The 56,358-nt window shown below is 72.4% G+C and carries 50 protein-coding genes, 1 rRNA gene, 1 pseudogene and 1 riboswitch (1 of these 53 only partly in view); of the genes and pseudogenes, 31 read left to right on the forward strand and 21 right to left on the reverse strand.

What is annotated here, in order from left to right; translation table 11 throughout:
- The 12 genes from rrf to ACZ6R9_RS25605 form a co-directional block, all read left to right on the forward strand.
- Positions 1–83: ribosomal RNA gene (gene rrf, locus ACZ6R9_RS25550) — 5S ribosomal RNA — on the forward strand; the annotation flags it as partial.
- A 101-nt stretch (positions 84–184) separates the two neighbouring features.
- Complete coding sequence (locus ACZ6R9_RS25555; protein WP_380487152.1) at positions 185–796, forward strand: CDP-alcohol phosphatidyltransferase family protein; 612 nt, start codon at positions 185–187, stop codon at positions 794–796.
- Positions 797–920: 124 nt separating this feature from the next.
- Positions 921–3,416 (forward strand): sugar phosphate nucleotidyltransferase, encoded by a 2,496-nt coding sequence (locus tag ACZ6R9_RS25560; RefSeq protein WP_380487154.1) that lies wholly within the window; start codon positions 921–923, stop codon positions 3,414–3,416.
- Between the two features lie 195 nt (positions 3,417–3,611).
- On the forward strand, positions 3,612–4,598 hold the full coding sequence (locus ACZ6R9_RS25565) for a DUF881 domain-containing protein (protein ID WP_465540562.1): 987 nt from the start codon (positions 3,612–3,614) through the stop codon (positions 4,596–4,598).
- Entirely contained in the window at positions 4,595–4,927 is a 333-nt protein-coding gene (locus ACZ6R9_RS25570; RefSeq protein WP_043908904.1) for a small basic family protein, read from the forward strand. The genes ACZ6R9_RS25565 and ACZ6R9_RS25570 overlap by 4 nt, the downstream gene beginning before the upstream one ends.
- A 63-nt stretch (positions 4,928–4,990) precedes the next feature.
- Entirely contained in the window at positions 4,991–5,893 is a 903-nt protein-coding gene (locus tag ACZ6R9_RS25575) for a DUF881 domain-containing protein (RefSeq protein WP_465540564.1), read from the forward strand.
- 505 nt (positions 5,894–6,398) lie between these two features.
- Positions 6,399–6,941 carry an FHA domain-containing protein gene (locus tag ACZ6R9_RS25580; protein WP_380487159.1) on the forward strand — a complete coding sequence of 181 codons (543 nt, stop codon included), beginning with the start codon at positions 6,399–6,401 and terminating at the stop codon, positions 6,939–6,941.
- A 65-nt stretch (positions 6,942–7,006) separates the two neighbouring features.
- Positions 7,007–7,747, forward strand: coding sequence for a transcriptional regulator FtsR (gene ftsR / locus ACZ6R9_RS25585; protein WP_380487296.1), 741 nt, complete (start codon positions 7,007–7,009; stop codon positions 7,745–7,747).
- Positions 7,748–7,835: 88 nt separating this feature from the next.
- The gene (locus ACZ6R9_RS25590) at positions 7,836–8,309 is read left to right on the forward strand and encodes a bifunctional nuclease family protein (protein ID WP_043908895.1); all 474 of its coding nucleotides are present in this window, start codon (positions 7,836–7,838) and stop codon (positions 8,307–8,309) included.
- Positions 8,310–8,646: 337 nt separating this feature from the next.
- Entirely contained in the window at positions 8,647–9,324 is a 678-nt protein-coding gene (locus tag ACZ6R9_RS25595) for a MerR family transcriptional regulator (RefSeq protein ID WP_380487161.1), read from the forward strand.
- A gap of 72 nt (positions 9,325–9,396) precedes the next feature.
- Complete coding sequence (locus ACZ6R9_RS25600; protein ID WP_380487298.1) at positions 9,397–10,110, forward strand: SanA/YdcF family protein; 714 nt, start codon at positions 9,397–9,399, stop codon at positions 10,108–10,110.
- A 54-nt stretch (positions 10,111–10,164) separates the two neighbouring features.
- Complete coding sequence (locus ACZ6R9_RS25605) at positions 10,165–11,544, forward strand: DNA polymerase IV (RefSeq protein WP_465540567.1); 1,380 nt, start codon at positions 10,165–10,167, stop codon at positions 11,542–11,544.
- A gap of 273 nt (positions 11,545–11,817) precedes the next feature.
- Here the strand turns inward: ACZ6R9_RS25605 and ACZ6R9_RS25610 are convergent, their stop codons facing one another.
- Together ACZ6R9_RS25610 and ACZ6R9_RS25615 are read right to left on the reverse strand one after the other, a co-directional pair.
- The gene (locus ACZ6R9_RS25610; RefSeq protein ID WP_465540569.1) at positions 11,818–13,284 is read right to left on the reverse strand and encodes an MFS transporter; all 1,467 of its coding nucleotides are present in this window, start codon (positions 13,282–13,284) and stop codon (positions 11,818–11,820) included.
- A 157-nt stretch (positions 13,285–13,441) separates the two neighbouring features.
- Entirely contained in the window at positions 13,442–14,479 is a 1,038-nt protein-coding gene (locus ACZ6R9_RS25615; RefSeq protein ID WP_465540571.1) for a PRC and DUF2382 domain-containing protein, read from the reverse strand.
- A 185-nt stretch (positions 14,480–14,664) separates the two neighbouring features.
- Positions 14,665–14,772, forward strand: a riboswitch (glycine riboswitch).
- A 219-nt stretch (positions 14,773–14,991) separates the two neighbouring features.
- Here ACZ6R9_RS25615 and gcvP point away from each other — a divergent pair.
- Positions 14,992–17,862, forward strand: coding sequence for an aminomethyl-transferring glycine dehydrogenase (gcvP, locus tag ACZ6R9_RS25620; RefSeq protein ID WP_465540573.1), 2,871 nt, complete (start codon positions 14,992–14,994; stop codon positions 17,860–17,862).
- Between the two features lie 453 nt (positions 17,863–18,315).
- Here the strand turns inward: gcvP and ACZ6R9_RS25625 are convergent, their stop codons facing one another.
- Positions 18,316–18,690: a DUF1844 domain-containing protein gene (locus ACZ6R9_RS25625; protein WP_380487169.1), complete on the reverse strand. Its 375-nt coding sequence runs from the start codon at positions 18,688–18,690 to the stop codon at positions 18,316–18,318.
- Between the two features lie 462 nt (positions 18,691–19,152).
- On the opposite strand from ACZ6R9_RS25625, the gene infC reads away from it, so the two are divergent.
- The 7 genes from infC to pheT all read left to right on the forward strand — a co-directional run bounded on the left by infC (position 19,153) and on the right by pheT (position 26,546).
- A complete protein-coding gene (gene infC / locus ACZ6R9_RS25630; RefSeq protein WP_380487301.1) occupies positions 19,153–19,842 on the forward strand; it encodes a translation initiation factor IF-3 in 690 nt (229 codons plus the stop codon).
- Between the two features lie 133 nt (positions 19,843–19,975).
- Positions 19,976–20,170 carry a 50S ribosomal protein L35 gene (rpmI, locus tag ACZ6R9_RS25635; protein WP_030268653.1) on the forward strand — a complete coding sequence of 65 codons (195 nt, stop codon included), beginning with the start codon at positions 19,976–19,978 and terminating at the stop codon, positions 20,168–20,170.
- Between the two features lie 104 nt (positions 20,171–20,274).
- Positions 20,275–20,661, forward strand: coding sequence for a 50S ribosomal protein L20 (gene rplT, locus ACZ6R9_RS25640; RefSeq protein ID WP_035860415.1), 387 nt, complete (start codon positions 20,275–20,277; stop codon positions 20,659–20,661).
- A gap of 118 nt (positions 20,662–20,779) precedes the next feature.
- Positions 20,780–21,640, forward strand: coding sequence for a TrmH family RNA methyltransferase (locus ACZ6R9_RS25645; RefSeq protein WP_380487171.1), 861 nt, complete (start codon positions 20,780–20,782; stop codon positions 21,638–21,640).
- Between the two features lie 50 nt (positions 21,641–21,690).
- The gene (locus tag ACZ6R9_RS25650; RefSeq protein ID WP_380487173.1) at positions 21,691–22,785 is read left to right on the forward strand and encodes a sensor histidine kinase; all 1,095 of its coding nucleotides are present in this window, start codon (positions 21,691–21,693) and stop codon (positions 22,783–22,785) included.
- A 129-nt stretch (positions 22,786–22,914) separates the two neighbouring features.
- Positions 22,915–24,036 carry a phenylalanine--tRNA ligase subunit alpha gene (gene pheS / locus ACZ6R9_RS25655; RefSeq protein ID WP_100589939.1) on the forward strand — a complete coding sequence of 374 codons (1,122 nt, stop codon included), beginning with the start codon at positions 22,915–22,917 and terminating at the stop codon, positions 24,034–24,036.
- Positions 24,036–26,546 (forward strand): phenylalanine--tRNA ligase subunit beta, encoded by a 2,511-nt coding sequence (gene pheT, locus ACZ6R9_RS25660; protein ID WP_465540576.1) that lies wholly within the window; start codon positions 24,036–24,038, stop codon positions 26,544–26,546. The genes pheS and pheT overlap by 1 nt, the downstream gene beginning before the upstream one ends.
- 80 nt (positions 26,547–26,626) lie before the next feature.
- On the opposite strand, the gene ACZ6R9_RS25665 is transcribed toward pheT, so the two are convergent.
- Positions 26,627–27,016, reverse strand: coding sequence for a hypothetical protein (locus ACZ6R9_RS25665; RefSeq protein WP_380487177.1), 390 nt, complete (start codon positions 27,014–27,016; stop codon positions 26,627–26,629).
- Between the two features lie 150 nt (positions 27,017–27,166).
- On the opposite strand from ACZ6R9_RS25665, the gene ACZ6R9_RS25670 reads away from it, so the two are divergent.
- A complete protein-coding gene (locus tag ACZ6R9_RS25670) occupies positions 27,167–28,408 on the forward strand; it encodes an MFS transporter (RefSeq protein ID WP_465540578.1) in 1,242 nt (413 codons plus the stop codon).
- Here the strand turns inward: ACZ6R9_RS25670 and ACZ6R9_RS25675 are convergent.
- A complete protein-coding gene (locus ACZ6R9_RS25675) occupies positions 28,389–28,877 on the reverse strand; it encodes a GNAT family N-acetyltransferase (RefSeq protein ID WP_380487181.1) in 489 nt (162 codons plus the stop codon). The two genes, ACZ6R9_RS25670 and ACZ6R9_RS25675, sit on opposite strands and share 20 nt — an antisense overlap.
- Before the next feature lie 199 nt (positions 28,878–29,076).
- On the opposite strand from ACZ6R9_RS25675, the gene ACZ6R9_RS25680 reads away from it, so the two are divergent.
- Positions 29,077–29,901, forward strand: a complete 825-nt coding sequence (locus ACZ6R9_RS25680) for a chitosanase (protein WP_380487183.1) — start codon at positions 29,077–29,079, stop codon at positions 29,899–29,901.
- Between the two features lie 233 nt (positions 29,902–30,134).
- Entirely contained in the window at positions 30,135–30,521 is a 387-nt protein-coding gene (locus tag ACZ6R9_RS25685; protein WP_380487184.1) for a hypothetical protein, read from the forward strand.
- A gap of 59 nt (positions 30,522–30,580) precedes the next feature.
- Here the strand turns inward: ACZ6R9_RS25685 and ACZ6R9_RS25690 are convergent, their stop codons facing one another.
- Positions 30,581–31,444 (reverse strand): 3-hydroxybutyryl-CoA dehydrogenase, encoded by an 864-nt coding sequence (locus ACZ6R9_RS25690; RefSeq protein ID WP_380487186.1) that lies wholly within the window; start codon positions 31,442–31,444, stop codon positions 30,581–30,583.
- Between the two features lie 239 nt (positions 31,445–31,683).
- Between ACZ6R9_RS25690 and ACZ6R9_RS25695 the strand changes: the two genes are divergently transcribed.
- Entirely contained in the window at positions 31,684–32,502 is an 819-nt protein-coding gene (locus tag ACZ6R9_RS25695) for an SDR family NAD(P)-dependent oxidoreductase (RefSeq protein ID WP_465540581.1), read from the forward strand.
- A gap of 49 nt (positions 32,503–32,551) precedes the next feature.
- On the opposite strand, the gene ACZ6R9_RS25700 is transcribed toward ACZ6R9_RS25695, so the two are convergent.
- From ACZ6R9_RS25700 to ACZ6R9_RS25710, 3 genes are all read right to left on the reverse strand, one after another.
- Positions 32,552–33,547: a ketopantoate reductase family protein gene (locus ACZ6R9_RS25700; RefSeq protein WP_465540583.1), complete on the reverse strand. Its 996-nt coding sequence runs from the start codon at positions 33,545–33,547 to the stop codon at positions 32,552–32,554.
- A 67-nt stretch (positions 33,548–33,614) separates the two neighbouring features.
- Positions 33,615–34,451 carry a polysaccharide deacetylase family protein gene (locus ACZ6R9_RS25705; protein ID WP_465540585.1) on the reverse strand — a complete coding sequence of 279 codons (837 nt, stop codon included), beginning with the start codon at positions 34,449–34,451 and terminating at the stop codon, positions 33,615–33,617.
- Between the two features lie 149 nt (positions 34,452–34,600).
- The gene (locus tag ACZ6R9_RS25710; protein ID WP_465540587.1) at positions 34,601–35,569 is read right to left on the reverse strand and encodes a DMT family transporter; all 969 of its coding nucleotides are present in this window, start codon (positions 35,567–35,569) and stop codon (positions 34,601–34,603) included.
- Between the two features lie 647 nt (positions 35,570–36,216).
- Between ACZ6R9_RS25710 and pdxR the strand changes: the two genes are divergently transcribed.
- Positions 36,217–37,626 (forward strand): MocR-like pyridoxine biosynthesis transcription factor PdxR, encoded by a 1,410-nt coding sequence (gene pdxR / locus ACZ6R9_RS25715; protein WP_465540588.1) that lies wholly within the window; start codon positions 36,217–36,219, stop codon positions 37,624–37,626.
- Between the two features lie 116 nt (positions 37,627–37,742).
- Here the strand turns inward: pdxR and ACZ6R9_RS25720 are convergent, their stop codons facing one another.
- Positions 37,743–38,687 (reverse strand): rhomboid family intramembrane serine protease, encoded by a 945-nt coding sequence (locus tag ACZ6R9_RS25720; protein WP_465540590.1) that lies wholly within the window; start codon positions 38,685–38,687, stop codon positions 37,743–37,745.
- 137 nt (positions 38,688–38,824) lie between these two features.
- Here ACZ6R9_RS25720 and ACZ6R9_RS25725 point away from each other — a divergent pair, with 137 nt between their 5' ends.
- Positions 38,825–39,058: a hypothetical protein gene (locus ACZ6R9_RS25725; RefSeq protein WP_465540592.1), complete on the forward strand. Its 234-nt coding sequence runs from the start codon at positions 38,825–38,827 to the stop codon at positions 39,056–39,058.
- Here ACZ6R9_RS25725 and ACZ6R9_RS25730 read toward each other — a convergent pair.
- Entirely contained in the window at positions 39,039–40,208 is a 1,170-nt protein-coding gene (locus ACZ6R9_RS25730; RefSeq protein ID WP_465540594.1) for a methyltransferase, read from the reverse strand. The two genes, ACZ6R9_RS25725 and ACZ6R9_RS25730, sit on opposite strands and share 20 nt — an antisense overlap.
- 63 nt (positions 40,209–40,271) lie before the next feature.
- On the opposite strand from ACZ6R9_RS25730, the gene ACZ6R9_RS25735 reads away from it, so the two are divergent.
- On the forward strand, positions 40,272–41,246 hold the full coding sequence (locus tag ACZ6R9_RS25735; protein ID WP_380487203.1) for an ADP-ribosylglycohydrolase family protein: 975 nt from the start codon (positions 40,272–40,274) through the stop codon (positions 41,244–41,246).
- Positions 41,247–41,253: 7 nt separating this feature from the next.
- Here the strand turns inward: ACZ6R9_RS25735 and ACZ6R9_RS25740 are convergent, their stop codons facing one another.
- Positions 41,254–42,477: a beta-ketoacyl-[acyl-carrier-protein] synthase family protein gene (locus ACZ6R9_RS25740; RefSeq protein ID WP_465540744.1), complete on the reverse strand. Its 1,224-nt coding sequence runs from the start codon at positions 42,475–42,477 to the stop codon at positions 41,254–41,256.
- Between the two features lie 830 nt (positions 42,478–43,307).
- A complete protein-coding gene (locus ACZ6R9_RS25745) occupies positions 43,308–44,015 on the reverse strand; it encodes a MerR family transcriptional regulator (protein ID WP_465540596.1) in 708 nt (235 codons plus the stop codon).
- 78 nt (positions 44,016–44,093) lie between these two features.
- On the opposite strand from ACZ6R9_RS25745, the gene ACZ6R9_RS25750 reads away from it, so the two are divergent.
- From ACZ6R9_RS25750 to ACZ6R9_RS25760, 3 genes and pseudogenes are all read left to right on the forward strand, one after another.
- Positions 44,094–45,329, forward strand: coding sequence for an erythromycin esterase family protein (locus ACZ6R9_RS25750; protein WP_465540598.1), 1,236 nt, complete (start codon positions 44,094–44,096; stop codon positions 45,327–45,329).
- Positions 45,330–45,868: 539 nt separating this feature from the next.
- Positions 45,869–47,380, forward strand: a complete 1,512-nt coding sequence (locus ACZ6R9_RS25755; protein WP_465540600.1) for a hypothetical protein — start codon at positions 45,869–45,871, stop codon at positions 47,378–47,380.
- Positions 47,381–47,643: 263 nt separating this feature from the next.
- A pseudogene (locus ACZ6R9_RS25760) lies at positions 47,644–48,181 on the forward strand (SMI1/KNR4 family protein).
- Between the two features lie 21 nt (positions 48,182–48,202).
- Here ACZ6R9_RS25760 and ACZ6R9_RS25765 read toward each other — a convergent pair.
- The 4 genes from ACZ6R9_RS25765 to ACZ6R9_RS25780 form a co-directional block, all read right to left on the reverse strand.
- Positions 48,203–48,799 (reverse strand): hypothetical protein, encoded by a 597-nt coding sequence (locus ACZ6R9_RS25765; protein WP_465540602.1) that lies wholly within the window; start codon positions 48,797–48,799, stop codon positions 48,203–48,205.
- Positions 48,800–48,826: 27 nt separating this feature from the next.
- Positions 48,827–50,200 carry a hypothetical protein gene (locus tag ACZ6R9_RS25770; RefSeq protein WP_465540604.1) on the reverse strand — a complete coding sequence of 458 codons (1,374 nt, stop codon included), beginning with the start codon at positions 50,198–50,200 and terminating at the stop codon, positions 48,827–48,829.
- 132 nt (positions 50,201–50,332) lie between these two features.
- Positions 50,333–50,833, reverse strand: a complete 501-nt coding sequence (locus ACZ6R9_RS25775) for a GNAT family N-acetyltransferase (protein WP_465540605.1) — start codon at positions 50,831–50,833, stop codon at positions 50,333–50,335.
- A 42-nt stretch (positions 50,834–50,875) separates the two neighbouring features.
- Positions 50,876–52,333, reverse strand: coding sequence for a hypothetical protein (locus ACZ6R9_RS25780; protein WP_465540607.1), 1,458 nt, complete (start codon positions 52,331–52,333; stop codon positions 50,876–50,878).
- A gap of 110 nt (positions 52,334–52,443) precedes the next feature.
- On the opposite strand from ACZ6R9_RS25780, the gene ACZ6R9_RS25785 reads away from it, so the two are divergent.
- Positions 52,444–53,607 (forward strand): serine hydrolase domain-containing protein, encoded by a 1,164-nt coding sequence (locus ACZ6R9_RS25785; RefSeq protein ID WP_465540609.1) that lies wholly within the window; start codon positions 52,444–52,446, stop codon positions 53,605–53,607.
- A gap of 61 nt (positions 53,608–53,668) precedes the next feature.
- On the opposite strand, the gene ACZ6R9_RS25790 is transcribed toward ACZ6R9_RS25785, so the two are convergent.
- From ACZ6R9_RS25790 to ACZ6R9_RS25805, 4 genes are all read right to left on the reverse strand, one after another.
- Complete coding sequence (locus ACZ6R9_RS25790; protein ID WP_465540611.1) at positions 53,669–54,349, reverse strand: nicotinamide mononucleotide transporter family protein; 681 nt, start codon at positions 54,347–54,349, stop codon at positions 53,669–53,671.
- Between the two features lie 230 nt (positions 54,350–54,579).
- A complete protein-coding gene (locus ACZ6R9_RS25795) occupies positions 54,580–55,008 on the reverse strand; it encodes a riboflavin kinase (protein WP_380487223.1) in 429 nt (142 codons plus the stop codon).
- Positions 55,001–55,552, reverse strand: a complete 552-nt coding sequence (locus ACZ6R9_RS25800; protein ID WP_380487225.1) for a flavin reductase family protein — start codon at positions 55,550–55,552, stop codon at positions 55,001–55,003. Before ACZ6R9_RS25800 ends, ACZ6R9_RS25795 begins: the two co-directional genes overlap by 8 nt.
- 95 nt (positions 55,553–55,647) lie before the next feature.
- Positions 55,648–56,358, reverse strand: the 3' portion of a protein-coding gene (locus tag ACZ6R9_RS25805; RefSeq protein ID WP_465540614.1) for an NtaA/DmoA family FMN-dependent monooxygenase. It continues 636 nt past the right edge of the window; the window shows 711 of its 1,347 coding nt (coding positions 637–1,347); the start codon falls outside the window, past its right edge; its stop codon occupies positions 55,648–55,650.

Genomic DNA, 56,358 nt, shown 5'->3' on the forward strand with positions numbered 1-56,358 from the left:
ACATTCCGAACCCGGAAGCTAAGCCTCACAGCGCCGATGGTACTGCAGGGGGGACCCTGTGGGAGAGTAGGACGCCGCCGAACAATTCTTCTGGAGAAGCCCCCTGACGGGATGTCAGGGGGCTTTTCTGTTGTAAGGTCGATTCCGCACACTTTGTCGTTGGTACCACAGGAGGCTCCGCACAGTGGAGGTCCAGGAGACGCGCGTCCAGACCGACCGGGTCCTTACGATCCCCAATCTGCTGAGCATGGCTCGGCTGGTGGGCGTGCCGATCTTTTTGTGGTTGGTGTTGTGGCCGGTCTTCGGGGGGCCGAAGAATGACGGGTGGGCGATTGTCGTTCTGATGCTGAGTGGGGTCAGCGACTACCTGGACGGGAAGCTGGCTCGGCGGTGGGGGCAGATCAGCCGGCTGGGGCAGTTGCTGGATCCGGCGGCGGACCGGTTGTACATCCTGTCGACGCTGGTGGGGCTGACGTGGCGGGAGATCCTGCCGTGGTGGCTGACGGCTCTGCTGGTGGCCCGGGAGGCGTTTGTCGGGGTGGTGCTGTTGCGGCTCAACCGGGCGGGTTACGGGCCGTTGAACGTGAGTTTTCTGGGGAAGGCCGCCACGTTCAATCTGATGTACGCGTTTCCGCTTCTGCTGCTGGGGGTCGGTGACGGGTGGGTGCACCAGGTTGCGGAAGTGGTGAGTTGGGCGTTCATCTGGTGGGGGACGACGCTGTACTGGTTGGCCGGCGCGTTGTATGCCGTGCAGGCTCGGCAGATCTTGCAGGCGGAGCGTACGGCTGCTGTTTGAGATCAGCCTGAGACGATTCACACGGCCTCCACGGTGAGTCGGATCATTTCTTCCGGGTAGACATGCGTCGGACCGGTTTGATGGACCCGCAGGGGTTCACCACCGCGAAGGAGGACGCACCCGTATGAAAGCCGTTGTGATGGCGGGCGGGGAGGGCACTCGACTCCGCCCCATGACCTCCAGCATGCCCAAGCCGCTGCTGCCGGTCGCCAATCGGCCGATCATGGAGCATGTGCTGCGGTTGCTGAAGCGGCACGGCCTCCCTGACACCGTGGTGACTGTGCAGTTCCTGGCGTCGCTGGTGAAGAACTACTTCGGTGACGGTGAGGAACTGGGGATGCACCTCACCTATGCCAACGAAGAAACGCCGCTGGGGACGGCCGGCAGTGTCAAGAACGCCGAGGACGCGCTGCGGGACGATTCGTTTTTGGTGATCTCCGGTGATGCGCTGACGGATTTTGATCTTTCCGAGCTGATTGCCTTTCACCGGGAGAAGGGCGCGCTGGTGACGGTGTGCCTGACCCGGGTGCCGAACCCGTTGGAATTCGGTATCACCATCACGGACGACGAGGGCAAGGTCGAGCGGTTCCTGGAGAAGCCGACCTGGGGGCAAGTGTTCTCGGACACCGTGAACACCGGCATCTACGTGATGGAGCCGGAGGTCTTCGACTATGTGGCGGCGGGGGAGCCGGTCGACTGGTCGAGCGATGTGTTTCCGCGGTTGCTCAAGGAGGGCAAGCCGGTGTTCGGCTATGTCGCCGAGGGCTACTGGGAGGACGTGGGCACCCACGAGAGCTACCTGAAGGCCCAGGCGGACGTGCTGGAGGGGAAGGTCCACGTCGAGCTGGACGGGTTCGAGATCTCGCCGGGCGTGTGGGTGGCCGAGGGGGCGGAGGTGGACCCGGAGGCGGTGCTGCGCGGGCCGCTGTACATCGGTGACTACGCCAAGGTCGAGGCCGGCGTGGAGCTGCGTGAGCACACCGTGCTGGGCTCCAACGTGGTGGTGAAGCGCGGGGCGTTCCTGCACAAGGCGGTGGTGCACGACAACGTGTACGTGGGGCCGCAGTCGAATCTGCGCGGGTGCGTGGTCGGGAAGAACACCGACGTGATGCAGGCGGCGCGGATCGACGAGGGGGCGGTGATCGGTGACGAGTGTCTGATCGGCGAGGAGTCGATCATCGCGGGCAACGTCCGGGTGTACCCGTTCAAGACGATCGAGGCCGGCGCGTTCGTCAACACCTCGGTGATCTGGGAGTCCCGCGGCCAGGAGCACCTGTTCGGGGTGCGCGGGGTGTCGGGGATCCTGAACGTGGAGATCACGCCGGAGCTGGCGGTGCGGCTGGCGGGGGCATATGCGACGACGCTGAAGAAGGGCGCCACCGTCACCATCGCGCGTGACCACTCGCGGGGTGCGCGGGCGTTGAAGCGGGCGATGATCTCGGCGCTGCAGACCAGTGCGATCGACGTCCGGGACTTGGAGAACGTGCCGATGCCGGTGGCCCGGCAGGCGACGGCGCGGGGGAGTGCGGGCGGGATCTTCCTGCGGACCACGCCGGGGGTGCCGGACTCGCTGGACATCCTGTTCTTCGACGAGCGCGGCGCGGATCTGTCGCAGGCCGGGCAGCGGAAGCTGGACCGGGTGTACGCGCGGCAGGAGTTCCGGCGGGCGTTCCCGGGCGAGATCGGCGACCTGTTGCACCCGGCGAGCGTGTTCGACTCGTATGCGACGAACCTGCTGCGGTCGGTGGACACCACCGGGGTGCGGGAGGCCGGGCTGAAGGTGGTGGTGGATGCCGCGCACGGCAGTGCGGGGCTGGTGCTGCCGAGCATCCTGGGCCGGCTCGGGGTGGAGACGCTGACGGTGGCCGGCGGCCTGGACGAGGCGCGGCCGACCGAGGGCGCGGACGAGCGGCGGGCGGCGCTGGCCAGGTTGGGTGAGCTGGTGGCGTCCTCGCGGGCCGCGTTCGGGGTGCGGTTCGACCCGGTCGGTGAGCGGGTGTCCTTCGTGGACGAGCAGGGCCGGGTGATCGAGGACGACCGGGCGCTGCTGGTGCTGCTGGACCTGGTCGCGGCGGAGCGCCGCGCCGGGCAGGTGGCGCTGCCGGTGACGACGACCCGGATCGCCGAGCAGGTGGCGGCGTACCACGGCACCCAGGTGATCTGGACCACGACCTCGCCGGACGACCTGGCGAAGGCCGCGGCGGCGGACGGCACGATTTTCGGTGGCGACGGGCGCGGCGGTTTCGTGGTGCCGGAGTTCTCCGGGGTGCTGGACGGCGCGGCGGCGTTCGTGCGGCTGGTGGGCCTGGTGGCACGGACGCAGCTGACGCTGAGCCAGATCGACGCGCGGATCCCGCAGGCGCACATCCAGAAGCGGGACATCGCGACGCCGTGGGCCGCGAAGGGCATGGTGATGCGCTCGGTGGTGGAGGCGGCGGGCAATCGCAAGCTGGACACCACGGACGGGGTGCGGGTGGTCGAGGCGGACGGCCGGTGGACGCTGGTGCTGCCGGACCCGGCGGAGGCCGTGACGCACCTGTGGGCGGAGGGCCCGGACGACGAGGCGACGGCGCGGCTGCTGGACGAGTGGGCGACGGTCGTGGACGGCGCCGGGAGGTAGTGCGGAGATGTTCTGGTGGGGACGGGCCTGCGGGTCCGTCCCCACCGGGCGTTTGTCACGATCGTGTGCCGATACCGTCCTGCGGGCCCGGGGGCTGGTCGTGGGCCGCGTCAGGGTCGTGAAACGATGTGGCGCATGCCAGCAACGTCGACGCCGAATGACCCGGACGGGCGATTCCGCCGTCCGGACGCATCGATGTCCCTGCTGACCACGGTGATGGACCACTCGCTGGACGACGGGTACGCGGAGGCGGCCCGGGCGCGCGGGGCGGAGGGCCGGTCGCGGCTGCCGGCGACGGCGAAGGGGCGGCTGGTGCTGGCCCTGGGGCTGGCGCTGGCGGCGACGGTGGTGACGGTCGGGGCGGTGAACACGCAGGAGGCGGCGCCGGTCCTGGCGAAGGAGCGGGACGCCCTGGTGAGCCGGGTGAACGACGCCAACAAGGCGGCGGACGCGTTGCAGCGGCAGGTCGAGGAGGACCGCGACAAGGTCGAGGACGCGCAGGCGCAGGCCTTGCAGTCCGGGGACGACGGCGGGTTGGCGCGGCTGGCGGCGCAGGCCGGGACCGGGGAGATCACCGGTCCGGGTGTGAAGCTGGTGATCGAGGAAGCGCCCGGCGTCGGTGGTGGCGGCAATGTGAGCGATCCGCGGAACGCGGAGGGTTTCGGCAACAAGGGCCGGGTGCAGGACCACGACCTGCAGTACGCGGTGAACGGACTGTGGCTGGCGGGCGCGGAGGCGGTGTCCGTGAACGGGCAGCGGCTGACCGCGCTGTCGGCGATTCGGGCGGCCGGTGACGCGATTCTGGTGGACAACAGGCCGCTGGTGCCGCCGTACACGCTGCTGGCGATCGGGGACGGGCCGCGGCTGGCGCAGGCGTTCCAGGACAACGAGGGCGGCCACTACCTGAAGGTCATTCAGGACAGTTACGGGATCCGCTCGACGGTGTCCGCGCAGAAGTCGTTGACGCTGCCGGCCGCGTTGGGCGTGACCTTGCGGGTGGCCGGGAAGCAGTCGCCGTCGCCGTCGTCCGCGCCGTCCCAGTCGTCCGCACCGCAGTCGTCGTCGCAGGCGCCGTCGTCGCCGACCGCGAAGCCGAAGTCGCCGACCTCGTCGGGGCCGTCGAAGTCCCCGGGTTCGACCGTGAAGTCCACTCCCTCCGGAACAGGAGCAGCTACACCGTGATTGCCGTACTGGGTCTCGTGATCGGCGTGGTCGTCGGTGTGTTCGTGCAGCCGGAGGTGCCGAACGCGGTGGTGCCGTATCTGCCGATCGCGGTGGTGGCGGCGCTGGACGCGGTGTTCGGCGGCGTGCGGGCGATGCTGGACGGGATCTTCGACGACAAGGTTTTCGTGGTGTCGTTCCTGTCGAACGTGGTGGTGGCGGCGCTGATCGTGTTCCTGGGCGACCAGTTGGGCGTGGGCTCGCAGCTGTCCACCGGCGTGGTGGTGGTGCTGGGCATCCGGATCTTCTCGAACGCGGCGGCGATCCGTCGGCACGTGTTCAGGGCCTAGGGAGCGGTTGTGAGCGAGGAGAAGGAGCCGAAGGGCCCGGAGCAGCCGGAGCAGCCGGTTGCGGTGGAGGAACCGAAGGAGCCGGTCGAGAAGCCGGAGCCCGTTTCGGAACCCGAGGCTGTGCCGGAGCCGGAGCCGGAGCCGGAGCCGGAGCCGGAGCCGGTCGTGGAGCTGGAGCCGGTGGCGGAGAAGCCGGTGGCGGCGCGTGAGGCGGCCGCTCCGGTGCCAGTGGCGTTGCCCTCGGACGGGCGGACGCGGTTGAAGGCGGCGCTGTGGCCGCCCCGGGTGTCGCGCGGTCAGTTCGTGGTGGCGCTGTTGCTGTTCGCGCTGGGTCTGGCGCTGGCGATCCAGGTGCGGTCGACGAACGACCACAGCCAGCTGCGCGGGGCGCGGCAGGAGGACCTGGTGCGGATCCTGGACGAACTGGACGGCCGTCAGCAGCGTCTGCAGTTCGAGAAGACGCAGCTGGAGCAGTCCTTGGCGCAGTTGGAGAACTCGTCCAACCAGGCCAAGGAGGCGCAGGAGCAGACCAGGAAGAAGGCGGCCGAGCTCGGGGTGCTGGCGGGGACGGAGAAGGCGACCGGTCCGGGGATCGTGCTGACGATCGATGATCCCCAAGGGCAGGTGAAGGCGGATATGCTGCTGGACACCCTGCAGGAACTCCGAGCGGCGGGGGCGGAGGCGATTCAGATCAACGACGTGCGCGTGGTGGCCGGGACGCATTTCACCGACAACGCGTCGGGTGGCGGTGTGCGGATCGACGGGAAGAACGTGTCGCAGCCGTTCCGCTTCACCGTCGTGGGCAACCCGCAGGATCTGACTCCGGCGCTGAACATTCCCGGTGGTGTGGTGCGCAGCTTGGAGAAGCAGCAGGCGCGGGCGACCATCGTCCAGCAGCAGAAGGTGGTGGTGGACATGTTGGCCACCCCGCGGCCGTTGCAGTACGGCAAGCCGGCGGCGAAGTGACGGGGCGCGCTCCGTACGGTTCGTCAGCTGCGGGTCGCCCCCGGTGGTGGGTGCCCGCAGGGGGTCGGCGACACTGGGTCTTGTCGATCGTCAGTTTCCGGCCGGATGCCGGGCTTACCGCCACACCGAGCCCTGAACCCTGCCCCGCGGGCGGTTCTGTCACACGCAAGGGGATTCGCCCGTGAGTTTTTTCTCGAAGCTTTTCGGCCGTAACAAGCAGGCGGCGGCGGAGGCGCCGACCGCCCGGTACCGGCAGGAGGACGGCGGGGTGCCGCCGGCCCGTCCGGCGCCGGACGGGCAGCGTCCGCTGTACCGGGAGGACGTGACCCAGGGGGCCGGCGTGCCGACCGGGCAGTTCGATGCGGGTTACGGCGCGTCGGTTGATTCGTCGGGCGGGCCGCGCATAGGTTTCCCGACAGGACCCTCAACCTCCGGTGGAGGGTTTGCCCCGGACACCTACGCCGGGCACCCCACGTCGGGTGTGCCGCGCCAGGAGGCTGTGAACATGGCTGGCACCAGCCCGTGCCCGCGGTGCGGGAACCAGAACCCGGCGCAGGCCCGGTTCTGCTCGAACTGCGGTACTCAGCTGCGTGGCGGCGGTTTCCCGGAGGGCGCGGTGGAGACCACGTCGACCATTTCGATCTCCGGTCTCGAGTCGTACGACCCGACCGCGACGTCGACGGGTGCCACTCCGGCGCTGTCGGCCGAGGTGATGGCGGCGATTGACGCGCTGCCGCCGGGTTCGGCGCTGCTGATCGTGCAGCGCGGCCCGAACTCGGGGAGCCGGTTCCTGCTGGACTCGGACGTGACCACGGCGGGTCGCCACCCGCAGGGGGACATCTTCCTGGACGACGTGACGGTGTCGCGTCGGCACGTGGAGTTCCGCCGGCAGCCCGACGGTGGCTTCTCGGTCGCGGACGTGGGCAGCCTGAACGGCACCTACGTGAACCGGGAGCGGATCGACGAGGTGCTGCTGAGCAACGGCGACGAGGTGCAGATCGGTAAGTACCGGCTGGTGTTCTTCGCCAGTCACCACCGGGGGTACTGACCACTTCTCCGTTTGGAGCCCGAGTGACCCCACAGATTCCGACCCCGTCCCTCGGGGCCTCGCCCGTGCCGGCTTCGCGCCGCGCGGGCGAGGCGCGCCGGCGGGGTGACGAACTGCTGTCCATCGGCGCGGTGCTGGCCTTCCTGCGGGACGACTTCCCGGAGGTGACGATCTCGAAGATCCGCTTTCTGGAGGCGGAGGGCCTGGTCGAGCCGCAGCGCACCCCGTCCGGCTACCGGAAGTTCTCGGCGGCGGACGTGGAGCGGCTGGCGTACGTGCTGCGGATGCAGCGCGACCACTATCTGCCGTTGCGGGTGATCCGCGAGCACCTGGACGCGATCGAGCGCGGTGAGCAGCCGCCGGCGCTGCCGGCGGCGGAGGCGCGTCCGGGGCCGCTGGAGGAGGCGGACCGGGAGCTGGCGGGGTCGTCCTCGGCGGGCGGGGTGCGGCTGGGCCGGGCCGAGCTGATCGCGGCGGCGGAGGCGCAGGAGCGGGAGCTCGTGGAGTGGGAGTCGTACGGGCTGGTGCAGCCGGGGCCGGACGGCGGGTACGACGGGGAGGCCCTGCAGATCGCGCGGCTGGTGGCGGAGCTGGGCCGGTTCGGTCTGGAGCCGCGGCACCTGCGGGCGATGAAGGCGGCGGCGGACCGTGAGGTTTCGCTGGTGGAGCAGGTGGTGGCGCCGTTGCGGCGGCACCGCAATCCGCAGACCCGCGCGCACGCGGAGGCGACGGCCCGGGAGTTGGCGACCTTGTCGGTGCGGTTGCACGCGGCGATGGTTCAGGCCGGGCTGCGGGCCCGGTCCTGAGCGGGCGGCCGGTGGGCGGCGTCCGGATCATGGTGGCCGCTGCCTGCTGCGCTTTCCTATCGGGGGCGCGCGCCATAGGGTTGCTGGTGTGAATGAGCTCGACGTCGTGGGTGTCCGGGTGGAGATGCCCTCCAACCAGCCGATCGTGCTGCTGCGGGAGGTCGGCGGGGACCGCTACCTGCCGATCTGGATCGGGCCGGGGGAAGCCACCGCGATCGCTTTTGCCCAGCAGGGCATGACTCCGGTGCGGCCGTTGACGCACGACCTGTTCAAGGACGTGCTGGAAGCGCTCGGTCAGCAGCTGACCGAGGTGCGGATCAACGACCTGCGGGACGGGGTGTTCTACGCGGACCTGGTGTTCTCCGGGGGCGCCGAGGTGAGTGCGCGCCCCTCCGACGCGATAGCGCTGGCGCTGCGCACCGGCACGCCGATCTTCGGGAGCGAGGAGGTGCTGGCGGAGGCCGGTATCTCGATTCCGGACGAGCAGGAGGACGAGGTCGAGAAGTTCCGGGAGTTCCTGGACCAGGTCTCGCCGGAGGATTTCGGCGGTGGGCCGCAGTAGGTCCGCGCCGCAGTGGGCCGTAGTGGTCGGCGGTCGGTGGCGGGCGATGGCATCCGGTGGCGTTCGGTCACCCGGGGTGGACGCTCTGCTAGCGGGGCGGGCCGTCGGTCGCAACTCGGCTGTGGTAGAAATCCATTTCGCTACCCGCGCTTGGGGCACGAATAACCACTCGATGGGGTGAAGTTTGTGCGAGGCCCCGGCGTGGCGATCGTTGACGGTGCTTGGGCGACTGCCTACCGTCAGGTGACGGCCCGCCGGACGGGCCGCCCGCAGCCTGGGCCCGTCGGGTCCGTGCGGGGCCACAGGGGCCTTGAAGCGGAATGGACGGAGGTTGGCGATGAGCGGCACCGGCGACGAGACGCGTTCCGGAGCCCTGTGCGCGGTGCACGTGCCGCGCGCCGGCCGCGGTCCGATCGGGCGGCCCCGGTGGCCCGAACCGGACGGTGACGAGCTGCCCCGAGTCGGCCGCTTCCCGGCCGTCCAGCCCGGGCAGCCGGCGATCGAACGGCTCACCCCGACCTCCGCACTGGTCGGCTACCGCGGCCCCACGGCCTGCGCGGCCGCCGGCATCACCTACCGCCAGCTCGACTACTGGGCGCGCACCGGGCTGCTGGAGCCCTCGGTGCGCTCCACCTACCCGGCCGGCGCGCAGCGGCTGTACAGCTTCCGGGACATCCTCCTGCTGAAGATCGTCAAGCGGCTGCTGGACGCCGGTGTCTCGCTGCAGAACATCCGGGTCGCCGTCACGCACCTGCAGTCCGCCGACCAGGCCGGCCTGACCGGGCTGACGCTGATGTGCGACGGCGCGACGGTCTACGAATGCACCTCGCCGCAGCAGGTCGTCGATCTGCTGAACGGCGGCCAGGGCGTGTTCGGCATCGCGGTCGGCGCGGTCTGGCAGGAGCTGGAGGCCACGCTCGGGCGGCTGCACGGCGAGCGCACCGACACCGGTGAGACGCTGCTCGGCCACGACCCGGCGGACGAGTTGGCGCAGCGGCGCAACCGCGCGGTCTGACGGCGCGGCGGCGAGTCCCTCCTGGGGAACCGGTCGGGCCGGTGGTTCGTCCACTCCCGTGTGCGAATGATCATGCGGGGGCTCGGGCGGCGCTGGCGGTGGCTGCTGACGCGGCGGCCGCCCGGCTGGGGCAGCAGGCGTGGGCAGCGGCGCTGGTTCCAGGCGCTGGTGGCGTGCTCGGTGCTGATGCTGACCCCGAACGCATGGCTGTTCGTGACGCAGTCCCACAAGATCGGCACCGTGCAGAGCGTGCCGGCCGCGCCGGTGGCGATGGTGTTCGGCGCAGGTCTGATGAACGGCAAGCCCTCTCCGTACCTGGCGCACCGGCTGGACGCCGCGCTCGAGCTGTACCGGGCGCACAAAGTGCAGGCGATTCTGGTGACCGGCGACAACGGCACCGTCGAGTACGACGAGACCGACGCGATGCGGGCCTACTTGATCGAACGCGGCGTGCCGGAGATTCGGGTGGTCGGCGATTACGCGGGCTTCGACACCTGGGACTCCTGCACCCGCGCGCACCGGATCTTCGGCGTCGACAAGGCGGTGCTGATCAGCCAGACCTTCCACGTACGGCGGGCATTGGCGCTGTGCCGGGCCGCCGGGATCGAGTCGTCCGGGGTCGGCGTGGAGGAGTGGCACGACACCACCTGGCACTACGGCGAGGTACGGGAGATCGGCAGCGCGGCGAAGGCGTTTCTGAACGTGCTGGTGCGGCCCGACCCCGCGCTGCTCGGGAAGCACGAGGACGGGGTGGCCCGGGCGCTGGCCGACGCGGCGCGAGGCTGAGCGGCGCGGCCGCCCCCGCAGGGGATTGTCGGTGGGGCGCGGGATGATCGAGCCGTGCGGTCCGTCCCGAGCATCATTCATCTCGACATGGACGCCTTCTTCGCGGCCGTGGAGCAGGCGTCCAAACCGAGCCTGCGCGGGAAGCCCGTCATCGTCGGCGGTCTCGGCGGGCGCGGGGTGGTCTCCACCGCTTCCTACGAGGCCCGGAAGTTCGGCGTGCACTCGGCGATGCCGATGGCGCAGGCGCGCCGGCTGTGCCCGAACGCGGCGTTCCTGACCGGCCGGTTCGAGGCGTACCGGGCCAACAGCGAGATCGTCATGGGCCTGCTGCGGGAGCGCTCCCCGCTGGTCGAACCGCTCAGCCTGGACGAGGCGTTCGTCGACCTGGAGGCCGGGCCGTACGGGCCGGCGCTGGCCGCCGCGACGCCCGCCGAGGGAGCACAGCTGGTGCTGGCGCTGGCCGAGGACCTGCGGGCGGACATCGTGGAGCGCACCGGACTGACCGCTTCGGTGGGCGCCGCCGCGTCCAAGCTGATGGCGAAGATCGGCTCCGAGCAGGCCAAGCCGGACGGGCTGGTGCTGATCGAACCCGGTTCGGAGCAGGCCGTGCTGGCACCGATGCCGGTGCGGGCGCTGCCTGGCATCGGGCCCGCGACGGAGCAGGCACTGCGGCGGGCCGGGCTGACCAGCGTGGCGGATCTCGCGGAGGCCGGGTTCGAGGAGTTGGTCGGGCTGCTCGGGAAGGCGCACGGCGCGGGCGTGTTCCAGATGGCGCTGGGCTGGGACGAGCGGCCGGTGGTGCCGGACCGGGACGCCAAGTCGGTCTCGGTGGAGGACACGTTCGAGGTCGATCTGGCCGATCGGGAGCGCATTCTGCGCGAGATCGACCAGCTGGCCGCGCGGTGTGTGCGGCGGTTGCGGGCGGCCGGGCGCTCCGGGCGGACGGTGGTGTTGAAGGTGCGGCGGTTCGATTTCTCGACGCTGACCCGCTCGGAGACCTTGGGTGGGCCGACGGACGATCCGGCGGTGATCGCGGCGACGGCGCGGCGCCTGGCCGGGCAGGTGGACACCACGGGGGGCGTGCGGCTGCTGGGGGTGGGCGTTGCTCAGCTCGCGGACTACACGCAGGAGGACTTGTTCGCGCAGGCGGAGCGGGAGGAGAAGGCGGAGCGGGAGGAAGAGGAGTTGGGGGAGGAGGCCGATGAGGCCGAGGTGTCCGTCGAGCCTGCGGTTCGCCGGTGGTGGCCGGGGCAGGACGTGACGCACCGGGAGTTCGGGCCCGGGTGGGTGCAGGGGAGCGGGGTCGGGCGGGTCACGGTGCGGTTCGAGACGCCGTATTCGGAGCCGGGGCGGGTGCGGACGTTTGCGGTGGACGACGAGGGGTTGTCGGCTTCGGGGGCGCTCCCGCTCAGGCCTCCGGCGGTTCAGGGGTAGGCCGCCTGCTGGGGGCGCGGACGAGGGTTCGGGGGTGGGGTGGGGAGGCGAGTGGGGGTTTGGGGTGGCTGGGCGCGCAGTTCCTCGCGCCCCTGGCTGGGTGCCCGGTTCGGATTGGGCGCGATCGTGCGGTGGGTGTCTTCCGTCTCGCGCAGTTCCTCGCGCCCCTGGGTTCGTGCTCTGTGGCTGAATGGCGGACACCCCCCGCCGATGCCCGTGGCGGGGGGTGTCCGAGGTGACTCGCGTGTGTCCAGTACGCGAGGGGGGACGCCGTCAGGCGTCGGTCTTGGTGAGGGCCGGCTGGGGGGCGGGCTGCTCGGTGGGGGGCTTGGTGGCGCGGATGGCGAAGGGGACGACGGCGGCGACCAAGCACATGGCTCCGGCGACCCAGAAGGCGTGCTGGTAGGCGTTCAGGGTGGGGAGGTGGACCGGGATCGGGAGCTTGAGGGTGTCGCCGGTGAGGATCGCGCCCATCACGGCGGTGCCGACGGCGCCGCCGACGGTGCGCAGGACGGCGTTCATGCCGTTGGCGATGCCCGACTGCTCGGCGGGGACGGCGCCGTTGATGTAGGCGGGCATGGCCGCGTAGGCCAGGCCGACGCCGAGGCCGAAGACGGCGGAGGCGAAGTAGATGTCGAACTCGGCGTCGTGGCGCAGCGCCAGGTAGACCATGGCGACGGCGCCGAGCAGGCCGCCGAGGACCAGCGGGAGGCGCGGGCCGCGGCGGGCGATCAGGAGGGCGCCGAGCGGGGCGGCGACCATGGAGCCGATGGCGGAGGGCAGCAGCATGATGCCGGCGTGCAGCACGGTGGCGGTGAAGCCGTAGTGGGTGAGCTTCTCCGGGGTCTGCGCGAAGTTGCTGATCACCAGGAACGAGCCGTACATGCCGAAGCCGATCAGCAGGCCGGAGATGTTGGTGAAGGCGACGGCCGGACGGGCCATCATCTTCAGATCGACCAGCGGGTGGGAGACCTTGGACTCGACCAGCAGCCAGAGCAGGGCGACGACCGCGGCGACGGCGAACAGGCCGAGGGTGCGGGTGGAGGTCCAGCCCCACTCGTTGCCGCGGCTGACGGCGATCAGCAGGGCGGACAGCCAGCCGGCCAGGGTGAGCGCGCCGAGCGGGTCGGCGCCGCCGTTCTTGTCGACGACCGGGTCGGTGGGCACCCGCAGGATCACCAGCAGGACGGCGAGCAGGCCGAAGATCAGGCCCATCCAGAAGATCGACTTGTAGTTCCAGTGCTCCAGCAGCAGACCGGTGGCGACCAGGCCGAGGCCGGAGCCGACGCCCATCGAGGCGGAGATGGCGGCGACGCCGGCGGTGACCTTTCGCCGGGGCAGTTCGTCGCGCACGATGCTGATCGCCAGCGGCAGCACGCCACCGCCCGCGCCCTGGAGCACCCGGGCGACGACCAGCAGGCCGAAGGAGTGGGTGCAGACCGCGAGGCCGGAGCCGAGCACCAGGCCGGCCAGCGAGACCAGCAGCATCGGCTTGCGTCCGCGCAGGTCGCCGAAGCGGCCGAGCAGCGGGGTGAGGACCGCGGCGGAGAGCAGGTTGGCGGTCATCAGCCAGGTGATGTCGGAGCCCGACACGTTCAGTTCCACGGCCAGCCCCGGAAGGATCGGGACGACCGCGGTCTGCACCACGCTGAACGCCAGCATGGCGAGGATCAGCGCGGGCAGGACCCTGGCGCTGGTGGGCTTGGCGGCCGCGGCAGTGGGCTGTGGTGCCTCACTCACGGGAATCCTCCGGGTTGCTTCAAACGGGCGATAGTGCAGGAACTGAAGCAACGATGTCGAAAGATGCTTCACCCTGTCAAATATCTAATGGTGAAACTTTGGCAAAGCCGAGGCCCCGGCCCGCCGAGGCGGACCGGGGCCGGGAGTTGGTGAACCGTCAGACCGCAGAGGCCTCCGGGGCCTGCGGATGAGAGTTCCACGGCTGCCGCTGCGAGGCCTCGCCGTCCGCGTCGGTGGTCGCGCCGTGCACCTCCACCTGCTCGCGGCGCAGCTCCTCGCGGATCACCTGCTCCTCGGTGTACTGCTCCACCACCAGCCGCACCCGCTCCACCGGTACCAGGTACTTGCGGATCACCGGGCGCTCCTCGCGCAGCGTGACCTCCTCCACCGCCTCGGCGATCTCCTGGTCGCTCAGCGCCGCCCGCTCCGCCTCCGACACCGGGATCCGCTCCACCCGCACGCGCTCGCGCACCACTGGCACCCGCCGCACGACCGCCTCGGTGGTCACGTACTTGCGCAGCCGGGTGGTGCCGGTGTTGTGCCACTGGGTGGTGATGTCCAGGCGCTCCTCGCGGCAGGTGATCTCCACCGGCTTCTGCCGCTCCGCCCGGTCCGCCCGCTCCGCCCGGTCCGCCCGGTCCGCCCGGGCGGTCGGTGGCTCGGCGGGGCGGGCCGGTGTCTCGGGGGTGGCCTGCGGGGCGGTGAAGCCGGGGGGCGCGGGGGCCGGGCCGTGGACGGGGCCCGGGGAGGGAGCGGCGGTGCCGAACTCGCGGTCGGCGGCCGGCTCGGGCGCAGGCGCAGGCGCAGGTGCAGGCGCGGGCGCGGACTCGGGTGGGCGCGTGGGCGTGGGTGCGGCGGTGAATCGGACGGGTTCCTCGGGGCCCGCGGTGTCGAGGCCGTAGTAGCGGTACAGCTCGAGTTCTTGTTCCGGGGAGAGGTGCTGGCCCACGCCGAAGTCCGGGGACTCCTTGATCAGCGACTTGTCGTACGGGACGTGCAGCTCGTCGCCGGAGAATTCGCTGGTGGTCAGCGGGACGAAGGCGTCCCGGCCGAAAATTCCGGTCCGGACGGCCGCCCACTCGGGTACGCCGGTGGTGTCGTCCAGGTACACCTCGTCGACCGTGCCGATCTTGTCACCGTTCCGGTCGACCGCCTTGTGTCCGATCAGGTCGCGCGGATCGATATCGGTCTGCACGCTGTCCTCCAGCTGCTGCTCCTGAGGGGCCGTCGGGGAGCGACCGGAGGAGCGTGCCGGGCCGCTATTTCACACCAAAAGGCACGTACCGGACGGTGTCACTCCGGAAGCCGCCTTCCGGGGCGGATCGGAGGGCCGCACCGGTGATCGTCCTGGCCTGCGCTGGTACCCTGGGCGGCGACCGCCGAGCCCGCTCGGGAGAGTCCCGGACCCGTGAAAGAAGCGGGGTTGCGGGACGCCGAAGGAGCAACCCCTCCCCGGAATCTCTCAGGCATCCGTACCGAGTGGGATCAGGTCACTCTGGAAAGCAGGGCAGGACCGTCGGCACCGAAGCCGCCGGCCGCTGCACTCGCCGACGGTGCAAGCCGACCGGGGCACCACCCCGGGCGCGCGAAGCTCTCAGGTACCGATGACAGAGGGGGAGGCTGACGGGTTCGTACGCCCGGACGCTCCCACAGCGGCCGGCCGGCGTGCGTACCACCGCCGGTCCGCGACCAGGAGGCCCGACCCCCATGAACGCCCAGCCGACGCTCAGCGACCTTGAGCAGGCCAGCCCCTTCGAGCACCGCCACATCGGCCCCGACAGCGAAGCCCAGCAGAAGATGCTGGCCCAGGTCGGCTACACCTCGCTGGACGAACTGTCCGACGCGGCTGTGCCCGACGCCATCCGCAGCCTCACCGCGCTCGGCCTGCCCGCCGGCCGCAGCGAGGCCCAGGTGCTCGCCGAACTGCGCGAGCTCGCCGGCCGCAACCAGGTCCTCACCTCGATGATCGGCCTCGGCTACTACGGCACCTTCACCCCGCCGGTCATCCTGCGCAACGTCCTCGAGAACCCCGCCTGGTACACCGCGTACACCCCGTACCAGCCGGAGATCTCCCAGGGCCGTCTGGAGGCCCTGCTCAACTTCCAGACCATGGTCGCCGACCTGACCGGCCTGGCCACCTCCGGCTCCTCGCTGCTCGACGAGGGCACCGCCGCCGCCGAGGCGATGGCCCTGGCCCGGCGCGTCACCAAGGTCAAGGGCGGCGTCTTCCTGGTCGATGCCGACACCCTGCCGCAGACCCTCGCCGTGATCCAGACCCGCGCCGAACCGACCGGCGTCGAGGTCGTCACCGCGGACCTGTCGAACGGCATCCCCGCGGAGATCGCCGAGCGCGGCGTCTTCGGCGTGCTGATCCAGTACCCCGGCGCGTCCGGCGCGGTGCGGGAGATCAAGCCCGTCATCGAGCAGGCCCACCAGCTCGGCGCGATCGTCGCCGTCGCCGCCGACCTGCTCGCCCTCACCCTGCTGCGCTCGCCCGGCGAGCTCGGCGCCGACATCGCCTGCGGCACCTCGCAGCGCTTCGGCGTCCCGATGGGCTTCGGCGGCCCGCACGCCGGCTACCTGGCCGTCCGCGCCGAGTACGCCCGCAACCTGCCCGGCCGCCTGGTCGGCGTCTCCGTCGATGCCGACGGCAACCGCGCCTACCGGCTCGCCCTGCAGACCCGCGAGCAGCACATCCGCCGCGAGAAGGCCACCTCCAACATCTGCACCGCGCAGGTGCTGCTGGCCGTGATGGCCTCCATGTACGCCGTCTACCACGGCCCCGACGGCCTCGCCGACATCGCCCGCCGCACCCACCGCTACGCCGCCGCGCTCGCCGCCTGCCTGCGCGCGGGCGGCGTCGAGCTCGCCCACGAGGCGTTCTTCGACACCGTGACGGCCGTTGTGCCGGGCAAGGCCGACGAGGTTGTCGCCGCGGCGCTGGCCGGTGGCGTGAACGTGTACAAGGTCGATGGCGACCGGGTCTCGGTCTCGTGCGATGAGACGACGACCCGTGAGCACCTGGCGGCCGTGTTCGCCGCGTTCGGTGTCGAGAACGTGGTCGCCGAGGACGCGGAGGCGCTCCCCGCCGCGCTGCTGCGCGAGGACGACTACCTCACCCACCCGGTGTTCCACAGCCACCGCTCCGAGACGGCGATGCTGCGCTACCTGCGCCGCCTCTCGGACCGCGACTACGCGCTCGACCGCGGCATGATCCCGCTGGGCTCCTGCACCATGAAGCTCAACGCGACCACCGAGATGGAGCCGATCACCTGGCCCGAGTTCGGCCAGCTGCACCCGTTCGCGCCGGTCGACCAGGCCGAGGGCTTCCTGACGCTGATCCGCGGGCTGGAGCAGCAGCTGGTGGAGGTCACCGGCTACGACGCCGTGTCGATCCAGCCGAACGCGGGCTCGCAGGGCGAGCTGTCCGGTCTGCTGGCCGTCCGGGCGTACCACCGGGCGAACGGCGACACCCAGCGCGACGTCTGCCTCATCCCGTCGTCCGCGCACGGCACCAACGCGGCCTCGGCGGCGATGGCCGGCATGCGGGTCGTGGTCGTCAAGACGCTGGCCGACGGTGACGTGGACGTCGAGGACCTCAAGGCCAAGATCGAGCAGCACCGCGAGCAGCTGGCCGTGCTGATGGTCACCTACCCGTCCACCCACGGCGTGTTCGAGACCCAGATCACCGACATCTGCGCGCTCGTCCACGAGGCCGGCGGCCAGGTGTACGTGGACGGCGCCAACCTGAACGCGCTGGTCGGCCTCGCCAAGCCCGGCAAGTTCGGCGCGGACGTCTCGCACCTGAACCTGCACAAGACCTTCTGCATCCCGCACGGCGGCGGCGGCCCCGGCGTCGGCCCGGTCGCGGTGCGCGCGCACCTCGCGCCGTACCTGCCCAACCACCCGCTGCAGGCCGAGGCCGGCCCCGCGACCGGCGTCGGACCGATCTCGGCCGCGCCGTGGGGCTCCGCGGCGATCCTGCCGATCTCCTGGTCGTACGTCCGCCTGATGGGCGGCGAGGGCCTCAAGCGCGCCACCCAGGTGGCCGTGCTGAACGCCAACTACATCGCCAAGCGGCTCGCCCCGCACTTCCCGGTGCTCTACACCGGGCCCGGCGGGCTGGTCGCGCACGAGTGCATCATCGACCTGCGGCCGCTCAGCAAGGAGACGGGCGTCAGCGTCGACGACATCGCCAAGCGACTGATCGACTACGGCTTCCACGCGCCGACCATGTCGTTCCCGGTCGCCGGCACGCTGATGATCGAGCCGACGGAGTCCGAGGACCTGCACGAGATCGACCGCTTCTGCGAGGCGATGATCGCTATCCGCCGGGAGATCGAGAAGGTCGGCTCGGGCGAATGGGCGGCGGACGACAACCCGCTGCGCAACGCGCCGCACACGGCGGCGATGCTGGCCGGGGAGTGGGCGCACGCCTACACCCGCGAAGAGGCGGTCTTCCCGGCGGGCGTCAACCCGGCGGACAAGTACTGGCCGGTGGTGCGGCGCATCGACGGGGCGTACGGGGACCGGAACCTGGTCTGCTCGTGCCCGCCGCTCGATGAGTACGACGCCTGATCGGTGACCGCGTAGAGCTGGAGCCGCCCGCCGAGGGATCTTTCTTCGGCGGGCGGTTTTGGCTTTGGGGTCTTCCGCTGCGCGCAGTTCCCCGCGCCCCTGGCGGGGCGGGGAGGGGCGCCTGCGGTGGGCTTCGGCGGAGCTGAGCGGGAAGCCGCCCGGTGGGAGGGTGCTCCCGGCGGGCGGTTTTGGCTTTGGGGTCTTCCGCTGCGCGCAGTTCCTCGCGCCCGTGGCGGGGTGCGGGGCGGGGCGCCTGCGGCGGGCTTCGGCGGAGCTGAGCGGGAAGCCGCCCGGTGGGAGGGGTTCTCTCGGCGGGCGGTTTTGGCGTTGGGGTCTTCCGCTGCGCGCAGTTCCTCGCGCCCCTGGCGGGGTGCGGGGTGCGGGGTGCGGGGGGCGGGGAAAGGCGAAGGCGCCTCCGGCAGGGGGTGCGGGAGGCGCCTTGGGTGGGGTGGGTCAGGAGTAGACCGGGCCCGTGAACTTTTCGCCGGGGCCGGAGCCGGGGGCGTCCGGGATGAGGGAGGCTTCGCGGAAGGCGAGCTGGAGGGAGCGGAGGCCGTCGCGGAGGGGGGCGGCGTGGAAGTTGGAGATTTCGGGGGCTCCGGCGGTGACCAGGCCGGCCAGGGCGGTGATCAGCTTGCGGGCCTCGTCGAGGTCCTTGTCGGCCTCGCCGCCCTCGGCCAGGCCGCACTTGACGGCGGCGGCGCTCATCAGGTGGACGGCGACGGTGGTGATCACCTCGACGGCGGGGACCTCGGCGATGTCGCGGGTCAGGTCGTCGAAGCCGAGGGCCTGGTCGGACTCGGGCGAGTGGTCGGGCTGGCTGGTCACGGTGTCACTCCGGGGTGCTGGTGCGAAAGCGCAGTACAAAGGGAGGGTACAAGGCGGGCGGAGGCGGACCGGAATACCGGTTGGCCCCGGAACGCTGGTATGCTTCGAGACTGACCGGCCAGGAACCCGATTGGGGTGCCAGGCCAGCAAGTGGAGGCTCCACTTCAGGAGGCCCGAGAGGGCAACCGCGACAGTCTCCCACCCGAGCGGCCGAAGGGCCGACGGGTCCGGTCCGTGGCGAGCGCCGCAAGGATTGCTTGCTGCCAGTGGTGTCCGTCAGGACATCCCGGAACGTGTGGAGCCCCGCCTGTACCGTGCGGGGCTTTTTTCGTGCGTTCGGTGCTTCTGCCAGGCGGCAGAGGGGCAGCGGAGCATGAATGAAGCCCCGCCCAGTGGTCGAAACCACTACGTGCGACCGCCGTCCGACGGCCGCATCGAAGAAGGTGCAACCGAGGAGGCCCCATCAGCACCGAGCCCCGCATCAACGACCGGATTCGCGTCCCCGAGGTGCGACTCGTCGGTCCCAGCGGCGAGCAGGTCGGCATCGTCCCGCTCGCGAAGGCGCTGGAGCTTGCCCAGGAGTACGACCTGGACCTGGTCGAGGTCGCCGCCACGGCGCGCCCGCCGGTGTGCAAGCTCATGGACTACGGCAAGTTCAAGTACGAGTCGGCCATGAAGGCCCGTGAGGCGCGCAAGAACCAGGCGCACACGGTCATCAAGGAGATGAAGCTCCGGCCGAAGATCGACCCGCACGACTATGACACCAAGAAGGGTCACGTCGTCCGGTTCCTCAAGCAGGGCGACAAGGTCAAGATCACGATCATGTTCCGCGGTCGTGAGCAGTCCCGCCCCGAGCTGGGCTTCCGACTGCTGCAGCGGCTCGCGGAGGATGTCCAGGAGCTCGGCTTCGTGGAGTCCGCGGCCAAGCAGGACGGCCGAAACATGATCATGGTTCTCGGCCCGCACAAGAAGAAGACCGAGGCGATGGCCGAGGCCCGCGCCGCCGCCGACGCCCGCAAGGCGGAGCGGCTCGGTCGCGGCCCGGCCGCGGAGCAGTCGGACGAGGCGGAGCCGGTCGAGGAGACCGAGACCGAGACCGCCGAGCCGGCCGCCGAGGTCGAGCAGCCCGCCGAGACCGCCCAGGACGCCTGAGCCTTCGGGCTCGGATTCCGGACGGGATCGGCACCGGACCCGGGGCATCCGCCCCGGCGACGAGATCCATCCAGTTCCGGCCCGCACCCACCGGGTGCGGGCCGCGAACGGACCGACGAGGAGATACGGCGACATGCCGAAGCAGAAGACGCACAGCGGCGCCAGCAAGCGCTTCAAGATCACTGGCTCCGGGAAGGTGCTGCGCGAGCGTGCGGGCCGTCGCCACCTGCTTGAGCACAAGCCCTCGACGCTGACCCGCAAGCTGGCCGGCAACGCCGAGATGGCCCCCGGCGACGCCAAGAAGATCAAGAAGCTTCTCGGCAAGTGATCGCCCGCCCGCGGCCGCGCCGCGGGCACAGCTGATCCTTACCGACCGAATCGAATAACGGACCGGCGGCACGAACCCGGGGTCCGGAACCAAGGAGTAATGAAGTGGCACGCGTCAAGCGGGCAGTGAACGCCCACAAGAAGCGCCGGGTCATCCTGGAGCGCGCCTCCGGCTACCGCGGCCAGCGCTCGCGCCTGTACCGCAAGGCCAAGGAGCAGGTCACCCACTCGCTGGTCTACAACTTCAACGACCGCAAGAAGCGCAAGGGCGACTTCCGTCAGCTGTGGATCCAGCGCATCAACGCCGCTGCCCGCGCCAACGGCATGACCTACAACCGCTTCGTGCAGGGCCTGAAGGCCGCCGGCGTCGAGATCGACCGCAAGATGCTCGCCGAGCTCGCGGTCAACGACACCGTCGCGTTCCACGCGCTGGTCGAGGTCGCCCAGAAGGCGCTGCCGGAGGACGTCAACGCCCCCAAGGTCGCCGCCTGATCCAGGCCGTGCCCTGATTGCTTTTCCCGGACCCGCAGGCCGCCCGGCCTGCGGGTCCGTGCGTTACAGCGCCCCTGCCCTCTTGTCCGCCCGCCCCTTCGTGACGAAGAACGTGAGCATGAGCACCGAGACCCCCCTGCTGACCTCCCTGCGCTCCCCGCGCGTCGTCGCCGCCCGCCGGCTGGCCAAGCGCAACCAGCGGAGCAAGGAGCGGCGTTTCCTGGCCGAGGGCCCGCAGGCCGTGCGCGAGGCGGTGGCGTTCGGGCGGCTGCCCGGCGGGGAGCACACCGTGGTGGAGGTGTACCTGACCCGCGAGGCCGCCGAGCGGCACGCCGAGATCGTGGCCACCGCACACGCTGAGGGCCTGCCGGTGCTGACCGCCACCGAGGAAGTGATCGCGGAGATCTGCGACACCGTCACCCCGCAGGGCATCGTCGCGCTGTGCCGGTTCATCGACACCCCGTTCGAGCAGGTGCTGGCGTCCCGGCCGAAGCTGGTCGCGGTGCTCGCGCACGTGCGCGACCCCGGGAACGCGGGCACCGTGCTGCGCACCGCGGACGCGGCGGGCGCGGACGCGGTGGTGCTGACCGACGCCTCGGTGGACCCGTACAACCCGAAGGCGGTGCGGGCGTCGGTGGGCAGCCTGTTCCACCTGCCGTTCGCGACCGGGGTGCCGGTGGAGGAAGCGGTGGCGCGGCTGCGGGAGGCCGGGGTGCGGGTGCTGGCCGCGGACGGCGCCGGGCAGCGCGACCTGGACCAGGAACTGGACGAGGGCACCCTTGAGGGCCCGTGCGCGTGGGTGTTCGGCAATGAGGCGTGGGGGCTGCCGGAGGAGACCCGGGCGCTGGCGGACGAGGTGGTGCGCGTCCCGATCCACGGGCACGCGGAGAGCTTGAATCTCGCCACGGCCGCCGCCGTGTGCCTGTACGCCTCCGCGCGCGCCCAGCGCTCCCCCGGCGGGTGTCGCGGCACGGCCTGAGCGCGCTAGGGTCGATCCCCATAGCCGGTACGGGGCGGGGGAGGACACCCATGGGCGGCGACGACGGCTTGGCGACCCTGGAACCGGACGACCTGCCGGACGGGCTGGTGGTCGCGGACGCACAGGGCCGGGTGGTGGTGTTCAACCGGGCCGCCGAACGGATCACCGGCCGCTCTGCGCACTGCGCGATCGGTGTCGCGCTGGAGCGGGCGCTGCCGCTGGAGGACCTGGACGGCCGGCGCTGGTGGCAGCTGACCGACCCGTACGGGGGCCTGGCGGTGCGCAGCGGGCAGCCGGAGCGCAACCTGCTGCTGCCCGGTGGGCGTGAGGTGCTGGTGTGCGCCCGCTACCTGCGGGAGCGGCCGGGCGGGCCGGTGCGGCGGGTGGTGGTGACGCTGCGCGGCACCGAGGCGCGGCGGCGTACCGAGCGCAGCCACGCCGAGCTGATCGCGACCGTCGCGCACGAGCTGCGCTCGCCGCTGACCAGCGTGAAGGGTTTCACGGCGACGCTGCTGGCGAAGTGGGAGCGCTTCAACGACGGCCAGAAGCGGGTGATGCTGGAGACCGTCGATGCGGACGCGGACCGGGTGACCCGGCTGATCGCGGAGCTGTTGGACATCTCGCGGATCGACGCGGGCCGGCTGGAGATCCGCCGTCAGCGGCTGGATCTGGCGGCGGCGGTGCGCCGGCACGTGGAGGGGAAGGTCGCGGCGGGCATCCCCGAGGAGCGGTTCGACATCCGGGTGGCGGGGCCGCTGGGCGAGCAGTGGGGCGACCCCGACAAGATCGACCAGGTGCTGGCGAACCTGCTGGAGAACGCGGTGCGGCACGGCGAGGGCACCGTGACGATCGAGCTGGGGCCGGCCAACGACGTGGTGGAGGCGGCCGGTTCGCCGCCCCGGGTGATCGAGGGCACCGCCGTCACCGTCAGCGACCAGGGCGCGGGCATCGCGGAGGAGGCGATGCCGCGGGTGTTCACCCGGTTCTGGCGGGGCTCCAAGCGCGGCGGGACGGGCCTCGGGCTGTACATCGTCAAGGGCATCGTGGAGGCGCACGGCGGAGTGATCCGGATCAGCCGGGCGGAGGGTGGCGGCGCCCGCTTCCGGTTCGTGCTGCCCGCGGGCATCCCCGACTTCATGCTCTGAGCCCTTCCGCTGCGTGGTCGCCCAACGTGGCCGGTCGCAGGCTGCGACTACACTCGACCCTTGGCGTTCTCGCGGACGCCCGGCGAGGCAGCAGACCTGATCACGAGCAGGAGCACGGGAAGCATAGAGATGTCGGCACCCAACAAGTCGTACGACCCGGTCGAGGTCGAGGCCCTCAAGCCCGAGGTGGTGGAACAGGCCCGGGACGAGGCGATCGCCGCCTTCGCCGCCGCCGCCGACCTCGACGAGCTCAAGCAGGCGAAGGTCGCGCACACCGGCGACCGTTCCCCGCTCTCGCTCGCCAACCGTGAGATCGGCGCGCTGCCCCCGCAGGCCAAGGCCGCCGCGGGCAAGCTGATCGGCCAGGCCCGCGGAGCGGTGAACCAGGCCCTCGCCAAGCGGCAGACCGAGCTGGAGGCGGAGCGCGACGCCCGGGTGCTGGTCGAGGAGGCGGTGGACGTCACGCTGCCCTACGGCCGCGTCCCGCGCGGTGCCCGGCACCCGCTGACCACGCTCGCCGAGCGCATCGAGGACACCTTCGTCGCGATGGGCTACCAGGTGGCGTCCGGCCCCGAGGTCGAGGCGGAGTGGCTGAACTTCGACGCCCTGAACCTGCACGCCGACCACCCGGCCCGTTCGATGCAGGACACCTTCTTCGTCGAGGCCCCCGACGGCACCGCCGACTCCGGCATGGTGCTGCGCACCCAGACCTCGCCGGTGCAGATCCGCGCGATGCTGGCCGGCGAGCCGCCGCTGTACGCGGTCAGCCCGGGCCGGGTGTATCGGACCGACGAGCTGGACGCCACGCACACCCCGGTGTTCCGCCAGGTCGAGGCGATCGCGGTGGACGAGGGCCTGACCTTCGGCCACCTGAAGGGCACCATCGAGGTGCTGGTGGAGAAGCTGATCGGCGGCGGCCTGGAGCTGCGCTGGCGGCCCTCGTACTTCCCGTTCACCGAGCCCAGCGCCGAGATCGACCTGCAGTGCTTCGTGTGCCGCGGCGCCTCGGTGGGCAACCCCGACCGTCCGTGCCGGACCTGCTCCTCGGAGGGCTGGATCGAGCTGGGCGGCTGCGGCGTGGTCAACCCCCGCGTGCTGGTCGCCGCGGGCATCGACCCGAACCGCTACAGCGGATTCGCGTTCGGCCTGGGCCTGGAGCGGATCCTGATGAACCGTCACAACGTCGCCGACATGCGCGACATGGTCGAGGGTGACGTCCGCTTCACCCTCCCGTTCGGGATGGAGATCTGATGCGCGTCCCGCTTTCCTGGCTGCGCGAGTACGTCGACCTGCCGGCGGGCGAGACCGGACGCGACGTCGCGGCCCGGCTGGTCCGCGCGGGTCTCGAGGTCGAGACGGTCGAGCAGCTCGGCACCGACATCAAGGGCCCGCTGGTGGTCGGCGAGGTGCTGTCGATCGAGGAGCTGTCGGGCTTCAAGAAGCCGATCCGGCACTGCTTCGTCAACGTCGGCAGCGCCAACGGCACCGGCGAACCGCAGGAGATCGTCTGCGGCGCGACCAACTTCCAGGTCGGCGACAAGGTCGTGGTGATCCTGCCCGGCGGCGTGCTGCCCGGGCCGTTCCCGATCTCCGCCCGGCAGACCTACGGCCACACCTCGGCCGGCATGATCTGCTCCGCCCGCGAGCTGGGCATGGGCGACGACCACAACGGCATCATCGTGCTGCCGCCGGAGTACGAGGCCGGCACCGACGCCATCGAGCTGCTGCAGCTGGCCGACGAGGTGCTCGACATCGCCGTCACCCCGGACCGCGGCTACTGCCTGTCGATGCGCGGCGTGGCCCGTGAGGCCGCCGCCGCGTACGGCCTGCCGCTGGCCGACCCGGCGCTGCTGGACGTGCCGCCGGCGAACTCCTACGGCTACCTGGTGAAGGTCGCCGACCCGGTCGGCTGCGACCGCTTCGTGGCGCGCACCGTCACCGGCGTGAACCCGGCCGCGCAGTCGCCGATCTGGCTGCAGCGCCGCCTGCAGAAGTCCGAGATCCGGCCGATCTCGCTGGCCGTGGACATCACCAACTACGTGATGCTGGAGGTCGGCCAGCCGCTGCACGCGTACGACCGCGAGCGGGTGGACGGGCCGATCCAGGTCCGCCGCGCCACCGAGGGCGAGACGCTGACCACGCTGGACGGCGTCAAGCGCAAGCTGTCCGCCGAGGACCTGCTGATCTGCGACAACTCCGGTCCGATCGGCCTGGCCGGGGTGATGGGCGGGGCGACCACCGAGATCCTGGAGCCGGTCTGCGACCCGGAGACCGGCGTCGTCACCGGCAGCACCGAGATCATCATCGAGGCCGCGCACTTCGAGCCGGTCGCGATCGCCCGCGCCGCCAAGCGCCACAAGCTGCCCTCCGAGGCGTCCAAGCGCTTCGAGCGCGGCGTGGACCCGGAGGCCGCCCGGGCCGCCGCGCAGCGCGCCGTGGACCTGCTGGTGCTGATCGCCGGCGGCACCGCCGAGGCCGGGGTCACCGACATCGCCGCCCCGCGCCCGGTGCGCACCATCACCATCGACGCCGACCTGCCCGACCGGGTGGCCGGTGCCGAGTACGGCCGCGAGAGCGTCACCCGCCGCCTGCAGGAGGTCGGCTGTGCGGTGTCCGGCGCGGACGTCCTGGAGGTCACCCCGCCGTCCTGGCGGCCCGACCTGACCGACCCGTACGACCTGGTCGAGGAGGTCGTCCGGCTGGAGGGCTACGACAACGTCCCCGCCCGGATGCCGGTCGTGCCACCGGGCCGCGGCCTGAGCGAGGCGCAGCGCTTCCACCGCCGGGTCGGCGTGGCGCTGGCCGGCGCCGGCTACGTGGAGATCAACGCGTACCCGTTCCTCGGCGAGGCCGCGTTCGAGGGCCTCGGCCTGGACGCGGACGACGCGCGGCGGCGCACCGTGAAGCTGGTCAACCCGCTGAACGACGCCGAGCCGGCGCTGCGCACCACGCTGCTGCCGGGTCTGCTGGGCGCGCTGCGCCGCAACGTGGGCCGCGGCAACACCGACCTGGCGCTGTTCGAGACGGGCACGGTGTTCCTGCCGAAGGCCGAGCCGAAGGTCGCGCCGCGGCTGCCGGTGGACCGCCGCCCGACCGACGAGCAGCTCGCCGAGCTGAACGCGGCGCTGCCGGACCAGCCGCGCCGGGTCGCCGTCGCGCTGGCCGGTGAGCGGCTGCCTTCGGGCTGGTGGGGCAAGGGCGCGCCGTCCGGCTGGGCGGACGCGATCGAGGCGGCCCGCACGGTCGCCGCGGCGGCCGGTGTGGAGCTGACGGTCCGCCAGGCGCAGTACGCGCCGTGGCACCCGGGCCGCTGCGCCGAGCTGCTGGTCGGCGAGGAGGTCGTCGGTCACGCCGGTGAGCTGCACCCGCGGGTCATCAAGGCGCTGCACCTGCCGGAGCGCACCAGCGCGATGGAGCTCGACCTGGACCTGGTGTTCGAGGACGGCCGCCGGGTGTCCGGCCCGCCGGTCTCGGCGTACCCGGTGGCGACGCAGGACGTGGCGCTGATCGTGGACGCGGGCGTGCACGCGGCGGACGTGGAGGCGGCGCTGCGCGAGGGCGCGGGTGAACTGCTGGAGTCGCTGCGGCTGTTCGACGTGTTCACGGGCGAGCAGGCCGGGGTGGGCAAGAAGTCGCTGGCGTACACGCTGCGCTTCCGTGCCGCTGACCGGACGCTGACCGCTGACGAGGCGTCGGCGGCCCGCGAGTCGGCGGTCGCGGTGGCCGCGGAGCGCACCGGCGCGGTGCTGCGCGGGGCCTGACGGCGGGACGGGAGCCCCGCCGGGCCGGGATCTTCGGGTCCTGGCGCGGCGGGGCTCCGTCGTGTCCGCGTGCGGGTGCGCTACTTGCAGGTGGTGTCCTTCAGGACGGCGACGATCTTGTCGCCGTCGGCGGGGGTGAGGCCCTTGGCGTCGGGGAACTTGCTCACGGCGAGCTGTCCGAGGCTCGCGCTGTCGGCGGAGGGCTTCTTGATCTCCTTGCAGAGGTCGGCGGCGGCGTCGATGGCCTTCTGCTGGTCGTCGATCAGGTCCGCGTTGATGCCCTTCAGGCCGTTGAGCATGTTGAGTTCGGCGTCGATGGCCTGGTCCCAGTTGTCGTCCGAGGGCTCTGCGGCGGCGGGCGTCTTGGCCTTGCTCTTGGAGCCGGTGCCCGGGAAGTCGCACGAGGTGAGGGTGAGGGCGACGCCGAGGGCCAGGCAGCCAAGGGCGGTTCGGGTGATGACGGATCGCATGGGGGACACTGTGCCAGACCGGCGGTGCGGGGCGGGGCCGGTCCCGAAAAGGTGTGCGGGACAACACGGTTGGTGCATGGTGGGCCGTGCTGCTATGGTCCCCGGGTCAGCCTTCGAACGCGCCCCGCGGCAGCGTCGGAGGCTTTTTTCATGGCTTCTGACACGGTGTTGGGTGCGGGGAGCACCGAATCTCCCCGTCCGGTCGGGTACTTGGCGCTGTTGCGGCAGCGCGAGTTCGCCGGGCTGTACGCGAGTTTCTCACTGACGGCGGCGGCGACGACGCTGTCGGGTTTCGCGCTGGGATCGCTGGTGCAGACGCGGACCGGGTCGCCGCTGCTGACGGCGCTGAGCATGTTCGGGTCGTCGTTCGCGGCGGTGGCGGGCGCGTTGACGCTGATGTCCGTCGCGGACGGCGGCCGGCCGCGGCGGACGCTGGTGGCGCTGCACGGCCTGTCGCTGGTGGCGGTGGCGGCGCAGGCCCTGCCGGGGCTGCCACTGCCGGCCCGGTTCGGGCTGCTGCTGGTGCTGGGGTTCTTCCAGTCGCTGGGCACGGGCGCGCGGATGGGCCTGCTCGCGGAAATCGTGCCGGCCTCCGGCTACGCGCCGGCCCGGTCGCTGATGAACATCACGGCGGGCGGCGCCTCGGTGCTCGGGTTCGCGCTCGGCGGGGCGCTGCTGGCGGTGCTGAGCCCGTATCAAGTGTTCGGCCTGGCCGGGGTGTTGGCGGCGATGGCGACGGTGACGGTGGCGGCGACGGTGCGGGAGCGCTCGGTGCGCCTGGTGCGGCGGCCGGGCCTGCGGGAGACCTGGCGCGGCAACGTGGCGTTGTTGGGCCGGCCCGGGCGGCGGGCGCTGCTGCTGAACCTGTGGGTGCCCAACGGGCTGGTGGTGGGCTGCGAGGCGCTGTTCCTGCCGTACGCGCCGGGCTCGGCGGGCGTGTTGCTGGCGGCGGTCGCGGCGGGGATGTTGCTGGGCGACCTGCTGGTGGGCCGCCTGCTGGACGGGGCCGGACGGGCGCGGTGGGCGTTCAGGCTGCGGCTGCTGCTGGCGGGGCCGTTCCTGCTGCTGGCGCTGCGCCCGCCGGTGGCGGTGGCGGCGTTGCTGGTGGGCGTGGCCGGGGTGGGGTTCGCGGCGACACTGCCGTTGCAGGAGCGGCTGTTGGCGTTGACGCCGGACGCGGAGCGCGGCCAGGTGCAGGGCGTGGAGTCGGCAGGGCGGATCACCTGGCAGGGCGTCGGCGCGGCCGTCGCGGGGGCGCTCGCGCAGGTGCTGGAGCCGGGGTGGACGATCGCGCTGCTGGCCGCGCTCTCGCTGGTGGTGACGGCGGCCTCCCGCCGGGCGGTGCGGCGGGAGGCCGCGGGCTGCCACGGCGTTACAGCGGGCGGTGCATGATGAGCAGCCCGACGAAGCCGAGGGTGGGATGGCGGAAGCCTTCGGGGACGGTGCCGAGGACGGTGAACCCGAGTGACTCGTACAGGCGTACGGCGGGTGCGTTGGTGGCGACCACGGCGTTGAACTGCATGGCGCGGTAGCCCTGTTGGCGGGCCCAGTCGAGGGTGTGCTCGCACAGGGCGCGGCCGATGCCGCGGCCCGCGTGGTCGGGATCGACCATGAAGCTGGCGCCGGCGATGTGGGCGCCGTTCCCCCACTGGTTGTTGTTCATCTTGGCGGTGCCGAGGACCGTGCCGTCGTCGTCCACGGCGACGACGGTGCGGTTCGGCGCGGCCAGCAGCCACCAGTCGCGGGCGGTCTCGGAGTTGAGGTCGGGCGGGTAGGTGAACGTCTCGCCGGCGCGGACGATGCGGCGGAAGAACGGCCAGATGGCCGACCAGTCCCCGGGGTTGGCGTCGCGGATCATCATCCGGCCCAGCATGACGGTGTTCGTTGACGGCGGCCAGCGGTTTTCCGCCGTGTTCTTTGGCGAGTACCCGTCAGATGTGGTCGGACGTCTTGCGGGGTCGTGCCGCGGACGCTTCAATCCCTGTTAGGAAACTTTCCTAACCCTCTCCTGCGGGTCCACCGGGTCCTCCCATGCCCGCAGCCGACCGACGGAGCCTCAGATGCAGACCAAGCACCGCACCGCCCGTACCACCCGCGCCGCCCTCGCCGTCCTGTTCGCCGCCATCCCGCTCACCCTGGCCACCGCCGGGGCGGGCACCGCCGCCGCGGCGTCCGTGGGGCTGGACGACGCGCACAAGAAGGAGATCGCCATGGAGCTGGTCTCCTCGGCGGAGAACTCCTCGCTCGACTGGAAGGCCCAGTACAAGTACATCGAGGACATCGGCGACGGCCGCGGCTACACCGCCGGGATCATCGGCTTCTGCTCCGGCACCGGCGACATGCTGGAACTGGTGCAGCACTACACCGACCTGAAGGCCGGCAACGTGCTGGCGAAGTACCTGCCCGCGCTGAAGAAGGTCAACGGCAGCGACTCGCACTCCGGCCTCGGCAACGCCTTCGTCAACGACTGGAAGACCGCCGCCAAGGACACCGTCTTCCAGACCGCGCAGAACGACGAGCGCGACCGGGTGTACTTCAACCCCTCGGTGAAGCAGGCCAAGTCCGACGGGCTGCGGGCGCTCGGCCAGTTCATCTACTACGACGCGATCGTCATGCACGGCCCCGGCAACAGCTCCGACTCCTTCGGTGGCATCCGCGCCGCCGCCATGAAGAAGGCCAAGACGCCCGCCCAGGGCGGCGACGAGGCGACCTACCTGAACGCCTTCCTGGACGCCCGCAAGGTGATCATGAAGCAGGAGGAGGCGCACGCCGACACCAGCCGGGTGGACACCGAGCAGCGGGTGTTCCTGAACGCCAAGAACTTCGACCTCAACCCGCCGCTGAAGTGGAAGGTGTACGGCGACCCGTACCAGATCAACAGCTGACCGGGTCGTAGCGCGGCTGTGTGTGGCCCGGCCTCCGTGCTGCGCGGGGGCCGGGTCGGCGCGCTGTGCGCGGGCCGGGCCGGAGCTGTGCGGGGTCGGGTGCTGGCATTGTCGATGGTTCGTCAACACACTTGGTGCGCATCGTTATTACAACTCGGACACATTCGGGACGCCGTGCCCCGGCCGGTCGGTAGCGTCGGCCTCGACCCGCGCCCGTTTCCGAGGGGGGAGCCATGCGCATCCGAGCGACCGTCACCGCCGCCTGCCTGGCCGTCGTTCTCACGGCGAGCGGCTGCGCACCGGCCGGCGGTGGACCGGCACTGGCGTACGAGATCGACCGGGGAAGCGGCGACGTCGAACTGACCGCCTGCGCCGTGGACGAGGAACTGCACTGGCCCGCCGCCACCGTCCGGATCACCAACCACACTGCCACCACCAGCAATTACGTGGTGCAGATCGCCTTCCTCGACGGCGCCGGCCGCCAGGTCACCGAGGGCGTGGCCGCCGCCAGCTCCGTCGCTCCCGCGCAGGACGCCCTCGAACAGGCCCAGGGCACCGCCGACCCGAAAGGCCCGGTCAGCTGCCGGGTCGTGGACATCGCCCGCTACGCCACGCCCTGAAAAGCCTTCGGCCGCCCACTCGTTCTGCAGGGAGCGGCGGCCGAAGGGAGTGGTCGGACCTACGCGGTGTAGTCGTAGAAGCCGCGGCCGGACTTGCGGCCCAGCAGGCCCGCGTCCACCATCCGCGACAGCAGCGGCGGGGCCGCGTACAGCGGCTCCTTGTACTCCTCGTACATCGACTCGGCGATCGAGACGATGGTGTCCAGGCCGATCAGGTCGCACAGCCGCAGCGGGCCCATCGGGTGGGCGCAGCCGGCCTCCATGCCCTTGTCGATGTCCGCGGCCGTCGCCACGCCGGACTCGAACATCCGCACCGCCGACAGCAGGTACGGCACCAGCAGCGCGTTGACCACGAAACCGGCCCGGTCGCGGGCGCGGATCGGCTCCTTGCCGAGCACCTCGACGGCGAACTGCTCGGCCCGGGTGGTGGTCTCCGCCGAGGTGGTCAGCGTCGGGATGACCTCGACCAGCTTCTGCACCGGCGCCGGGTTGAAGAAGTGCAGACCGATCACCTGCTCGGCGCGGCTGGTCGCCGCCGCCAGCTTCACGATCGGGATGGAGGAGGTGTTCGACGCCAGGATCGCGTCCCGGCGGGTCACCACCTGGTCCAGCGTCTGGAAGATCTTGACCTTGATGTCCTCGCGCTCCGCGACCGCCTCGACCACCAGGTCCCGGTCGTGGAAGTCCGCCAGCTCGGTGGTGAACGCCAGCCGCGCCAGCGCCTCGTCGCGCTGCTCCTCGGTCAGCTTGCCGCGCCGAACCGCGGTCTCCAGGGAGTTGGTCAGCCGGGTCCGGCCCAGCTCCAGCGCCTCGCCACTGGCCTCCGAGACCAGCACGTCCAGGCCCGAACGGGCGAAGACCTCGGCGATGCCCGACCCCATGAGGCCGCAGCCGACTACTCCGACACGCGCGATGTCACTCACTCAGATGCCCTTCACGTGGAGCTGGGGGTCACCCAGCCGGTGGTGTCACGGCCACCGCGCCCCGGTCGGGGCCCGGCAAGTCCGCCCGGACGACGGTACTACCTGCCTTAACGCTCGTTCACCCCGGACCGGTCCCCGGCTTCGCTCTTCCGAACGGGTGAACATCGGCGGTGCGCCCGTTCCCGTTTCACGGCCGGGGACCAGAATGCGAGCGTTCAGCCGGAGGAAGGAGCAGGCGGATGGGAACCGGATCACTCGCCGGGCAGGTCGGACTGGTCACCGGCGCCGGGCGCGGCATCGGGCGGGAGATCGCCATCGGCCTCGCCGCCGAAGGCATGGCCGTCGGCTTGATCGGCCGCACCCAGGAGACGCTGATCGACACGCTGAAGGAGTGCGTCCGGCACGGATCGCGCGGCGTCTCCGTCACCGCCGATGTCAGCCACCCCGGCGCCGTCCGCGAAGCCGTCCGCGCCGTCGAACGCGACCTCGGCCCCCTCGACCTGCTGGTCAACAACGCCGGGCAGGTCGACCGCGACGAAGTCCCGATCTGGGAGACCGACCCCGCCCAGTGGTGGCAGGTCGTCGAAACCAACCTGCGCGGCCCCTACAACCTGCTGCGCCACGTCCTGCCCGGCATGGTGGAACGGGGCCGCGGCCGCGTCGTCAACCTCAACAGCGGATTCGCGCTGCGCCCCGCCGGCAACTACACCGCGTACGCCACCTCCAAGGGCGCACTGCTGCAACTGAGCGACAACATCGCCGACTCGGTCGGACAGCACGGCATCGTGGTGCTCGACATCAGCCCCGGCGCCGTCCGGACCGACATGACCGCCGGCATGCCGATGTTCCGCGACCGCGAGAAGTGGGACTCCATTCCCTACATGGTCGCCGTCACCGTGGACGCCGCGCGCGGGCGCTTCGACGCGCTGCACGGCCGCTTCCTGCACGCCGGGCGGGACGACCTGGAGACGCTGGTCTCGTCGGCCGCCGCGATCCGTGACGCCGATGCGCGGACGCTTCGGCTGCGGCCGTACGGGCCCGGTGATCCGATGGCGTGACTTTCTTCGCTGTTGGGGGTTTTAGGGGTGGTTAGGGGTTGCTGGGGGTTCAGAGGTCGAGGAGGGCGGCGAGGTCGGCTTCGGGGAGCGACCCGGCCGGGCGGCCCTCGCGGGCGAAGGTGCCGGCCAGGCGCTGGAGGGCCGCGTTGATCGGGGTCGCGACGTTGTACAGGCGGCCGAGCAGGACGATCTCGCCGTTCAGCCAGTCCGCCTCGATGTCACCGGTGCCGCGCACCAGGCTCTGCCAGGACGAGCCGCCGGCGCGCTGCTCGCCGTCCAGCGGCACCAGCGTTACGCGGTCGCCACGGGTGGCGTGCTGTTCGTCCACGGACGGGTGGGTGATCCCGGCGGCCGCGAGTACCGCTTCTCCTTCCGCCTGCACCCGCTGCCAGACCTGCGAGCGCAGTTCGCCGTCGATCGGGCCGGCCACCGCCTCCAGGGCGTTGCCGAGGTTGCCCAGCAGCTTCGCGTACTTCCAGTCCATCACCCGGTCGGTCACCGGCGAGTCGAAGAAGGACGCGGCGAGGTCGGCGGAGATCCGGTGTGCGAGGTTGTCGGTTCCCTGCGGGTAGCGGCCCAGGTGCAGCATGCCCGAGCGCGGCGAGCCCGCCGCCGAGACCCGGCCCGGCTCCAGGTGCGTGGACGGCAGCCACACGCACATCCCGTACACCCGGGCGAAGCGGCGCAGCGCGAGACGCTCGTTCTCCACCCCGTTCTGCGCGCACACCAGCGGCAGGCGCTCGGCCGCCGTGCCGCCGCCCGCGACCGGGCGGGGCGCCCACTGGTCGAGCAGCTCGGCCGAGTGCTGGGTCTTCACCGCCAGCACCAGTACGTCGTCCGGCGTCAGCTCGATCTCCTCCGGCCCGCCGATCGCCGGGACGGGCAGCTGGTGGGTGCCGTCCGGGGTGGTCAGCCGCAGGCCGTCCTTGCGCAGGGCGGTGAGGTGCGGGCCGCGGGCGACCAGGACCACGTCGTGGCCGCTCTGGTGCAGACGTCCGCCGATGGTGCCGCCGACCGCGCCGGCGCCGAGGAAGAGATAGCGCATGGGGTGAGCATCGCACGGGCGGGGAGCGGGAGTTGAGGGTGGGGGACCGGTTTCTTCCGGGGTGCCGCTACGAGCAGAGTTCGGAGGCTGTCACCGCGTGCAGGCCCTTGGCGTCGAGTCCGTCGAGGATGGCCGGGAGGGCCGTCACCGTGCCCTGGTGGCCCATGTGCAGGGCGACCACGGAACCGGCCGCCGCCGACTTCAGGACGCGACTGGTGACGGTGTCCGCGCCCGGGTCGGTGTAGTCCAGCGGGTCGATGTCGAAGGACAGTATGTGCTGGTATCCGACCTGCTGGGCCTGGTCCTTCACCATCTGCGTCGCGTACTGCGCCGCGGACGGCCGGAACCAGCGGCCTATCGACCCCGTCAGGCGCTGCAGCCGCTCCGCGCACTGGGCTATCTCCTCGCGGGCCTGGTCCGGGCGCATCGCGGATATGTCCAGGTGGTTCTGGGTGTGGTTGCCCAGCTCGTGACCGCCGTCGAGGATCCGCTGCGCCATCTGCGGCTGCTCGTCCAGCCAACTGCCCACCACGAGAACGGTGAGCCGCGCCCCGCGCTGTTCGGCGGCCGTCAGCAGCGCCGTTGCGACTGCCGGGTCGCCCTGCCCGTGGAACGTCAGGGCGAGCTGGGGGCGGCTGTGCGGCCCGGTGACCACTTCCTGGGGGGTGTCCGGGGCGAGCGGGGGGAGGGTGGGGGACGTGTTCTCGGGTTCGGGGGCGGAAGGGGACGGGGACGGGGACGGATTCTCCGCGAGGTGGGTGGGCTGTGGGCGGGCCGCTACGGAGGCGGCTCCCTTGCGGTTTCCGTGGGTGGTGGCGCTGCACGTGGCGGTGAGACCGACGGTGGCGGTGAAGGCGGCCAGCCGGGCGGAGTTACGCAGAACACTGCGGCGGTCGAGTGTCATCGCGGCCCACCCTATGGCGGGATGGGCGCGGTGTGACAGCGGCTGCCGTCCGGACGAGTGGGGTTCCGGTTTCGGGTGGCGGGTCAGGTGGTGGGGTGCTGGGTGGTGGTGGGCTGGTGCTGGGTGGTGGGGTGCTGGGCGGTGGCGGGTCAGGTGGTGGGGTGCTGGGTGGTGGCGGGCTGGTGCTGGGTGGGGCGGTTCCTGGTGGGGCGGTTCCTGGTGGGGCGGGGTGGGCCGAGGAGGAGGGCGGCGGTGACCAGGGTGGCGCCGAGGAGTTGGAGCGGGGTCGGGGCGGTGGCGGTGAGGATGGCACCGGACAGGGTGGCGGTGAGCGGGATCAGGCCGCCGAACAGGCCGGCGTGCTCAGGGGTGAGGCGGGTCAGGGCCGAGTACCAGAGCAGGAAGGCGACGCAGGTCATCACCAGCGCCAGGTAGAGGAGGGCGAGGAGTTCGGTTCCGGTCGGGGGACGGAGGACGGCCGGGGAGAGAGCGGCCGTCGCGGCGAACAGCGGTACTGCGAGGGCGGTGGTGTACGCCGAGACGCGGACCGGTCCGAGACGTGGCAGCAACGGGACGGCGAGGAGAGAGAACGCGGCCTCGCAGAGCAAGGTGCCTGCGGCGCACAGCAGTCCGACGGTGTCGCCGGAACCGAAACCCTGGGTGAGTGCTGCACCGACCACGACGAGGCCGGCTGCCGCGAGCAGTCGGGCTGCGGGGCGGCGGCGGGCGAGGAGGGGTCCGAGGACGCCCAGCAGGAGGGGGGTGCAGCCGACGATGCTGCCGACGACTGCCGGGTCGGTGTGGCGCAGGGCGGTGACCATCAGGAGGTTGAAGGCGAAGAGGCCGGTGGCGGCGAGAGCGAGAAGGAGCGTCAGTTCGCGTGCCGTCAGGCGGCCGGAGAGGCGACCTTGGCGGCGGGCGAGGGGGAGGAGGACGGCGGCGGCGAGGGCGTAGCGGAGGGCCTGGCCGGCGGCGACCGGGTAGGAGGAGAAAGCGGCGGTGACGCCGGTGGAACAGCCGAGCATGGTCATGGCGGCGGCGGCCCGGAGGGAACCGGCAGCAGCACGCGCGGAGGTGGGGGCGGGTGGTGCGGTTGGGGCAGGGACGGTGGTGGGCATGGGCGCCACGTTAGGAGGGGATTGGTCTTGGTCCCAGGGCCATTGGCGGGCTCGTTGAGAGGACCAATTGAGGGTGGTTCTTCAGGGGGTGTCGGGGGCCTTCTGGCTTGCTGGGGCTGGGGCTGGGGCTGGGGCTGGGGCGGGTCGGGTGGCGGTGGTGGTCGTGGCTGCTGCGGGTCAGAGACGGGGACCAGAAGCGGCGGGGCCTGTTCGCGCCCTGCTGGTCCTCCGCAGACTTGGCCCCGCCGTTCCCCGGGCCCCTGAACGGCTTCGCCGTTCCCGGGGCCCTGAAGGGGTCTTTTGGGGTGGTCTTTTGGCTTGCTGGGGCTGGGGCTGGGGGAGGGCGGTGGGGTGGGTGGGTGGGTGGAGCGAGTGGCTGTTGCGGGTCGGAGATGGGGACCAGAAGCGGCGGGGCCTGTTCGCGCCCTGCTGGTCCTCCGCAGACTTGGCCCCGCCGTTCCCCGGGCCCCTGAACGGCTTCGCCGTTCTCGGGGGCCCGTGTGATGGGCTTCGCTGTTCCCGGGGTCCGTGTGATGGGCTTCGCTGTTCCCTGGGTGACTGAAGGGGCCTTCGGGTTCCTTTCCTTCGGGTGCCGGGGATGGCTTTGCCGGTTCGGGGAGGTTTGCGGGGTTGTCATGATGGCGGGCATGGCTTCTTTGGTTGGGCCGGCGGGGGCGTCGGGTGGGGTGCGGGAGTTGTTGGTCGAGTGGGGGGAGGGGGAGGGGGATCTTGCGGGGCGGTTGACGCGGGGGTTGCGGGCGGCGGTGCGGGACGGGCGGTTGGGGGCGGGGGAGCGGTTGCCGGCGAGTCGGGTGCTGGCGGTGGAGTTGAGGGTGTCGCGGGGTGTGGTGGTGGAGGCGTACGAGCAACTCGCGGCGGAGGGTTACCTGGTGGGGCGTCGCGGCTCGGGGACGCGCGTCGCGGCGGGAGTGGTGGCGGACGGGCCCGGGCGGGTGGAGCGGGCGGCGCCGGCCGAGGTGCGGTACGACCTGAAGCCCGGTACGCCGGATCTCGGGGTGTTTCCGCGGGCGGCGTGGGCGGCGGCGGTGCGGCGGGCGTTGCTGGGGGCGGCGAACAGTGAGCTGGGGTACCCGGATCCGGCCGGACTTCCGCAGCTGCGTGGGGAGTTGGCGGCGTACCTGGGCCGGGTGCGGGCGGTGGTGGCGCGGCCGGAGCGGGTGGCGGTGGTGAGCGGGGTGGGGCAGGGGCTGGCGCTGCTGTTGCAGGTGCTGGCCGCCGGTGGGCGGCGGCGGATCGCGGTGGAGGATCCCGGTTCGCCGGGCACGCTGGAGCTGCTGCGGGCGCACGGGGCGCGGCCGGTGGGTGTCCGGGTGGACGAAGAGGGTTTGGTGGTGGGGGAGTTGGCGTCCAGTGGGGCGGACGCGGTGCTGGTCACTCCGGCGCACCAGTACCCGACCGGGGTGGTGCTGTCGGCGCGTCGGCGGAGCGAACTCGCCGCGTGGGCGCGGGCCGGCGGGCTGGTGATCGAGGACGACTACGACGCGGAGTTCCGTTACGACCGTGAACCGCTGGGCGCCGTCCAGGGATTGGCGCCGGAGCGGACGGTGTACCTGGGCTCGCTCAGCAAGACGCTGGCGCCCGGGCTGCGGCTCGGCTGGTCGGTGCTGCCGGAGCACCTGGTGGAGGAGTTCGCGCACGCCAAGCGGTACGCCGATCTCGGCACCGGCGCGATCGACCAACTCGCCTTCGCCGCCCTGCTGGAGAGCGGCGGCTACGACCGTCACCTGCGCTCCGTCCGCCCCCGATACCGGTCCCGCCGCGACGCCTTGGCGGCTGCGTTGCGTCGGCACCTGCCGCAGGCCGAACTGCGGGGCGTCGCCGCCGGGTTGCACCTGTACGCGGATCTGCCGGACGGCGTGGACGAGGGTGCGGTGGTGGATGCCGCGTTGCGGCGTGGGGTGCGGGTGGCGGCGGTCGGGCCGGGGCGGCTCGGGGCCGGTCGGTCGGCAATTGCGTTGGGGTATGCGGGAGTTGCGGAGCAGCGGTTGTGGGAGGCGGCGGTGTTGCTCGGGGAGGCGGTGCGGGAGGTGGGGTGACCGGGCGGGTTGTTCGGTGTGGCCCAACTGCCGGGGTTTGCTGAGGGGTTGTGCCTCGGTGGGGATCTGCCGGGCCGCGGCGGTGGTTGTGGGGTGTGGCGGCCCGGCTGGTGGCGTCAAGTCGCGGTCAGGTGGCCGGTGTTGATGAAGGCGATCAGAGTGAGGACGAGCAGGATGGCGGTCAGGAGGACGAGTTGGACCGGGCCGCGGTGTCGGCGTGGGGCGTAGGCGATGGCGGCGCCGGAGGCGAGGCCGGTGAGGAGGCCGCCGAGGTGGCCCTGCCAGGAGGTGAAGCTTGCGGAGATGACCATCCAGAGCACCATGGTGATCAGCATCTGATTGCCGCCGAGGGGGTCGTAGCCCTGGCGGCGGCTGAGGATCCAGTAGCCGCCGGCCAGGCCGAAGATCGCGCCGGAGGCGCCGACGGTGAGGCTGTGGGGGGCGATCAGGTAGACCAGCACGTCGCCGCCGAGGGCGGACAGCAGGTAGAGGGCGGTGAAGCGGAGTGCACCGAGGCGGTTCTCGATGACCTGGCCGAGCGTCCACAGCCAGTACATGTTGAAGACGATGTGGGTGATCGCGATCGGGCCGAGGGAGGTGTTTGCGGTGGGGGACAGGTGCAGGAAGGTGCCGGTGAGGAGCCGGTACCACTCGCCGTGGGCCACGCCGGCCAGGTAGAACGCCGATATGTCGGTGGGTTCCTCGCCAGGGTTGCGCAGCATCAGCGCCGAGCCGAGCATGCCGAAGCGCCCGATGGTCTCCGGGCGGACCAGTTCGAGGACGTACGCGGCGAGGTTCAGCGCGATCAGGACGATGGTGGCGTAGGGCCGGGAGGTGATCCGGCCGCCGAACGCGGTGCGGGCCTGGCGGCCGTCCTGGTGGCCGGACTTGACGCATTCCACGCACTGGTAGCCGACCGCGGCGTCGCGTCGGCAGTCCGGGCAGACGTTGCGGTCGCAGCGGGTGCAGCGGATGTAGGACTCGCGGTCGGCGTGCCGGAAGCAGGTCGGTGACGGCGCCTCGGGAGCGGAGGCTCCCGGGGCGGGTTCTGCGGCGTCCATGAACGGGCCTCCCCTGGGCGGTGGTGCTCGGCCGCGGGGGCGTCCACGGCGATGATCCACGGCGAAACGGCGCTCACCCTAGGGCACGGCTCGGACGGGCGGTAGGTCAGCCCCGCCCGGTCTCCCGGCGGGTGCGGGTGGGGCGGTCCGGCGGGTCGATCGGCCTGGCCGTGCTGGCCACCGCCGCCGGCGCCAGGACCGAAGCGGCGGGCGGGAGTTCACCCGCCGGGTACGCCGCCGGCTACCACCTGGTGTTCCTGGCGGCGGCCTGCCTCGGGCCCGTTCTCGCCGCGGCCGGGGTGCTGCTCACCCGGCACGGGCGTGGAGACGGGGACGGCGGTCGCCGGGACGTCAGCGACGGGTGGCGCTGAGGACGGTGAACTTCGGACTGCCCGCCACCGTACGGCAGTTGCCGAAGAGCTTGCGGAGCTTGACGTGGTAGCCCAGGTGGCGGTTGCCGACCACGCGCAGCTCGCCGCCCGGGCGCAGCACCCGGCGGGCGCCGGTGAACATCCGCCAGGCGATGGCGTCCGTGGTGGCCTGGTGGGAGTGGAACGGCGGGTTCAGCAGGACGAGATCCACCGAGGCGTCCGGGACGTCCGCGAGGGCGTCGCCGACCAGGAACTCGGCGCGGCCGTCCGGGCCGAGGGCGGTGCGGAAGGTCTCCTCGGCGGACGCCACCGCCTGGAACGACTCGTCCACGAAGAGGAGTTCGGCGTGCGGGGCGGTCAGTGCGGCGGCGGTGCCGACGATGCCGTTGCCGCAGCCGAGGTCGACCACCCGGCGGACGCCGTGCAGGTCGGGCAGGTGCTGGAGGAAGAAGCGGGTGCCGATGTCGAGGCGGTCCGCGCAGAACACGCCTGCCTGGTTGGCGACTTGGCGGCCCGAGAGCACACCGATGCCGTCCGGGAGCCGGTAGCGCAGCGGCCACGGGTTGGCCGGGCGGTCGAGCGCCGGCTGCGGGGTGGTGTGGATCAGGCGGGCCTTGCGGACCGCCAGCGAGGTGCGGGTCGGGCCGAGGATCCGTTCGAACAGCTGGAGGGTGGAGGTGTGGATCTCGGTCACCATCCCGGTGCCGACCACCACGGTGCCCTCGTGCAGGGCGGGCGCCAGGCGGTGCAGCTGGTCCTCCAGCAGGGCGAGGCTCTTGGGCACCCGCACCAGCAGGACGTCGATCCGGGACGGTGGTGCGTCCTGGGTGGTGCGGACGTCCACCAGCGCCGGGTCCAGGCCGTTGCGGGCCAGGTTCGCCGCGACCGACCGGGCGGACAGGTACGAGTCGGTGATCGCTGTCAGCGTTCCGGCGGCCTGCGCGAGTGCCGTGGAGACGGCGCCCCAGCGGTCGCCCAGCACCACCACCGCGCCGTCCAGCGGCACCGGGCCGCCGCTGTCCGGCCCCTCCTTCAGGTACCGCAGCAGGTACTCGTCGGCGGCATCCCAGGCGCGCAGCTGCTCACGCGGGTTCTCCGGGAATCGGGCCAGCTCGATGGTGCCCCAGGCGGTGGTGAAAGAGTTGTTCATCGTGCCCCCAGGCTATCGGAGGGGCGAAGGGCCACCGGACGGTGACGGCGGGGGAGGGGCGGCGTGAGGCGACGGGACAGGGTGGTCGGGGCGGTACTCGGGTCGGCGGTCGGTGACGCACTGGGAGCGCCGTTCGAGTTCGGGCCGGCAGAGGCGCTTGGAAAACGCTTTCCGGAGGCGGCGGGAAAGCGTTTTCCGGTTGCTGCGTGGATGTGCGGAGGCGGTGGCTGGGACCCGGGCGAGGCGACCGACGACACGCAGATGGCCGTCCACCTCGGCGAATCGCTGCTCGACGCGGGCGGCCTCGACCTGCCGGAACTGTTCGAGCGGTTCCGGGCGTGGGCCGCCGCCGAACCCAAGGACATCGGCATCCTCACCGAATGCGTCCTCGGCAGCGGCCTGCCCTGGGACCTCGCCGCGCAGATCCACTTCCAGACCGAGGGCCGGGCCGCCGGCAACGGCGCCCTGATGCGCGCCGTCACCGCCGCCGTCCGGTTCGCCCCGCTGGGCCGCGAGGCCACCATGGACGCCGCCCGCCGGATCACCGCCCTCACCCACGGCGACGGCGCCGCCTGGGAAGGCACCGCAATCCTGCACGAGCTGCTGCGCCGCGCCCTCGACGGCGAAGACCCGCTTGCCGCACTGCCGTTGACGCTGGCCGCCGTCCGGGCCGAGCACCGCGAACGCTGGGCGGCGGTCCTCGCGGAGGACTGGCACCCCGGCCTCGCCACCGAGAGCAACGGCGCGGTCTGGCCCTGCCTGGGGTCGGCCGTCTGGGCGCTGCGCACCACCACCGGCTTCCCTGCCGCGCTGCGCGCCGTCATCGACCTCGGCGGCGACACCGACACCACCGCCGCCGTCACCGGGGCCCTCGCCGGTGCGGTGTACGGCGCGGACGCGATCCCCGAGGGGTGGCTGGCACCGCTGCACGTCCCGCTTCCGCCGACCGAACGGGTGCTGCGGGCAGGCGAGTTGACGTCACTGGCGGAAGCGCTGGACGCGGCGGGGCGGGCGGAGGCGGGCGGGGTGGCGTCCTGACGGCTCGTCAGGCGGTGGTGAAGACCAGGCTCGCATTGTGGCCGCCGAAGCCGAAGGCGTTGGTGAGGGCGGCGGTGGTGGTGACGGGGCGGGCGGTGGTGGTGACCAGGTCGAGGTCGGCGGCGGGGTCGGGGGTGACCAAGTTGCGGATCGGGGGGACGAGTTGGGTGTGGAGGGAGTGGGCGGTGGCGAGGGCGGTGAGGGCGCTGGCGGCGCCGAAGAGGTGGCCGGTCATGGACTTGGTGGCGGTGATGGCCGGGCGGTGCGGGCCGAAGACGCGGGCAAGGGTTTCGGCCTCGGTGAGGTCGCCCTTCGGGGTGGAGGTGGCGTGGGCGTGCACCACGCCGATCTGCTCCGGGTTGACGTGGGCATCGGCGAGGGCGCGGCGGATGGCGCGGGCCTGGCCGTCCGGGTGGCCGGCGGTGATGTGGTGGGCGTCCGAGGTGACGGCGGCGCCCGCGAGGGTGGAGTAGGCGCGTCGGCCCGGGCGCAGGGAAGCGCGTTCCAGGATGAGTACCGCCGCGCCCTCGCCGATCACGAAGCCGTCGCGGTCGAGGTCGAAGGGGCGGGAGGCGTGCGCCGGGTCGTCGTTGCGCAGGGAGTGCGCGCGGGCCTGGGCGAAGCCGGCCAGCGGGAGGGGGTGCAGGCAGGCCTCGGTGCCGCCGGCGATCACCACGTCGGCGCGGCCGAGGCGGATCAGGTCCAGGCCGAGTGCGACCGCCTCCGCGCCGGACGCACAGGCGCTGACCGGGGTGTGCGCGCCGGCCTTGGCGCCGAGGTCGATGGACACCCAGGCGGCCGGGCCGTTCGCCATCAGCATCGGCACGGTGTGTGGCGAAACCTTGCGGACGCCGGAGCGCTCCAGCACGTCGTCCTGCTCCAGCATGGTGACCGCTCCGCCGGTGCCGGTGCCGATCACCACCGCCAGCCGCTCCCCGTCCACCTCGGGCCGGCCCGCGTCCGCCCAGGCCTCGCGGGCCGCGATCAGCGCCAACTGCTCGCTGCGGTCGAGGCGCCGGGCCTCGATGCGGTCGAGTACCTCGGACGGTTCGACGGCGAGCTGCCCGGCGATCCGGATCGGCATCTCGGTCATCCACTCCCGGTCGATGGCCCGGATGCCGTTCCGGCCCTCCAGCATGGCCTGCCAGGTGGCCGGGGCGGTGCCGCCGAGCGGGGTGGTGGCACCCAGGCCGGTGACCAGAACGCGGTCGGTGACGCTGTCGGATTCCATGCGCACGGTGGAGCTCCCTTTGTATTGAGGGCACAACGAATGCCGCCTCGGCGGTCGACCGGGGCGGCCAGTGATAGCCACTCTGCCAAGGGAGGATAGGGAGTTGGGGTGCGGGACGGGACTGATTCGCGTTCGGCGATTTTGGATGGATTGGACAGATTGAGCTGACGGTCCGTCGGGAAAGACCTGGCGCCCGGGTGGGGAGGGGAGGCGAGTGCGGGCCCGGGCGGCCAGGGGGGAGGGCGTGGGCCCGGGCGGGGAGGGCGGCGGGGGTCAGTTCGAGGGCGGTGTCGGTACGGGAGGGGGCGGCGGCGTCCAGGGCGTCGTCCAGGGCGGCGGCGAGCGCGGCGGCGAGTGGCGGGGTGTCGGCGTCGGTGTCTCGGCCGTCGCGGGCGCGGCCAGGTCGAGCGTCGGGCCCGGCGCCAGGCTCTCCACGGCGGTCTGCAGCGGTATCACCGAGGGCAGCGGGATGGCGCGCGGGCGCGGAGGGTGGCGGGGGCCGCTTCGAGGGCGGTGTCGGTGCGGGAGGGGGCGGCGGCGTCCAGGGCGGCGGCGAGCGCGGCGGCGAGTGGCGGGGTGTCGGCGTCGGTGTCTCGGCCGTCGCGGGCGCGGCCAGGTCGAGCGCCGGGCCCGGCGCCAGGCACTCCACGGCGGTCTGCAGCTGTATCACCGCGGGCAGCCGGAAGTCGGATTCGCGGAGCACGGCGAGAGAGGGCTGACTGATCGTCAGCAGTGGGGGTGGCGTGCGGGCGGCCGCGAACGTGGCCCGGTGGGAGCGTGCCGGGGTCGCGTTTGCCGCCCACCGCGCCAGGTGTCGGGGTGACGGAACGTCAGAGCTGCTCGTCGGTGCAGTGGTTGAGGTAGGCGTGAAGGGCGGCCGCGCCCGAGAGCAGGGCGCGGCCGCGGGCGGTGAGGCGGTCCTGCCAGGCGGCCAGGGTGGGGCGGAGGGCGTCCGGGTGGCCTGCCGTGCGCAGGCGGTGCAGGATCTCGGCAGTGCGGGCCAACCCGTGGCCGCCGCGCCGGAGTTGCTCGGCGACCAGCAGCTCGCGGACCTGGTCCGGCGTGTAGGTCCGGTAGCCCGTGCGGGCGTCGCGGGAGGGGGTGATCAGCCCCGCGCGTTCCCACGCGCGCAGCGTGGCCGGGCGCAGGCCGAGGCGGTGGGCGAGCGGACCGATGTGGGTGAACTCGGGGTTGGTGGCTGTCGATTGGGCCGGTGGCAGGTGAGCGAGCGCGGTGCGCACCGCGTCCAGGGTATGGCGGTCCTCGGCGAGGCGGGCGTGGCTCTCGTCGATCAGCCGCAGCGCCTCGTCCGGCTGCCCGGTGTTGACGGCGCACAGGATGGCGGTGGCCGCGCGGTGGCCGTGCCCCGGCAGCAGCGCCATGAACGCGCGGAGTGCGACGGCGTGCCGCTCCCCGTACTGCCGGTACCCGTGCGGGGAGCGGTCGGCGGGCGGCAGGACGCCCGCCTCCTCGTAGTTGCGCACTGCCTGGGTGGACAGGCCGTGCTCCCGGGCCAGATCGATCGGCCGCAGTGCCATGGTTGAGACTTTTCTGCTCGATTCTCGGGTGGAGAGCGGAAAAGTTTACACCGTCACTTCAGCGATACGGTGGAAGTCATGACTGTCTCGCCTTCGCTCCGGGACGCCGCCCGTCCCTTCTCGCCGTCCGCCGTCACCGACCTGCTCCCGCCCGGCACCCGGGTGCTGGCGCTGGGTGAACCCACTCACGGTGTCGAGGCGTTCCTCGACATCCGCAACGAGTTGTTTCGGTACCTGGTCGCCGAGCACGGCTACCGGTCGATCGCGGTGGAGAGCGACTGCCTGGCGGCGCTCGCTGTGGACGCCCATGTGGGTGGCGCGGCGGACGGCGGGATCGAGGCCGTGGTGCGGGAGGGGTTCAGCCACGGCTTCGGTGAGTTCGCGGGGAACCGTGAACTGGTGTGGTGGATGCGGGAGTTCAACGAAAGGCTGGGGGAGGGGCAGGAACGGCTGCGGTTCTACGGCGCGGACGGGCCACTGGAGATGACGGGAGCGGCGGCGCCCGGGCCCTCGCTGGTCAGGCTGCGCGAATTCCTGGCCGCGCGCCTTCCGGCTGAACTCGTCGTGCCGGAAGGGGAGTTGCTGCGACTGTGCGGGCCCGAGGAACGGTGGACCGAGCCGGCGGCGGCGTTCGAGCCCGAGCGGTCGGTCGGGCGGTCCGCGGAGGCCGATCAACTGCGGCTGATCGCCGACGAGTTGGCGACGCTGCTCGCGGCGCACGAGCCGCAGTTCGCGGCCGAGGCGGACCCCGAGGCGCACTGGCGGGCCCAGGTGGACGCGAGGACCGCAGTCGGGTTGCTGCGCTACCACGCGGCGATGGCGGACACCGGACCGGACCGGTTCAACTCGCTGATGCGCCAACGGAGTCTGATGATGGCCGACAACCTCGAAGCGATCACGCGCCGCGAGGCGCGGCGCGGCCCGACGCTGGTGTTCGCCCACAACCTCCACCTTCAGCGCGAGGCCGCGCGCATCCCGCTCGGCACGGAGGAGCTCCGGTCGTGGAGCGCCGGCTCGCTGCTTGCCGGCCGCCTCGGCGAGAGCTACGCCTTTGTGGCCTCCACGTTCGGCCACCGGGCCCCCGATGACCACCCCGCTCCCGAGTCCCTCGAAGGCCGGCTCGCCACCCTGCCCGAGGCCCGATCGGTCGTGGACCCCCGGCTGCTGGCCGCTGCGACGGCTGGTCGGGTGCGGCGGCGGGTGCCGGCGGATCACACGTACTTCGGGCTCGATCCGGAGGGGTTGGGGTTGGTGGACGGGGTGGTGTTCGTGCGGGAGATTGCGCGGCAGGCGGGGGTTTTCGGGGGCGGGTGAGGTGGTCGATTCGCCTGGCGGCGGGCGGAGAGGGGTGGTCGGGCGCTGCGACGGCCCGGCGCGTACCGGCGGATCACACGTACTTCGGGCTTGATCCGGAGGGAGGGAGGGGGCTGCCGACCCGACTCGACCGAACATCGCGGCCGCCCCCGGGCCCCCGGCCACAGCCAGCTGCCGGAGCTCGTCGTCGGACGCGGCCGTCCTCGGGTCGGCCGGGCCGGACCTGGCGTCCGGGAGGGTGGCGATCACGTGCGGCGCATGCGTCGGCGCCAGCGCCTGTGTCAGCGCCTGCGCGAATGCGTTGACGCGGAACGTGCTCAGGGGCTGGTAAGGCTCAATAGGTGCTTGGCCACCCAGTAGGCGTTCGAGACCTCGGAGCTTTGCAGGACGGGAAGGGCGTTGAAGCTGCTCGCGCCGGAGGGGGTCTTCCGGGCGGCGCCTGTGCGTGGCCACCCGAGGTTCTGCCTCGAAGGCCCCGTCAGGGGCGGTGCGGGAGCTAATTCGCGGCGGGGCCGGGGCGATTCGGGGAGGATGCCGGGATGCATCGTCATGTGTGGGCCGGACTGGCCGAGAATCCTGCGCTGCCGGTCGAGGCAGTGGACCGGCTGATGGCCCTGGACGAGCCGGATCTGTCGATGGAGCTCGCGGGGCGCAGTGAGTTGACGGAACGTCAGATCGCGATACTGGCCGAGCGCGGTGTCGTGGAGGCGGGGATCCTCGTCGAGGGCGGGCAGCTGGCGGCGGAGCGGATCGATCCGGTGCGGCAGCCGGTCGCCGCGCTCGCCCTGCTGCGGGCCGGGCCGGCGCCCGTGGCGTGGGCGCCGATTCTGCTCGAACGGGCCGAGCTGCGGGCGGAGTTGGCCGGCTGCCGGACGCTTCCGCGTGAGGTGGCCCGGCGGCTGGCGGACGAGCCCGATCTCGCCGTCCCTGTCGCGCTCGCCGAGGCGACGGCCGACCCGGAGATCGCCGCCCTGCTGGCCGCACACCCGTCGCAGCACGTCCGGGCGGAGCTCGCCCTCAACCGGGACGTGCCGCCCGCCGTCCTCGCCGACCTGATCAACGACCGTCCGGCGCTGGTCAGTTGTGAAGTCTGTGTGCGCCATGAGGTCCCGTGGGTCCACCCGCCGGACTGCTCGGACCCGCAGTGCACCCTGCCCGGTGGGGCGGCCTGCGACGGCAGTCACCAGTTCGCCCGGCACACCATTCTGCGCCCTGCGCTCGGCAACCCGGCCGCGCCGGTCGGCGACGTCCTCCGGTACCTGGAGGACCCGTCGCCGTTCCTGCGCGAGCAACTCGCCTCGCGCACCGACCTCCCCGCGTCCGCGTACCGCGCGCTCGCCGCCGACCCGGAGATCTGGGTGCGGGAGCCGCTGGCGAGCAACCCCGCGATCGGGGAAGAGCTGCTCCGGCAGCTGGCCGAGGACCCGTCCCTGGAGGTGCGGCGCAGCGCGGCCCAGCATCCGCTGCTCCCGCTGGACGTGCTGGACCGGCTGTGCGCCACCGACTGGCTAGGGCCGCTGCTGCTGCCCCGGATCGCCGCAGCCACCCCCGCCGAACTGGACGCGCTCGCCAACTCCGCCAACCCCGCACTGCGCCGCCTCACCGCACTGCGCCGCGACCTTCCCGTCCCCGTCCGCGACGGGCTCGCCGACGACTCCGTGGCCAAGGTCGCCGCCGCCGTCGCACCCCATCCCGGCCTGGACGACGGGCAGTTGAGAGCCATGCACCGGCGCCACGGCCGCGCGGTCGGAGCCGGAATCGCCGCCAACCCGGATGCGGGTACGGCGCTGCTCGCCGAACTCGTCCGCGCCGAGCACAACGTCGCCACCCTGCGCGCCCTCGCCCACCACCCCGCCGCCGACGGTGCCACCCTCACCGCCTGCCTGCGAGACCGCCGCGCCCGCCGCACGGCTGCCGTCCACCCGGCACTGCCGCTCGCCCAACTCCGCTCCCTGCTGGACGATCCGGATCCCGTGACCGCCCAGGTCGCCGCCGCGAATCCGGCGCTGCCGGTGCCCGAGATGCTGCGGCTGATGCCACCGGGGCCTTGACGCCCATGCCCGTACGCACTGGATCGGCGGGGGCGGGAAGGAGCGCGGCACGCGTACGCGCCGACCCGGGGACGAGATCGGCAACGGCGACTGCCCGGTGTGCGCGGAGGCGCGCCGCCAGGCGGAGGCGCCCGGCCGTGACGTCGCGATGGCGGACGGCAGCGTGCTGGTGGCCGACCGCGCCGCGCAGTCGGCCGACCGATTCGGGTTGAGCCGGGCCGGCGAGGCCCCGGCTGACAGCGGTGAGTACTGGCTTCGTCCCCGTGAACCACGCCGCTGAGCGGCAGTTCCCGGCCGTGCTCGCCGCCGCGTTGGCGTGCCCGATCCACTACGACGGCGGGGACGGGATCGACTTCGAGCCCTTCCCGGCCCTCGCGTCCGCCGACGACACCATCTCCTGGCTCCTGGCTCCGGGCCTGGACCGGGAACGGCGAGCTGGACGGCGATGAGTTCCGGGTGTTCGGGCAGGACGGCACCGGCGGGTATGCGGCGTTCTGGCTGGTCCGGCCGGGTCGTCCGCTCGCCGATCAGCCTGTCGTCTTTCTCGGTTCGGAGGGCGAAACCGCCGTGGTGGCCCGCGAATTGGGTGCTTTCCTGTGGCTGCTGGCCGGCGGCTACGGCCCGAGCGAGGCCGCCGACCCGTGGCGGTGCCGGGGCTGGACGGCCCGGCCCCGCCCGGAACTGCTCGCCCTCGCCGAGCAGTTCGCCGGTGGGCGGCGGCAGTCGCCCGCCGAAGTGATCGAGGAAGCAGCGCTGGAGTTCCCGGAGTTCGACGACACCGTTGGCGCGCTCTGCCGGTAATGCGGCGTTGGGCCGGGGCGGTCAGCGGTTGTGGCGGTGGAGCGGCGGGTTGAGCAGGCGGGTTGCCAACTGGCGGGCGTCGGAAGGGTCGTGGACCGGGCGGGGGAAGGGGATGCGCGGGCCCCGGAGGCGCTTGTCGGGGATGGAACGGCCGAGGGCTCTCGTCCAGTCGGGGTGGTCCAGGACGACCGTGTGGGCCTCGTGGTGGGCGGCATCGTCGTTGTCGTCGTCGTGCGGGGCCAGGTGCAGGCGCAGCCGGGTGCCGTCCAGCCACTCGGCGGCGATGACCTGGCGGCCCAGGGACTCGGCGAACATCGACCGCTTGGCGTTGTTGTCGAGCCCGACCAGCAGCAGTTGGCCCTCGAAGAAGTAGCCGCCGTCGTAGTCGCCGAGGCCCACCGCGAGCAGCGGGCTGCTCGGGTGGAACGCCAGCGTGTTGATGTGGTGCCCGCAGGTGGTCCGCCGCAGCAGCCGGGGCCGGTCGCCCGTCTCGAACAGGCCGAGCTTCGCGGCCACGCCGTACTTGTCGGCGCACGCCACGGCGAGCAGCCGGCGGGCGGGGTCGGCGACGGCGAGGACGGGCTCGCCGAGGGCGGTGAGTTCGGCGAGGACGGTCATGCGGGTGAACTCCGTTGGCGGGGTGGGTCAGTGGGGCGGCGCGCCGGTCCAGATGACGTCCTTGCGCTCCATCCGGGTGCCGTGGGTGAACTGGAGGCTGAACGGGTTGGCCGAGGCGTTCGGCAGTCCGTACGTCTCCAGCGCGGTCGCCTCCTGGCCGGGGCCGAGGGTCTGCGGGAGAGCGGTGTACTGGCCGCCGCCGAACAGCGGGTGGAGCAGGGTGCCCCGGGAGTCCTTGACGATCAGCAGGCCCGAACCGTACAGCGACAGTTCGGCGGAGGTGGTGTTGACGACGGTGACCCGGACCTGCACGAACGTCGCGTCCTGCGGGAGCTGGGCGCCGCCGCTCCGGCTCGGCGTGGCGGGGGTCGGCTCGGCCATGGTGACCTTCAGGCCGTCGGGGTACGTGTAGGAACCGCCGAACGACAGGCGGCGGGCCCGCTCGTCCGCGGCCTTCGCCTCCTGCTCGGCGGCGTGCTGCTTCGCCCGGTCCTCCGCGAGGCGCTGCCGCTCGGCGTTGTCGCGCTGCTGCTGCTTCACCGTACGGTTGTTCACGCGGACGTCGGACCGCACCGCGGCGACGGCGAGGACGCCGATGCAGACGGAAGCCACCAGGCCCACGAGGCCGAGAACGGTGCCGGTGAGCGCCATCGCCCGGTTGGTGGCGAGGCCCTTGCGGGCCAGGCTCAGGCCGATGCTGCCGAAGATCACCGCGAGCAGGGCCGGCAGCCAGGAGAGCCAGAACAGGATCAGCGGCAAGCAGAGCACGAGCCCGACGATTCCGAGCACCAGGGCCGTGATCCCCATGCCGTTGCGCGGCGGCGCGGCCGGGACCGCGTACGGCGGCCAGTACATGCCCTCGGCGCCGGGGACCGGGACCGGGCCGTGGGCCGGGGCCGGGAACGGGCCGGGGGTCGGGAACGGGCCGGGGGTCGGGAACGGGGCCTGCGTCGGGAACGGAGCCGGCGGGGCCGCGTTCGGGTCCGGAGCGGCCCACGGGTTGGCGGGCGGCGGGGTGTCCGCGGACTTGGCCCAGGGCGCGGCGGTCGGCTCGGGCGTGCCCTCGGGCACGGCGGTCGGCTCGGGCGTGCCCTCGGGCGCAGCGGTCGGCTCGGGCGTGCCCTCGGGCGCAGCGGTCGGCTCGGGCGTGCCCTCGGGCGCAGGGATCGGCTCGGGCTTGGCCTCGGGCACGGCGGTCGGCTCGGGCGTGCCCTCGGAGGCAGAGATCGCCTCGGGCTTGGCCCCGGGATCGGACGCGGCCTCGGGCTTGGCCTCGGGCACGGCGACCGGCTCGGCCTCGGACGCGGCTTCGGGCGCAGGCGCAGCCGCAAACGCGGACTCGGGCGCCGGCCCGGGCGCGGCTTCGGTCTCGGGGCGGTCGGGCGGGGTGGGAACGGTCATGCGGCACCTTGGGCTTCGGGACGGCGGTGATCGGCGCGCGGAGTGCGACCAGGCAGTTTCCCGTGAGTCACAGTCCGAAGGCGAACCGATTTTCGTATCGTCCCACGAGTGGCAGGAGCTGCTGAGAGAGGGTCAGGCCGGGCCGAGGTAGGTGTGAACCACGGCGGGCTGCCCGGTGGGCGCGAGCCAGTTCGCCGTGGCGGTGGTGACGAGCTGCCAGCTGGCCCGCTCGTACAGCGCGATCGCCCCCTCGGCACCGGACTCCACCTCCAGCACCGGCCGGCGCCCGCCCTCTCTCGCCGCCTGCGCCGCCCGGTCCAGCAGCGCACCGGCCAGACCCCGACGCCGCGCCGACACGCCGACGAACAACCGTGCCACGGCGGCGAGTTGATCGTCCGGGAGGCCGGCCGCCGCCGCGATGACGGACCCGGCGCGGGCAAGGGCCACGTGGCCGAGCACCTCCGGCCCGGCGACGGCGACCCACGCGCCGAGCAACTCCGGTGGTGCCAGCCAGCGTTCCGGTTCGGAGGGCCAGTACGCCGGATACCGGTCCGCCTGGTACGCGGTGGCCAACGCCCGTACACAGGAGGGCAGATCGTCGTCACGTCGCGGGCGGATCACCGGTTGGGCCATGGCCCGATCATGGCATGGGCCGGCGTGGCGGAAAGGCCCGCGTCAGGTGGCGCAGGAGAGCAGGCGACCGTCGTCGGTGCCGACCAGCAGGCGGCCGGGGCCGGGGACGGTGAGTGCCGTCGCGACCACCGCGACCCGGCCGACGGTGAGCGGGGTGCGCCGCAGGACGGTGCCGTCGGTGGCCGAGAGGGTCACCAACTCGGCGTTGTCGTAGGCGACATGGACGAGGTCGCGGTCGAAGTCGGCGTCCAGCGCGGTGGCCGGTCGGTCGGTGCGGAAGACCCAGCGCGGCGTGCCGTCGGACGGGTCGCGGCGGACCACGAAGGATCCGCCCGGTTGCAGGCCCTGGCCGTGGTGGACTGTGCCCGCGTGGAGCAGGTCGCCGCCGTGGAGTTCGACGCCCGGGCCGGGTAGGTGGGACTCGGCCCGGTCCCAGGACAGCGGGAAGCGCCGCTGGTACCCGCCGACCGTGCGGACGGACCGGTCGGCGGCGGGCAGGCGCGACGGGTCGGCCGTCGCCACCCACGGTCGTCCGGGCCGGGGCGGGTTCGTCGCGAGGTACACCAGGCGGCTGTGCCGGATGCGCAGATCGCGATGCACCTGCGGGGCGAGCGCCGGGAGGCCGTCCGCGCAGGCCAACAGCGCGACGTGGCGCCGAGGTTGATGCTGAGCGAGCCGGGAACCGTCCACCAGGGACAGTTCGGTGACCGACCGCTGTTCGCCGCTGCGGACGAAGACCGACTGCCGCTCGGCGGCGACCACGAACTCGCCTGCGCCGTCCGCCCGTTCCGCCGACCAGGCGACGGCGTCCGATGGTGTGCGGCACTCCAGCGCCCCGGGCAGCGCCGCCAGCAGCCGCCCGTCCGGGAGTTCCTCGACGGCGCTGATCGGGCCGCGCGGCGCCCATCCGCCGTGCAGGCCGTCCAGCAGACGGCGGGCCGGCTCGGCGCCGTCCGGGCGGGGGACGGGAAGGCGCGGGCCGGCCAGTTCCTGTGGTGCGACCGACCGGGCGGGGAGGGCGCGCCAGTCGGCCCGGTGCAGGACGGCGCGGTGGCCGTCCTGCCATGCGGCGCGGTCCTGCCAGTCGTCCGGCGGGGCGAGCAGCAGCCGCAGCGACTGCCCGTCCAGCCACTTCAGGCCGAGTACCTCGCGGCCCGACCGGCGTTCGAACAGCGAGAGGTGGCTGCCGGTTTCGAGATCCAGCAGGAGCAGCTCACCGTTGAAGGAGTGCCCGCCGTCGTAGCAGCCGGTGCCGATCGCGAGCAGTGGCAGCTCGGGGTGGAACGCCAGCGCGTGCACGGGGTAGTGGGAGCGGAGCAGGGCCACGCAGGCCAGGTCGGTGGTGCGGTACACCGCCACCGGCGCCGGCCGCCCGCAGCGGGCCAGGCCCGCCACCGCGAGCAGGGCGCGGCCTTCGTCCGTCGCCGCCACCGAGGGGTCGCGGGCCTCGGCGAACGGCCGGTCGGCGAAGCGGCGTTCGATGCGAAAAGGGCTGGTCACAGGGGTGATCCTAAAAGATCGTCCGGACCGGGAATCTTCGTGGGGGAGCGGCAGTTGGGGACTCCCTGGCCGAAGGACGGCCGGAAGATCGAATGAACGGGGGAGCGGCCATGGCGTACCAGGCCGGTGCGGTGCGGGGCACGGTTGCGGCGGGCTTCGAGGGCGTGCGGGACGAATTCGCCGCCGTGCTGGGCGAGATGAACGACTCGCCGGAGGCGCAGCTGGTGGTGCAGGTGGACGGGCGGCGGGTGGTCGACCTGTGGGCCGGCGAGGCGACGGACGCGGACACGCTGATGAGCGTGTTCTCGATCTCGAAGGGCGCCGCGCACCTGGTCGTGGCCCTGCTGGTGCAGGACGGCGTGCTCGACCTGGACCGTGAAGTGTCCTCGTACTGGCCGGAGTTCGGCGCGCACGGCAAGGACCGGCTGACGCTGCGCGAGCTGCTCGCGCAGCGCTCGGGCGTCATCGGGGTGGACGGCGGTTTCACCGACGAGGAACTGGCCGACGACCGGGTGATCGCGGCCCGGCTGGCGGCCCAACGGCCGTTCTGGGAGCCGGGATCGGCGTACGGCTACCACGCGTTCGTGATCGGCGCGCTGACCGGCGAGGTGGTGCGCCGGGTGACCGGCCGTTCGATCCAGGAGATCTTCGAGGAGCGGATCCGCGCCCCGTACGGGCTGGACTTCTATCTCGGCCTGCCCGAGGAGTTGGAGGCGCGCCGGGCCGAGGCGCTGCCGCTGCGGCCGACGCCGGAGGAGGCCGAGCGGCTCGCGGCCGGTTCCATCGACCCGGAGAGTGCCCTCGGCATCGCCTTCAACCTGAACGCGCCCGTGCCGACGGACTTGGTGGTCTTCGCCAACTCCCGTGCCGTGCGGGCCCTCGGGCAGAGCTCGTCCGCCGGTGTCGGCACCGCCCGCGGCGTGGCGGGCATGTACGCGGCGGCGATCGCGGGGCTGGACGGCCGCGCTCCGCTGCTGAAGCCGGAGACCATCACCGAGTTCGCCCGCCCGCAGTTCCACGGCACCGACCTGGTCACCGGCAACGAGGACGTCTTCGGCCTCGGCTTCGAGGAACTCAGCGGCCTCTTCCGCCCGCTCGGCCCCGACGCCTTCGGCCACAGCGGTGCCGCCGGTTCCCTCGGCTTCGCCGACCCGGCCCCCGGCCTCGCCTACGCGTACACCCGCCGCCGCTTCGGCTTCCCGTCCCCCTACGGCGCGGGCCCGGAGAACCACCAGCTGATCGCGGCCGTCTACCGGGCGCTCCAGGCGGGCTGACGCGGCGCCGGCAGGCAACAGCCCGGCCCCTCCCGTGGGGGAGCGGCCGGGCGGGGGAGTGTCAGGCGCGGCTCTCGACCTGGACGGCGGGCTCCAGCGGGGAGGCGATGTCCTGGGGCTTGCTGCGGGCGGCCCAGTCGCGGATGCCCAGCACGACCATGACGAAGAAGATGCCGTAGACGATGCCGGAGAAGTACAGCTCCGAGTGGATCGCCAGCGGCACGCCGACCAGGTCCACGGCCAGCCAGACGAACCAGAACTCGATGTAGCGGCGGGCCTGGCTGAACATGGCGAGAATGGAGCCGATGAAGATCCAGGCGTCGGCGAGGACCATCCACCACGGGGCGCCCGGGTAGAACGAGGCGTCGTTCCACTTGAGCAGCGCGCCGAACGCGGCGGTGCCGAACACCATCGCGCCTGTCAGCAGGGCGCGTTCGGTCCAGGACGCCCAGCGGACGTTGATGGTGCCTTCCTGCTCGCGGCTGCGCTTCCAAGTGGCCCAGCCCCAGGCCGCCGACAGGATGATCACGACCTGCCGGGCGGCGTTGCCGCCGAGGTTCACGTTCAGGCTGGCGATCAGCAGGAAGACCGAGCCGAGGATCTGCACCGGCCAGGCCACCAGCGAACGGCGCAGCGCCAGCCAGACGGTGGCGAGCGCCAGGATGTTGCCCAGGAAGTCGGACCAGTAGACGGGGAGTCCGAAGAAGCTGAACTGCTCGTTCAGCCAGTGGAATGCGCTCATTACTCACACCTTTGTTCGTACGGAGCGAGGAAGGGGGAAGAGAGCGGCCGGCCCCGCGACAGGGAAGCGGGGAGCGGGACCGGCCGGGCACGCGGGCGTTGGGCGCGGACGTGGGTGTGGGGCGGGGGTGCGTGCCGTGCAGCGGGAAGCGAGGGGGACGGTCGGCCCCGCTACTGGGGAAGCGGGTGCGGGGCCGACCGGGCTTGTGGGGTACGGGAGTTGACGCTGTATCAGACCGTCGCTGCGGCTCGCACCCGACGGCCGTGCGCCGAGTCCAGCAGCGCCTCCGAGTGACGGACGTCCGCCTTCGCGGCGAGCAGCAGCTCGTCCACCGAGGCGAACCTGACGGTGTCCCGGATCCGGGCGACGAACCAGAGGGCGACGTGCTCGCCGTACAGGTCGTCGGAGGTGTCGTGGCAGTACACCTCGGTGTGGATCCGCGGGCCGTCCTCGAAGGTGGGGTTGGTGCCGATGCTGATCGTCGCGCGGTGCACGCCGCCGGTGGCCGGGCGGGCCAGCCAGCCGCTGTAGATGGCCGGCGGCGGGACGTCCGCGCCGGGGTCGGGGGAGATGTTGGCGGTGGGGAAGCCCAGTCCCCGGCCCCGCCCGGCACCGTGAACAACGGTGCCGGACAGGCAGGTTGGCGAGGTGTCAGGCATGGGGGGACAGCTCGCGGAACTGGCTGGTGTGGAACACCAGCGGCTCCACGCCGGGGAACAGTTCGGCGGTGAGCAGCTCCATCAGGACGATCTCGTGGTCGCCGCCGTCGTACACCGCGCCGACCCGGGCGGTCAGCCACAGCGCGGCGCCGTCGATCAGCACCGCGCCGTCCGGCGTCGCCTGCCAGTCGGCGCCCTCGAAGCGGTCGCCCGACCGGGAGGCGAGGCGGCGGCAGAGCGCGCCCTGGCCGTGGCTGAGCACGCTCAGCCCCAGCACCGGCAGGTCGGCCAGGCGCGGCCAGGTGGTCGAGGTGCGGGCCACGCTGACCGCGATCATCGGCGGCTCCAGCGAGATCGACACGAACGAGCTCGCCGCGAACCCGTCCGGCGCGCCGCCGCGCAGCGCGCCGATCGCGACCACACCGGTGGGGTACGCCCCGAAGGCCTGGCGCAGCGCGGCCGCGCTCAGGTCACCGGCGGTGCTCGGCAGCGTGGCCGTGCTCAAGTCACCGGCTGTCGTGGGGTGGTGGACAGGAGTGGCCATGGCCGTCGTCGTCCTCTCGTCGCGAATGGCGCGAATGACGTGGGTGGTGCGGGTGGGGTGGGAGACGTGGGGTGAGTGACGTGGGGTGGGGTGGGTCAGTGGCGGTACCGGGCGGCCGGGTGGCTGGCCGGCAGGGCGCGGTCGGTGGCACCGGTGAGGCGCTCGCGCAGCGACTCGCCGTCCGTGTACTCGCCGCGGAACACGCCGCGCTTGCGCAGGATCGGCAGCACCGACTCGACGAACTCGACGGTGGAGGCCGGCTGCACGGGCGGCGAGAGCAGGAAGCCGTCCAGGTCCGCGCCCTCGGCGAGCGCGCAGATCTCGTCGGCGATCTCCTCGGCGGTGCCGACCACCGGGCGGGCGCCGACGCCGTGGGTGTGCCAGTCGGCGAGCACATCGCCGACCGTCTTGTCGGCGAACCGGGCGACCTGGGTCTGCGACATCTCGGTGGACAGCTCACTCATCGGGGTGTCCGGCGCGTACGAGGACAGGTCCAGGCCGGTGAACATCGCGTACGAGGCGACGGTGACCTCCGGGCGCTGCGCGTCCAGGATCCGCTGCCAGCGGCGCTCGGCGTCCTGGGTGCTCGCGCCGACCACGCAGGAGAACGCCGACATGATCTTGACCTGATCGGCGGAGCGGCCGGCCTTCACGGCCTCCTCGCGGATCGCCCTGGTGTGGCCCGCCAGCTGCTCGACGCTGCCGCTGCCGACGAACATGCACTCGCCGTGCCGCCCGCCGACCCGACGGCCCGCCGGGGACGCGCCGGCCTGGAACAGCACCGGGGTGCCCTGCGGGGAACGGGC

This window comes from Kitasatospora sp. NPDC048662, from assembly GCF_055587065.1.

Bases quoted from the DNA above. Each gene is read 5' to 3' on its own strand.
- ACZ6R9_RS25560 (WP_380487154.1), top strand. From the start codon at position 921: ATGAAAGCCGTTGTGATGGCGGGCGGGGAGGGCACTCGACTCCGCCCC.
- ACZ6R9_RS25565 (WP_465540562.1), top strand. From the start codon at position 3,612: ATGTCCCTGCTGACCACGGTGATGGACCACTCGCTGGACGACGGGTAC.
- ACZ6R9_RS25580 (WP_380487159.1), top strand. From the start codon at position 6,399: ATGGCTGGCACCAGCCCGTGCCCGCGGTGCGGGAACCAGAACCCGGCG.
- ACZ6R9_RS25595 (WP_380487161.1), top strand. From the start codon at position 8,647: ATGAGCGGCACCGGCGACGAGACGCGTTCCGGAGCCCTGTGCGCGGTG.
- ACZ6R9_RS25600 (WP_380487298.1), top strand. From the start codon at position 9,397: ATGCGGGGGCTCGGGCGGCGCTGGCGGTGGCTGCTGACGCGGCGGCCG.
- gcvP (WP_465540573.1), top strand. From the start codon at position 14,992: ATGAACGCCCAGCCGACGCTCAGCGACCTTGAGCAGGCCAGCCCCTTC.
- rpmI (WP_030268653.1), top strand. From the start codon at position 19,976: ATGCCGAAGCAGAAGACGCACAGCGGCGCCAGCAAGCGCTTCAAGATC.
- ACZ6R9_RS25645 (WP_380487171.1), top strand. From the start codon at position 20,780: ATGAGCACCGAGACCCCCCTGCTGACCTCCCTGCGCTCCCCGCGCGTC.
- ACZ6R9_RS25650 (WP_380487173.1), top strand. From the start codon at position 21,691: ATGGGCGGCGACGACGGCTTGGCGACCCTGGAACCGGACGACCTGCCG.
- pheS (WP_100589939.1), top strand. From the start codon at position 22,915: ATGTCGGCACCCAACAAGTCGTACGACCCGGTCGAGGTCGAGGCCCTC.
- pheT (WP_465540576.1), top strand. From the start codon at position 24,036: ATGCGCGTCCCGCTTTCCTGGCTGCGCGAGTACGTCGACCTGCCGGCG.
- ACZ6R9_RS25665 (WP_380487177.1), bottom strand. From the start codon at position 27,016: ATGCGATCCGTCATCACCCGAACCGCCCTTGGCTGCCTGGCCCTCGGC.
- ACZ6R9_RS25670 (WP_465540578.1), top strand. From the start codon at position 27,167: ATGGCTTCTGACACGGTGTTGGGTGCGGGGAGCACCGAATCTCCCCGT.
- ACZ6R9_RS25675 (WP_380487181.1), bottom strand. From the start codon at position 28,877: ATGATGATCCGCGACGCCAACCCCGGGGACTGGTCGGCCATCTGGCCG.
- ACZ6R9_RS25680 (WP_380487183.1), top strand. From the start codon at position 29,077: ATGCAGACCAAGCACCGCACCGCCCGTACCACCCGCGCCGCCCTCGCC.
- ACZ6R9_RS25685 (WP_380487184.1), top strand. From the start codon at position 30,135: ATGCGCATCCGAGCGACCGTCACCGCCGCCTGCCTGGCCGTCGTTCTC.
- ACZ6R9_RS25695 (WP_465540581.1), top strand. From the start codon at position 31,684: ATGGGAACCGGATCACTCGCCGGGCAGGTCGGACTGGTCACCGGCGCC.
- ACZ6R9_RS25700 (WP_465540583.1), bottom strand. From the start codon at position 33,547: ATGCGCTATCTCTTCCTCGGCGCCGGCGCGGTCGGCGGCACCATCGGC.
- ACZ6R9_RS25705 (WP_465540585.1), bottom strand. From the start codon at position 34,451: ATGACACTCGACCGCCGCAGTGTTCTGCGTAACTCCGCCCGGCTGGCC.
- ACZ6R9_RS25710 (WP_465540587.1), bottom strand. From the start codon at position 35,569: ATGCCCACCACCGTCCCTGCCCCAACCGCACCACCCGCCCCCACCTCC.
- pdxR (WP_465540588.1), top strand. From the start codon at position 36,217: ATGGCTTCTTTGGTTGGGCCGGCGGGGGCGTCGGGTGGGGTGCGGGAG.
- ACZ6R9_RS25720 (WP_465540590.1), bottom strand. From the start codon at position 38,687: ATGGACGCCGCAGAACCCGCCCCGGGAGCCTCCGCTCCCGAGGCGCCG.
- ACZ6R9_RS25730 (WP_465540594.1), bottom strand. From the start codon at position 40,208: ATGAACAACTCTTTCACCACCGCCTGGGGCACCATCGAGCTGGCCCGA.
- ACZ6R9_RS25740 (WP_465540744.1), bottom strand. From the start codon at position 42,477: ATGGAATCCGACAGCGTCACCGACCGCGTTCTGGTCACCGGCCTGGGT.
- ACZ6R9_RS25745 (WP_465540596.1), bottom strand. From the start codon at position 44,015: ATGGCACTGCGGCCGATCGATCTGGCCCGGGAGCACGGCCTGTCCACC.
- ACZ6R9_RS25750 (WP_465540598.1), top strand. From the start codon at position 44,094: ATGACTGTCTCGCCTTCGCTCCGGGACGCCGCCCGTCCCTTCTCGCCG.
- ACZ6R9_RS25755 (WP_465540600.1), top strand. From the start codon at position 45,869: ATGCATCGTCATGTGTGGGCCGGACTGGCCGAGAATCCTGCGCTGCCG.
- ACZ6R9_RS25765 (WP_465540602.1), bottom strand. From the start codon at position 48,799: ATGACCGTCCTCGCCGAACTCACCGCCCTCGGCGAGCCCGTCCTCGCC.
- ACZ6R9_RS25770 (WP_465540604.1), bottom strand. From the start codon at position 50,200: ATGACCGTTCCCACCCCGCCCGACCGCCCCGAGACCGAAGCCGCGCCC.
- ACZ6R9_RS25775 (WP_465540605.1), bottom strand. From the start codon at position 50,833: ATGGCCCAACCGGTGATCCGCCCGCGACGTGACGACGATCTGCCCTCC.
- ACZ6R9_RS25785 (WP_465540609.1), top strand. From the start codon at position 52,444: ATGGCGTACCAGGCCGGTGCGGTGCGGGGCACGGTTGCGGCGGGCTTC.
- ACZ6R9_RS25790 (WP_465540611.1), bottom strand. From the start codon at position 54,349: ATGAGCGCATTCCACTGGCTGAACGAGCAGTTCAGCTTCTTCGGACTC.
- ACZ6R9_RS25795 (WP_380487223.1), bottom strand. From the start codon at position 55,008: ATGCCTGACACCTCGCCAACCTGCCTGTCCGGCACCGTTGTTCACGGT.
- ACZ6R9_RS25800 (WP_380487225.1), bottom strand. From the start codon at position 55,552: ATGGCCACTCCTGTCCACCACCCCACGACAGCCGGTGACTTGAGCACG.